Here is a 57,671-nt window from a genome sequence, read left to right on the forward strand (position 1 = left end):
CACAATACAAGGCGCATAAAAGCTTTTTGTATGTTTCTTGAGGCTTTCGAATCGCTCCTGCCCGCTGACGATAATATAGTTGCCATCTTTCTTGCTTTTTCTGACAACCAGAACAAACATACAATCCCACATAATTCTCTGCAGCCTTTTCAGGTGCTCTGTCATTTTCACCGAAAAATCCGGCTTGATTTTTTCAAGCGGAATATATTGTACCGTAAATTTCATCGTCATCCCCTCCTGGATTTTGATGAGTCCATTCCCGCTCAGGATTAGCGGCAGCATCGGTTCTCAGCAGGTATTGCAGTAAGAGGAATGGTTAATCGCAAACGGTTTGCCAAATACCTTTATCATTATATGCATGATTTGGGTTGAGAAGAAGCATGGGGACGGTTCTTGTGCCTCATTCATAAAATAAATGATGCATGAGAACCGTCCCCATGCATCATTTCACATTTTCTTTTAAAGTGCTTATAAATCTGTTGGGTTCGTCGACGCGAATTGCTACTTGTGAATATTTCTTTTTAAGTCCCATGATTAATGTTGCTTCGACTGGGTGTTTTAATTTCAATATAACGTCAGGCTTTACTTCTTCAAAATCACGGGCAATGAATTCAATGGTATCTTTAGGACGTTTTTCTACCAATGGCGCCTCGATAACTTCTTCAACATCGCACCACTTTATTTCCATTCGTTTCATTAATCCGAGGGAAATGTACATACCTTCTTCAGTGACAAGCAAGGGATTATGGCGAACGGCTTGGATATCACCTAAAAAGAAAATAACTGTGTAAATATTAAGTACGAGTAAAATGATTGATAGAATCACAGACTTTTCATGAAACAACCAATGAAGCCCAGCCATTTCAATAACCGTCGCGTGAATCAGCATCACTTGCATCGCAATCAAACTCGATTTTTGATGTAATGTAAATGCATTCGGACCAAGCAGTTTTTTCTTTTTCCAAGATGCGAACGCATAGTAAAACATGAGCATTTCTGAACAAATGATGCGAATAATCGGGTATGGTTTAACCTCTTTGTCCACAGCTTTTAAAAAAGAAAAGATAGCCGGTAGGGAACTTCTTTTAACAGCACGTACAATGTTTGGCATATATTTAAACAGCGAGGCAAGAACCATAACCTCTAACAACAATAGTCCGCCTTCAACGGCAAACCCAGCCCACGTGACAGCCTCAAATGGAGCTAAATATTCCATCGGTATGAGGAAGCGCACCAAAATAAGTCCACCTGCTATCCCCACAATCAGGTTTTTCCCATTCATTTTTCGTTTCCACGCAAAGAATAAAATCGGTGAAATCAACGCTAAGTCTACCATGGAAGCAGCAACGATGATATTCGGTTGTTCAGGCAATATTTGACTTCCCAATGTTGTATGATACAAGGAATAATTCGCACCCATTACTAATAACAGCAAAATCAGCAGCGCATTACGGTTTAAGGTTCTTTTTAATACCATAAAAGTCCCTCTTTCCTTTTTCTTTCATTATACCATATTTTACCTATATACTTATTAGATATATTAAAAAAGTATCCTAAAAAAGGATACTTTATCTACTTCTATTCAATTCCCGGAAACCAGCCCGGAGTATGGATGATAGCCTGCCACAATGGGTCAGGAACCATTAATTCCTGCTGCTTTCCTTTATCAATTTTAGTTACAATTTCATCTTCCTTGTCTTCAGCAACCTTTTGAACCCAATCCGGATCAATAATTAATTCCCGCCCCATTGCAATGAGTGGCAGCCCTGTCTCCTTTGCCTTGAGGACATCGTCTGCAGAATAAAGTGAGCCGACTCCTATAACAGGGACCTTACTGCCAACACGTTCCTGTATGATTTCGATACGAGCACGGGTGTCCTCCACGCCTCTTCTTGGCTCTGACCAGAAATCATTTAATGAAACATGGAGGTAATCAAGGTTCTTATCAGCCAGCGCATCGATTAGCACCAAAGTATCTGCCATCGTAATCCCAGGTGTTTCTGGTTCTTCTGGTGAAAAGCGGTAGCCCACAATAAAAGGTTTATTTGTATTTTCAGCAACAACCCTTTTCACTTCATCAACAATTGCCACAGGGAAGGTCAATCTCTTTTCAACGCTCCCGCCCCATCGGTCATCCCGGCGATTGGCATGCGGAGAAAAGAATTGCTGAATAAGATAGCCATTGGCCCCATGAATTTCAACACCATCATATCCTGCTTCAATGGCCCTTCTAGTTGTATCCCCGAAAGCTTTAATTATCGCTTCAATTTCTTCTTCCGGCAGTTCTCTAGGAACAGGTTTCCCTGCCCCTTCAGACGGAATGGCACTAGCACTAACAACATCACCATTTGGCACTAATTGAGGAGGAACTTCCCTCCCTCCATGGAAAATTTGCAATACAGCTACTGCACCCTGCTCTTTAATACCTCTGGCCAGTTGTCTTAAACTAGGGATTAATTCATCAGAATCAGCGCCAAATTCTCCATTAAACCCCTTGCCATTTGCAGTAACATATGTACAAGCAGTGACCACCATTCCTACACCGCCAGACCGTCTTGCGTAATATTTTACTTCTGCATCCGAAACCGTCCCATCCGGATTGGAAGAAAAATTAGTCATCGGCGCCATCACAATCCGGTTTTTCAATTCAACACCACATGGAAAAGTAAACGACTCAAACAAAGCTTTAAATTTAGAATCCAATGCATAATCCCCCAAAATAAAATTCTTTTCATCCATACTTTTCCCTAACGAAGGAAGGTGATGCATGGGGACGGTTCTCGTGCATCATTTTTCTGAAATCACTGCAAATAAATGGTTTCCACTGTCATTTATTAAAATTGGATGAATCCTATAATACTTAGCTCTTTCTTTCTGCCGTACTGATATTGTAAAAAAAGACTTCCAACAAATTTAGTCGAAAGCCTTGATGCAGCTAGATTATGTAAATCTGTTGTCGGGGAATCGAACTGACACTCCGAATTCTACTTCATTTTTTTATATCACTTTGGCTCTATTCCCATTATCCCTTGTAAGCTTTCCGCAATTCCTCAAGATCAAATTTCTTCATTTTAAGAAATGCTTTCGTTACGCGTGCAAGTTGCTCAGGTGCACTCTTTCTCATCATCTCGTCCATCTCACTAGGCACAATTTGCCAGGAAATACCATACTGGTCTTTCAGCCAGCCGCATTGCTCCGCTTCAGGAACCTTAGAGAGCTTTTCCCAGTAGTAATCAATCTCTTCTTGTGTGTCGCAGTACACCATAAATGAGATAGCTTCGTTAAAACTGAATTTATGTTCGTGAGCACTATCCATTGCGGTAAACCATTGATTTTCTAAGCTGAATTCACTGAACATGACTGTTCCTTCTTTATCAGGTTCCATTCCTTTAGGATAGCGGGCGATAAGTCCCTGCTTCGCATTCTTAAATACTGATAAATAAAAATTCATCGCGTCTTCCGCGTTACCACATTGATCACCGACAAACAAAAGTGATGGAATTAATGAAGGTCGCTCTTCACCTTCTGGATTGGTTAGGATTAACTGCCATGTCAAACCAAACTTATCCTGAATCCAGCCATACCTTTCACTGAACGGATACTTATCAAGAGGCATTAACGCTGTGCCCCCTTCGGATAATCTGTTCCAAACTTCATCTATTTTTTCTCTCGCGTCTTTATCTCGTGATGGGTCAAAGTTTACCATAAAAGATATCGACGGATTGATCTTGAAAAAAGGTCCTGCGCTGATAGCCGCGAACTTCTGCCCCCATAGCTCAAATGAGATTATATCAGAGTCGCCTGAGGGTGTGTTGTGAATGGTTGTCACATCTGTAATTTTCGAGTCCGGGAATATGTTAACGTAAAACTCGGCTGCTTCTCTTGCCTCTTTGTCATACCATAAATGCGGAACGATTTTTTGATTTGTTTTTGTCAAAGCTTTTCCTCCTTTATTCTCTTACGGATGCATGGGATGGTTCTTTTGCCTCAAAATTTTTTTGTCAAACAAAAGAATATATGCTTATTTCTAGAAATCCCTTTCCCGAAAACTGACAAAAAAGGTAGTTCCTTTAGTGCTTGTTTGCAGATCGATAACGGCTCGATGACGCTCGGCGACACTATAGCAGATTGGCAAGCCCAAGCCAGTCCCGGAATCTTTGGTAGTAAAAAACGGCGTGCCGATCATATCGACCAGTTCAGGTTCGATGCCGGAGCCTCGGTCTTGGATTTCCAACACTACATCCTGCCCGTCAAGATAAGTTTTAATCGTCAATTCCCCGCCGGCTGCCATCGACTCAAGTCCATTCAGGGAAAGATTAAGAATCAGCTGGCTAATTTCTTTTTCATCAAGATAAAGCCTTGGGACTTCCGATAACATTAGGGAGACCGTTTTATCCGCTAGCAGCGCTTCGGCTTTGATTAAAGGATAGAGCCCCTCAATAATCGGATTCAACCACTGGGATTTTTTATACGATTGCTTGTTTTTCGCTAAATTTAGAAATTCAGAAATAATCGAATTGGCCCTGTCCAATTCTGACAGCATTAAATCAATATATTGAACGGATAAATTGTCGATGCTTTTTTTCGAAAGCTCCAAAAACCCTTTGACGGTGGTCATCGGATTCCTGATTTCATGCGCGATCCCCGCCGCCATTTCGCCAATTAGATTGAGGCGGTCGAGGCGCGCTATTTTCGCTCCCAGTTGTTCAAGCTCAGTTACATCGGTAATCACACTGAGAACGCAGCTTTCACCTTTCACCTCAATGATTTCCGTTGCCAACAAGCCCTGCCGGTTCTCTCCTGATTTTGTTAGGTAATGAATCTTTTCATTTTGCGGGGATTCCTTGTGACAGGCAGGTAAAACCGCCAGCTGCCTGCCGATGACCTCCACTAAGGAATAACCGGTAAATTTCAGCCAGCTTTCATTGACGTCCAGGTACCTGCTGTCAGTCATTGAACGAATTTCAATCAGGCAGGGGCTTGATTGAAAAATTTTATAAAAATGCTCCTGCGACAGGCGCAGGTCTTCGGCAAATTGTTTTCGGACTTCAATTTCCTTCCGCAACTCTTCTTCAAATTGCATCCGTACCTCTATTTCTTTGCGCAGCTTTTCGTTGGCAATGACAAGTTCATTCGTCCTCTCTTCCACCAGCTTCTCAAGCAGCTCGTATTGCTGCTTCCGCTCGGTAATATCGCGCAGCGAACAAACATAGAAATGCTCATCATGGATAACGGCCTCACCGATTTGCAGCTCGACAGGATAGCGGCTTTCATTTTTATGCTTAGCAACAGCCTCAAGCATTTTCCCGACGCAAGAACCATTGTTATCCCACATATCTGCAAAAAGGTCCTCTATTTTAAGTCCCAAAAATTCCTCCATTGAATAGCCAAATAATTTTTGGGCTGCAGGATTGACCGATATAATCGTCCCTTCACAGTCAAACGTAATAATCGTGTCAAGCAGCGTTTCCCCAATCACCCGGGCCAGTTCTTCATTTTTTTTCAAATCACGGGTTGTTATGTTTAGCTTGACGTTTACATCAAGAAGCTCCTTCTGCAGCTTTACTTCCTTCTGATCTTGATTTTGATGGATTTTGACAAATTCCTGTACCTTTAACTTTAATGTTTCCGGGTGAAATGGCTTAAAGATATAATCAACCGCCCCTAAATTATACCCCTTTAGGACATGCTCAGTCGTTTGACTGATAGCTGTAATAAAAATAATTGGAACAAACTTTGATTTTTCCCGCGCCTTAATCAATTTTGCCGTTTCAAAACCGCTCAGACCCGGCATTTGCACATCTAGCAAAATAACAGCAAAATCTTGCTTCAGCACGCACTTCAACGCTTCCTCACCCGACCCGGCCTTCACTAAACGATAATTGGGCGATGCTAAAACAGCCTCTAACGCCAGTAAGTTTTCCGGACGGTCATCAACCATTAAAATATTGACTTGATCCAAAGGTTGGAGATTATGGATGGATTTTACGGTAGAGTTTCTCATCTGAATCGACTTCCTCATAATAATTTGCAATTTCGGTAAACCGAATTCCCTCCTTACTTCCCAAGCCAAGGAATCCGGATGCAGACAAACTTTCATGCAGCAGGTGCAGCACACGGTTTTGCAGGCATTTATTAAAATAAATCATTACATTCCGGCAAATGATGACATGAAATTCATTAAACGATTGGTCAGTAGCTAAATTATGCTGGGCATACACCACATTTTCCGTAAGAAAAGGATGGAACGCAGCGCTTGTCTCCCGGGCAACATAGTATTCTGAAAAAGCACTCGTCCCGCCTGTCTCAAGGTAGTTTTTCGTATAGTTTTTCATTTTGTTCAAGGGCATCATCGCTTTTCTGGCCTGCACCAAGGCTGCCTCGCTCATATCGGTGGCGTAAAGTTTTGTTTTTTCATAAAGGCCTTCTTCATGTAGGAGAATCGCCATTGACAGGACCTCTTCTCCGGTCGCGCAGCCAACATGCCAAATCCGAATCGATGAAAAGTTGCGCAGAATCGGAACAACCTTTGTCCGAAAGGCTAAAAAAAACGACGGATCCCGAAACATTTCCGTAACATTAATTGAAAAATCGTAAAATAACCTGCGCATCATCAGCGGGTCGTAGAAAATTTTTTGCTGGAGATCGGAAATACCCTCCAGCTTCTCCGTTCGAATCCGATGTTCAATTCGCCGCTTCACAAACGCGGCGGAGTAATTACGAAAATCAAACCCATATAAACGATAAATCCCCTCGAGCAGCAGATTTATTTCGATCTTTTCAATTTCACGCTTGTCGAATGATATTAATTTTTCCATCAATAAATAAACCTTCCTTATCTGTATAACCAAACTCGCATAATGGAAATAAGCTGCTCCATATGAACTGGTTTGCTGATATAATCAGAAGCCCCAGCTTCAATGCATTTTTTTCGATCACTTTTCATTGCCTTTGCGGTCAGTGCAATGATAGGGAGATTCATGTATTCAGGCACCTGGCGGATTGCGCGAATCGCTTCAAACCCATCCATTTCCGGCATCATAATGTCCATCAGCACCAAGTCAACATCCGGATTTTTTTGCAGGATTTCGATGCCTTCCCTGCCATTTTCCGCAAACACCACCTCAACAAAATAGCTTTCAAGCGCTGAGGTTAAAGCAAAAATATTGCGCATATCATCGTCGACAATCAGGATTTTCATCCCTTCAAGAGACTCTCTTTCGTCAATGTCCGGCTGTGGTTCTTCAACTGTGACAGCTGCCTCAAGCCTAGCTTGTACAATTTGTAAACTAGGGATATATAATGTAAACCTACTGCCTTGGCCGACAGTGCTTTCAACTGTCAGATAGCCACCTAAAAGCTGAGCCAATTCACGGCTGATTGTAAGCCCCAGGCCAGTGCCGCCATATTTGCGGCTTGTCGTCCCATCGGCTTGTTGAAAGGCATCAAAAATTAACTTCTGATTCTCTTGTGAAATGCCAATCCCTGTATCACTCACCGAAAAAGCAATCATGGTTTCGACTAGATTATTTCCCTTTTCCTCTGAAAAAACAGTTTGCTGCGCTTTCTCAATCTGCAGCAAAATCCTGCCCTTCTCCGTAAATTTAAAGGCATTTGACAACAAATTGATAAGAATTTGCTGAAGCCGCTGTGGATCGGTTTGTATTAGATCCGGCAAAAAAGGGTCAAGCTGAATGGAAAAGTCGAGTCCCTTTTGCCGTGCCAGCGGGAAAAATTGTGACTTGAGTGATGCCTTTATTTCTTGAATCTCCGTTTTCTCAAGGAAGATCTCCATCTTCCCTGCCTCAATTTTAGAGATGTCAAGGATATCATTTATTAACCGCAACAGGTCATGACCAGAAGAGAGAATTGTTTTTGCATATTCAACCTGCTTTGGCGTTAGGTTTTGACCGCTGTTTTCTGAAAGCATTTTGGCAAGAATTAACAAGCTGTTCAACGGTGTTCGCAGCTCGTGTGACATATTGGCAAGAAATTCGGATTTATATTGGGAACTCATCATTAATTGCTGAGCCTTCTCCTCGAGCATATTTTTAATTTTTTCAAGTTCATGCGTTTTTTGCTCCGAGCTTTTGAACTGCTCCTCAAGCTGTTCATTGACGGTCCGTAATTCTTCCTGCTGCAATTGCAGTTCTTCGGACTGACTTTGCAGCTCTTCGGTCATGGTTTGTGATTCCTGGAGCAATTCTTCCACCCGAATATGCCTTTGGATACTCTTAATGTTGATGCCAAGATGGCTGACGACTTCCTCAAGGAGTACCTGTTCAAGCCGAGTGAATGGTTTAAATGAAGCGAGTTCAATGACAGCCAGCACTTCTCCCTGGTATTCAGCAGGGATGACAAGGATGCTGTTTGGGGGCGCTCCGCCAGTGCCGGATGAAATTTTGATATAATCCTCAGGTATGTCTTCAAGTGATATTGGCCGCTTATCAAGCGCACATTGACCGACTAGCCCTTCGCCCACAGAGAAACTTTCCCGCCCAACAGGCTCCTCCTGTCCGGCATATGATCCATACCTTCGAAATACGTTGTCTTCCTTCAAATAAATAAGCCCGCAGCTTGCCCCGACAATAGGCGCCAACCTAGTAATAAACAGCTGAGCTAATTCTTTGAGGTTGTTAATGCCAGGGTACATCGTGGCAATTTCCGCAATCTTCGTATTTAACCAGCTTTGTTCCTCAGCAGCATTTTTTAATTCTATTTCTTGTTTATGATGTTTCTCAAGCACCTGGGCCATTTCATTATAAGCGATTGAGATTTGTCCAATTTCATCCTTCGTTTTCACCCTGATCCGCGGCAGATGGTCCCCCTTTCCAAAAGCGGCGTTTGTGAAAACAGACATGACATCATTTAAATTTTTAGACATACTCCTTAAGATAAAGAATGTGATTGCTCCGCCCATGATGAGAACGGCAACAGCATAGCCAAAAATGAATTTGTAGGCGATGGAGGTGGTATCGTTCGACAGCTCAAATTCACTTTGGACTCCATCCTCCTGAAGGGTCTGTAAATAAGTGGCATCACTTGTCATTTTATCAATGACATCCCACGTATCATACCAGAATAGGTTCCTTGCTTCTTCATCCTTGTTTTGTTCCATTAACTTATTGGTCTTGGCCTCAATGGCGCGCAGCTGAATACTTAATGATTGTAACTCTGCGATGACTTTCTGAGATTTTTCGCGTTTGTCGAGCTTACGGAGAGTCTCAATTGCTTGATTGGCTTCCAAGTAACTTTGTTCCTTATGGTCTTGAAACTCTTTTAACAGGTCAGCCGGCGGATTCGCCAATATGCCCTTGGAATCACTGCGATACCAATTAAGGGAATCTTGTATCTTGTAAGCTGTCTTAGCCATTTCGTAGTTGTCAACGGCATTCTTCATATTCGTATTCAACTGATTCATCAGCATCATTAAGAACAATTGAAAAACAATAAACAGGAAAATCAGTAAGCCAAACCCTAAATACAATTTTGTTTTTAATTTCATAATTATTTTTTCACCGCTCTGCTAAGTGTTGATTAATGCTGAAAGCCATTTCATTTATATTCTCTAGTTTACAATTAACTTATTGAAACTAACTAGAATAAAAGTCAGACTTATCTAAATTATTTTAACAAAAATTTTTTAAGAAAATTTATTTTTTCGACAAAGCTCGAAAAATAATTTTTATGACAAATAGAGACGGCATTCTGTTTAGAAACTTGTCGATAAAAGCCAACCACAGATCTTCCAATAATTAGGTTCAAATCCTATCAATATTAAGTTATCCAATCCTTTTTTCTTTTTCAAAGAAAAGGAAAAACACACCACCCAAGACAATATATTTTCACCAGGTATCACAAAAAGGCCAGCCTAAAATTTGGCTGACCTTAACCGAACGGATTGGATTCTATTTTTATGGAACCATCCAACCTAATACACTGCTATTTTGCAGGAATGTCATAATACAGACAATTAAGACCAAAACAATACTGTGCTTAACTGTAAAGCGGAACAAGTCGGCCTCTTTTCCTGCCAGGCCTACAGCTGCACACGCTACAGCAATCGATTGTGGTGAAATCATTTTTCCGGTAACCCCACCCGAAGAGTTTGCAGCGACTGCTAATACCGGATCCATACCAAGGTTTAGCGCTGTCACCTTTTGCATCGCACCGAACAAAAGGTTCGATGATGTATCTGACCCAGTGATAAACACGCCTAACCATCCAAGGACTGGAGAGAAAAAGGCAAATAGGGACCCTGTTTTTGCGAGCGTCATTCCTAATGTCGTACTCATCCCTGATGAGTTAGTAACATAGGCATACCCTACAACTGACGCGATTGTAATGATAGGGAACTTTAGTTCATTTAGAGTTTCCCCAAAGGTTGCAACCCATTCTTTCCAAGAAATTTTAACGATAAACTTGGTGACAATGGCCGCAATAATGACTGATGTACCAGCTGCACCCAAGATTTCCAGCTTATAAATGGCAGCAACAGGAGTACCGGCAGAATTAATGACTTGGTTGTTTAATAATGGAACTTCAGGCATAAGTGTTAACGCATGTCCAAGAGCATTTACCGCTTTCAAAATAGCGTTTGTTCCTTCATAATGACCTGTCAAAGCCAATTTGACTGTTGGAATTCCCCAAATCGTAATAAATGCAGTCAATACAAGGAATGGTGACCAAGCTTTAAAAATTTGCCCCCCTGAGTATTTTACTTGCTGACTATTAGATGCTTTGGCAGCAACAGATGCAGCCAGTTCTTGCTCAGATGAAAAGCGGAAAATAGTTTTTGGTTTCCAAAATTTTAAGAAGATTGCTAGGGCAAACAATGACACTAATGCAGATAAAATATCGGGAAGTTCTGGACCAAGGAAGTTGGAGCTTAAGTATTGAGTTACTGCAAAAGTGAACCCGGTGATGAAAATGGCTGGTAAGATTTCCAATGCTTTCTTAAACCCTGCCATAATAACAACTAAATAAAACGGAACGAATAATGATAGGAACGGCAACTGACGTCCAACCATTTTGGAAATTTCCAATGCTGATATTCCAGTTGGTCCCTCAACGGCAATGATAGGAGTACCAATAGCACCAAAGGCAACAGGCGCTGTATTGGCAATTAAACACAGGCCAGCAGCGTAAAGAGGATTAAATCCAAGACCCACAAGAAGCGCTGCCGAGATAGCAACCGGAGCGCCAAAGCCTGCAGCTCCTTCAAGGAATGCTCCAAATGAGAACGCTACCAAAAGTGCTTGAAGACGTCTGTCCTCGGTGAGTGAAACGACCGAATGGCGGATAATATCGAATTGGCCAGTCTTGACGGTTAATTTGTAGAGGAATACAGATGTGATAATGATCCAGCCTATAGGCAATATTCCATATACGGCACCCTGTGTGGCAGACATGACGGCCATACCAGCAGGCATTTTAAATGCAACTACTGCAAGTATTAAAGCAATTAGTAGTGTTGTTAACCCGGCTAAATAGCCCTTCATGCGTTTTATGGCTAAAGCCCAGAAAAAATATAAAATTGGTATAAGAGCTACCAAAGCGGATAAGGCGAGACTATCTCCCACCGCTGTAAAATTTTGTGTAAATGTCATAGTAATCCCCCATCATAAAAAATAAAAAATTTTCATGTATCGGTCTTATTCCCTTTTCAGACCTAGAAATGAATAGTTCTGATGGAACAAATCAATAGATTTCTATGATGACTGATTAATATGTAAGTGACTGCGAAACGGCTGCAAGAACACACTTTAAATTTTTTACTATTAAAACTTTCACCCCTCTTCGTTTCTTAATACGAAACAACACTTAAATTTGTTGCTAAGGACGAAACATGTTATACAACAATAATTCAATTGTTATATAACATGTTTCATTCACTCTTTTATTATACGTATTTTTATCTGAATTACAACAATTTTTAGAAAATTATAATTAAAAAACTCCAAAAATATATTTGACCAGTATATCATTTATACTAGTCAAATATTCTTAGCTAACTCTATTTTCAAAACCCAGTCGTGTTGATATTTGTTTTGCTATTTGCAGCATTCGGGCTTTAAGCAGTTTTAACCGTTCATCAGTCATTCGCATCGTTGGTCCAGAGAGGCTGGCTGCCGCAATAACTTTGCCCGAATAGTCAAAGATCGGTACAGCAATGCATGTGATTCCATATTCATTTTCTTCTAAATCAAGTGCATAACCCTTCCGTTTTACGTTTGCCAATTCCCGTAAAAACTCTTCTTTATTGGTAATGGTTTTATCTGTGTACATCGGCATGCCTCTTCGCTCAAGAATTTCCAGAACAACATCAGTAGGCTGAAAAGCAAGGATTGCTTTGCCAACGGATGTACAATGCATGGGAGCCCTTTTTCCTACCTTGGAATGCATTCGTAACGTTTCAGTTCCTTCTAATTTTTCGATATAAACTACTTCTCCTTGATCATAAACAACAAGATGGATGACTTCATTGGTTTCACTTTCCAATTGTTTTAAGAATGGCTTTGCCTCAGCCCTTAGATCAATGGATTCAAGCAGCTTTGAACTGATATCCAAGAATTTATAACCCAGTTTATAGCGGCCGGTAACGTCATCTTGCTCGATATAACCATACTGGACAAATGTTGATAGGATGCGGTAAACAGAGCTTTTGTTGATATCTATTTGTTTAGCAATCTCTGTCACACCTAATCCACCCTTTTTTAAACTCACCAAATGAATAATCTCCAACGCCCTGCTTACAGATTTGACCATATTTTCTCTATCCATAATCGCTCACCTCAAAATACTGTCCCTAATAGGTTACATTAAAGCAACAATTTTTTACCGGCCGTTGCTAGGGATTTAATTAGATTTAACGGACTCCTTTGCCAATAAAAAAGTGTTACGCAATGTCCCAATTTCTTTAATTTCACATTCAATTGTATCTCCGGCACCAACCAACTCAGCTCCAACCGGACTGCCTGTCAAGATGACATCTCCCGGCTTAAGAGTCATCACTTTTGTCAAATAAGATACCATTTTCCGGATCGGAATAATCATTAATTCGGTAGCACTATTTTGTTTCTCCACACCATTAAGTTTTGCTTCGACCTTCACAGAAAATGGATCTAGTTCAGTTTCGATCACTGGCCCTAGCGGTGTGAAGGTATCAAAGGACTTACCGATTGTCCAATGCCCGTCCTGATGGAAAAATTGAGGGGCTGTTACGTCGTTTCCAACCGTATAGCCGAATACATAATCCAACACCTCTGATTCAGGAACGTTTTTAGCTTCTTTACCAATGACAATGGCTAACTCAGATTCGAACTTTACCTTTTCAATTCCCTCTGGAATGATGATTTCCTCTTCCGGACCAATAACGGATGAGGTTGGTTTAAAAAAGAAAACTGGAATTTCCGGAAGCTCGGACGGCAGGTCCTCAAGCTTAGAAACATAGTTTGCGCCAATTCCTATGATGTGGTTTGGTTCAAATGGCGCCAGCAATTTTACGTCAGCTACAGAGAAACTGTTCCCTGTAAACTCCCATTCTTCAAACATATCACCTTTAATTTCCTGGATGGTGCTATCTTTTATCACACCTGTATAAACAGTTGAACCTTGTGTAAATCTAGTAAATTTCATTTTGATACTTCCTCTCAAAAAGTTTTTTCTTGCTCCATTTTCTTTCGTGCGACTCCTGTTTTAATGGCAGTCTCCGCAACTGCAGCGGTTACTACTTCTGTAACTCTTTTGTCAAAAGGATGTGGAATCACATATTCACGGGAAAGTTCTTCCTCCGTGATTAAATTGGCAATGGCATAAACTGCAGCCAGCTTCATTTCTTCATTTATTTCAGAAGCATGGACCTTCAGCGCCCCTTTAAAAATACCAGGGAATGCGAGAACATTGTTCACCTGATTCGGTAAATCGGAGCGTCCTGTCCCTACCACTGCTGCTCCAGCTTCCATTGCCTCTTCCGGCATGATTTCAGGGATTGGGTTTGCCATTGCAAAAATAATCGCATCCTCATTCATAGACATGACCATCTCTTGTGTGACTGCTCCGGCGGCAGATACACCGATGAACACATCTACCCCCTTAATCACTTCTTTTAAATCTCCTTGAATATGGCTCTTATTTGTCAGCATAGCAATCGAGTCTTTCATCGAATTCATTCCTGTTAGGCGTCCCTCATAGATAGCGCCTTTTGTGTCACACAAAATGATGTCACATACTCCCATTCTCAAAAGCAATTTTGTAATCGCAATTCCCGCCGCACCTGCGCCATTGACTACTACTCTTGTCTCTTCAAGACGTTTGCCAACTAGCTTTAAAGCGTTAATTAATCCAGCTGCCGTGACAATTGCCGTTCCATGCTGATCATCATGGAAGACAGGGATGTTCATTTCTTTTTTAAGTCTTTCTTCTATAATGAAACAATTTGGTGCTGCAATGTCCTCCAAATTGATGCCGCCAAATGTTGGTTCCATTAATTTTACGGTTTGAATAATTTGCTCCACATCATTTGTGTTCAAGCAGATTGGAAATGCATCAACATCAGCAAAAGCCTTAAATAATGCGGCTTTTCCTTCCATAACGGGCATCGCGGCAGCTGGACCAATATTCCCGAGGCCTAATACGGCTGATCCATCGGATACGACCGCGACAAGATTTCCTTTAATCGTATAGTCATAGATTTTTTCAGGGTTCAGATAGATCTCTTTACAAGGCTCTGCCACCCCCGGTGAATAAGCCAAACTTAAATCATATGCATTTTCCACCGGAACCTTAACATTGATATTTATTTTCCCCTTTGACTGCTTGTGAAGTTCCAGCGAAGTCTCCCTTAGGTTTTGCATAGCCTCTTAACCTCCATTTAATTTTTCAAAAATATGAGTAATGTTGAAACTGGTGGTCATAGGCTTGGATGAATTCTCATGTCAACGGTTATTACTTAATTAAATGTTTTTCCAAGGCATTCCCATAACAAGAATGCCTTGGAACCCACTCTATTAAAAACGATTATTGTTTCACTACGAACTTAGCCTTTGCTTCAATCCGTCTGCGATGCAGGATTGGCTCGGTATAGCCATTTGGCTGGTCATAGCCTTCAAAAATCAAGTCGCAAGCAGCCTGGAAGGCAACGGAGTCGTCATAGTTCGGAGCCATGTTGTGATACATCTGATCTCCTGCATTTTGCTTATCAACAACCTTGGCCATGCGCTGCAATGTTTCAAGAATTTGCTCTTTCGTACAAATACCATGGTGAAGCCAGTTTGCCAAATGCTGGCTGGAAATTCGCAATGTAGCTCGGTCTTCCATTAACCCCACGTCATTGATATCCAGTACTTTTGAACAGCCAACCCCCTGATCTACCCAGCGGACAACATAACCTAAAAGGGTTTGGCAGTTGTTGTCAAGCTCTGCCTGGATTTCTTCAGGAGTCCAGGATGGGTTCTTTGCTACAGGAACTTGTAAGATATCATCTTGGAAGTCTCCAGTTTGATGAAGCATTTCATTCTGTACTTCTTTTACATCTACTTCATGGTAATGCAGTGCATGCAATGTCGCAGCAGTTGGAGATGGCACCCAAGCTGTAGTGGCTCCCGTTTTTACATGACCGATTTTTTGCTTTAGCATTTCTGCCATTAAATCCGGCATAGCCCACATGCCTTTGCCGACCTGTGCACGGCCCATGAATCCGCTTGAAAGTCCGGCAATCACATTGGATTGTTCATAGCCCTGAAGCCATTTGGATGATTTCATATCATTTTTACGAACCATTGGACCAGCTTCCATGGAAGAATGAATTTCATCGCCTGTTCTGTCAAGGAACCCGGTGTTAATAAACACAATCCGGTCTTTTACCTGTTTGATGCATGCCTTCAAGTTCAAAGTGGTTCTGCGTTCTTCATCCATAACACCGATTTTTAAAGTATTGCGCTCAAGTCCAAGCAAATCTTCCACGCGGTCAAATAGCTGATTGGCAAAAGCAACCTCTTCTGAACCATGCATTTTTGGCTTTACAATGTAGACTGAACCCTTCTCCGTGTTTTGGAATGGACCATTGCCTAAGAGTGTATGTTTGGCAATTAGGCTAGTCAGAACGGCATCCAAAATACCTTCCTGAATTTCCTCATCATTTGCGTCAAGAATGGCACTATTAGTCATTAAATGTCCGACATTGCGGACAAATAGCAAGGAACGTCCATTTAAAGTGATTTCCTTTCCTTCTGGTGATAGATAGTTCCGGTCCGGATTGAGTGTCCGTGTCATCGTTTTATTGCCCTTTTCAAATGTAGCTGAAAGGGTTCCTTTCATAAGGCCTAACCAGTTGCGATAGACGAGCACTTTGTCTTCGGCATCTACGGCAGCTACAGAATCTTCGCAGTCCATAATGGTCGTAATCGCCGATTCAAGGATCACATCCTTCACGCCAGCCGCATCCGTACTGCCTATCGGATGATTTCGGTCGATTTGGATTTCAAAATGAAGTCCATTATTTTTTAAAAGAATGGCGGATGGATATTCCTGTGTTCCCTGATAGCCGACAAACTTTGCTTCATCTTGTAACCACGTCGTTGTTCCATTATTTAATGCAACCTGTAGTTTGCCATCTGCTACGGTATAGGAAACCGCGTCCTTATGCGATGCTCCTTGTAATGAAGCCGCTTGGTCAAGAAAATTCCTTGCATATTCGATTACCTTTGCACCGCGTACAGGATTATAACCTCCCTCACGGCTGGCACCAGCTTCTTCGCTGATTGCATCCGTTCCATAAAGTGCATCATAAAGGCTTCCCCAACGGGCGTTGGCCGCATTAATGGCATAGCGGGCATTATTGACTGGAACAACTAACTGTGGTCCGGCTTGAACAGCGATTTCGTCGTCCACATTTTCAGTGGTAATCTCAAAATCTTCTACTTCCGGTTCAAGATAGCCAATTTCTGTTAAAAATGACTTATACGCTTCGAAGTCAAAGTTTCCATTGTTTTCGCGATACCATGTGTTCAGTTTGTTTTGAATGTCATCACGAACCGCCAAAAGCTCCTTGTTTTTAGGCGTTAAGTCGCTGATGATCGCTTCAAAGCCAGACCAAAACTGATCGGCATCCAATCCGCTTCCCGGAAGAGCCTCCGAGTTAATAAATTCATAGAGTTCCTGGGCTACTTGAAGATTTCCTTTTTTTACATAGTTTGTCATTGGGGTAATATCCTCCTTTGTTAAAATTAAGATGTAATAGCAGTTTCCTTTTCTTTTAGATCTCTCTTAATTTCTACGCATCGTCCCGGCATCGGGAATAGTTTGCCGGCATTTAATAGATTATCAGGATTGAAAACCTCGCGAATATCCGTTTGGGCGATTATTTCTTCATCTGTGAAAACGAAGCGCATTTCTTCTCTTTTCTCAATACCGACGCCATGCTCACCAGTGATGGTGCCGCCAACATCCGCACAAGCCTGCAGACAGGCGCTGCCCGCTTCCAATGCTTTTTCACTTTGTCCAGGTATTCTCGCATCAAAAAGAACTAATGGGTGCAGGTTTCCATCTCCCGCATGAAAAATATTTGCGATCCGGAGTCCGGATTCTTCACTAATTTTGTTAATTTTATTTAGAACTTCCGGCAGTTTGCTGCGAGGAATAACGCCATCCTGTACTAAATAATCAGGAGAGATCGCCCCCATTGCGCCGAATCCCGTTTTCCGGTTCGCCCACCATCTGCCGCGTTCCGCCTCATCCTTGGCTGCTCTGACCTCTCGTACGTTCCTTTTTTTGCAGACATCGAGAATTTGGTTGATTTGCTCATCCAAACCAGCTTCAATGCCATCCACTTCAATAAGCAGCACAGCTTCGATATCCTTTGGGTGCCCGACTGGGAATGCGGCTGCCTCCACCCCTTCAATTGCCGTTTTGTCCATCATTTCCAGTGCAGCCGGAACAATCCCTGCTGAAACAATATCAGAAACAGCCTGAGAGCCGTCTTCCACTTTATCAAAATAAGCAAGTACTGTTTTCTTTGATTCTGGGTTTTTCAGAATGCGTACCGTTATTTTCGTCACGATTCCCAATGTTCCTTCAGAACCTGTTAGCAGGCCTAGTAAATCATAGCCTGGTTCATCAGGGATGCCGTTTGCTCCAATTTCAATAATCTCGCCATTTGGCAGAACAACCTCAAGCCCAAGGATATGGTTGGTTGTCACGCCATATTTTAAACAGTGCGCACCTCCAGCATTTTCCGCGACATTGCCGCCGATCGTACAGCAATATTGGCTGGATGGATCTGGTGCGTAGTAATAGCCCTTATCGGAAATGGAGTTCGTCAGCTTTAAATTGACGAAGCCGGGCTGAACCACAGCACGTCTGTTCTCGAAGTCAACACTTAACAGTTTTTTCATTTTAACCAAGCTAATAATGACCTCACCATTTAAAGGGATGGCCCCGCCGCTTAGTCCTGTTCCTGCTCCGCGGGCGAGGAATGGCAGCTGATGATCGGAACAATATTTAACAAGGGCTGCTACATCCTCGGTGTTATTCGGGAAAACAACGGCTTTGGGCAAATGTCTGTGCAAGGTGAAGCCATCACAGTCATAAGCGATAAGATCTTCCTTATGGTAAATAATCAACCGGGCATCTCCGACGATGTTTGCAAGATTTAAAATATGCCGATCGGTTGTTTTGATTCCCTTTACCGCCATTATCGTTCCCCCTTTCCGTCTTCTTTTTGATAAGCCCAATCCAGCAGCTGCACCGTGTGGACGATTTTTTGTGTTCGTCCATGCTTTTGTACGCCCATTGCCATTTGCAGCATACATCCAGGGTTCCCCATCGAAATCATTTCGACATCTTCCGGAACATTTTGCATTTTGTTATCAAGGACAGCTGATGCCATTTCCGGATTCGTAATATTGTAGATTCCCGCACTGCCGCAGCAGCGGTCCGAATTTGGCATATGAACCATTTCCACTCCAGGAATGTTGAGCAATAGATCGCGCGGCTCCTGACGGATACCCTGGCCATGCGCCAAATGACAGGCATCATGATAGGTAATTCGGGTTTTTAATTCCGCTTTTGGTATTTCGTAACCTGTATCATAAAGGTGTTTCGAAATGTCCTCTACCTTCGCCGAAAACTCTTCCGCCTTTTCATGCCATTCTGGATCATCCCGGAATAACTCAGGATATTCCTTTAAGGCACAGCCACAGCCTGCTGCATTGACAATCACCTTATCAGAATCCTTAAATGCCTCGATGTTTTGTTTTGCCAGTTTTCTTCCCATGTCACGGTCCCCCGCATGGACATGCAGTGCTCCACAACAGGTTTGGTTCTTTGGGATCGTTACGTCATTACCGTTACGAGTTAATACGTTAATCGACGCTTCATTAATATCACTGAACATGACATCCATTACGCACCCTGTTAAGAATGCCACCTCACGCTTTGTTTCCCCTTTGGACTTAATGACGTTGACATCTTTGTATTTTTTTCGGACCGGCTCTTTCACTTCGGGCATGATGGCTTCCATATCGACGAGATGCTGCGGCATAATATTAATCAGCTTTGACTTTCGTACGACCTTTTGCATGCCGCTCTTTTGATAGAATCGCAGCAGGCTTCCGAGTTTATTGAGACGATTTTGATACGGAAATAACCCCTGTAGGAACACCTTGCTTACCGCACCTTTTACGCCTGTTAACGGCATTGCTTGGCGAATCTGACCGCGCGCTTCTTCAATCAGCCCGCCGACTTCCACATCCGCTGGACAGGCAGTCGTACAAGCACGGCAGTCAAGACAAGCGAAAACAGGATCCATAAACTGTTCATTCAGAGAGAGCCGCCCTTCCGCCACCGATTTAATCAAATGGACGCGGCCGCGTGGGGAATGCTGCTCCTGACCAGTAATTTCATAAGTCGGGCATGATTCTAAACACATACCACAATGTACACAATCTGCCCATTTGCTTTCATCTGGGTGATCCTTCGCCAGATAATTACTTAAGCTAGTAGTGCATGCTGGGTCTTTCTTTAACTCCGCTTCTAAAAGACTCATCATTAAATCCCTCCCACAAATCGTTTAGGATTGAGAACTCTATTCGGGTCAACCTTGGATTTGATCCCTTCTAATAGGAAGAAATGTGATGGCTTTTTACCCCAGGTGTCTACTTCCTGTCTTAAGGCAAAAGGCAAATGATTAATGACGGTGTACCCGCCAAGTTTTGTGGACAATTCTCTGGTTTGCTGAATGGCTGAAAGGATATCGTCCTTTGAACCGCTAAGGTTAATTTGGCATAAGCCGTGGCCCAATCCGCCATTGGCTTCTACCTCTAAGTTGTGAGAATCACTAAGGAGATGACTTGCTTTTATTACGTGCGTTACATCCATGTTAACCACACCAATTTTCAAAGAAGCCTGTGTTGAATCTGTGGAGGAGTTTGGTGAAAGAGAGTAAAATTGATTCCAAAAAGACTGTGCTTCTTGTTGAGAAAGAACTTTCAATTCTGAAAGGGCTGGCTGAATGCTTTGGATAAAGTTCTCTTGATAGCGTACCGATGTTTCAACATCCTCCAGACCAACCGCGATTGTGTAACAGCGTTGACCGATCAATCTTTCCGACAATGATGGACTAAGCAATTCCAGTGTTACAGGTTCCATCGTAGAATCCAGAAGCTTGGTGGCAAACGCCTTGATTTCATCCATATTTCCTTGTGGGAATAATACTAAATTCAAACTTTCATATTTAGGGAGCGGCCGAAGCTTTACGGTTACTTCAGATACCACACCCAACGTACCCATCGAACCGATAAACAATTTGTTCATATCATAACCAGCGACGTTTTTGACCACTCTTCCACCTGAACGAATCACTTTACCATCCGGGTAAACGATCCTTAGCCCAATTACAACGTCTCGTGAAGAGCCATAACCGAGCCGCTTGGGTCCGCTATCATTCGCGGCGATAATTCCCCCGATCGTTGCAGACTCTGGACAATAAGGATCGAGTGAAATTTTTTGCTTAAACTGCGTCAAATACTCCTGCAATTCCTTAAAATTGGTACCTGCCTTAACGGTTAACGTCATATCACCAACGACGTGTTCTACAATACCTTTATAGTTTGATAGGGAAAGTAAAATATCGGCTGATTCGGTTAAACCGCCAAACCCTTTTTTGGTGCCATTGCCTTCTACGTTTACCGTTTTACCATTATCATTTGCAAATTTAAGAATGCTTGCTATTTCTTCTTCTGTTTGCGGATACACCTTGACTATGCCGCTATTTCCAAGTGGATGATTTTTATCTCCTTCGATGACTCGCTCTGGTGATAACATGGCCTGTAACTCTGTTAAAAGTTCTGTGGTAATCACTACCAACACCTCCTAGTTGCGTAATAAGCAACTTAGTTTCTGCTATTTCTTAAAAAAATGAAATCACTTTGTCGGTCTGCTTAGCTTATTGTAAGGCAAGACTGTTCAAAAGCTCTTTCTCGACGTAATCCAAGTGTTCCATCATCATCTGTTTCGCATTTTCAGGTTTTCCAAGCTTAATGGATTCATAGATTTTAAAATGTTGTATTTCCATCATCTGAGCAGTGGTTGGGTTTTTCTTAATATAGTGGTGAAAATCAATCATGGCGTTCTTCATCGTTGTTGAGATAAATTCTAAAAGTTGAATAATAATTTCATTTCCTGCCGCTTTGGCGATGGCTGTATGTAACAGATAATCCGAATCCCATCCATTCATAGTTGGATTAGCGAAAATATCTGCCATTAACTGCAGATCTGCTTCTTTTCTATGTATAGCGGCAAGCTCAGCAATCCCTGGTTCTAAAATCTTTCTAACTTGATAAAGTTCACTGATATCTCTTGGTTGGGTAAGCAGCAAATGATTGTTGAAGAGTCTCGTTGAGTCAAATTCCAAAATATAGGTTCCTTCTCCCTGCTTTACATCGACTATACCTTTTCCTTTTAATGTCGTAATAGCATCACGGACTGCAGAACGGCCAACACCAAACATTTCACATAGTTCCCTGACAGAAGGAAGTTTTTCTCCCACCTGAAACGTACCGGATCTAATCATCTCCTCGATTTGCTCAGCAACAGAATCGGACACTTTCTTAGTCGAGATCTTTTGAATTTGCAAACATCTCCCCCCTTCCTTTCAGATATCACATATCTGATAAGTTTAGATTACTTTTATTAAAACACTTTTAACAAAAAAGTTCAATGAATTTTCAGAATAAAATATTTATTGATGCATGGGGACGGTTCTTTTGCCTCAAATGATGGGCGGAAACGGCTCAAGACTAAGAAGGTTCGGACGCTTCCGATTCTTTTTTAAGCGAATTTGTCCGAAGGTGCCCCAGATTCGGACACTTCCGGACTTTTTTCAGACAATTTTGTCCGAAGGTTGTCAAGTTCGGACACTTCCACTTCTTTTTAAAACGATTTTGTCCGAAGGGTACACAGGTTCGGACGCTTCCACCCCTTTTTAAAGCGATTTTGTCCGAAGGTTACACAGGTTCGGACGCTTCCACCTCTTTTTCACTCGATTTTGTCCGAAGACTGCACATCAAGTACTTCAGACTTTTTAGGAAACCTTGGTAGAGAGTATTTCTAAGTGATCTTCGACGATATTACTGCATCAAAATTTCAACCTTTAAGCTTTACTTCACAAAAAAAGACAACCATTTCAGTTGTCTTTTTGTTTGCCCGGCGGCGTCCTACTCTCACAGGGGCTTTTGCCCCAACTACCATCGGCGCTGAGAAGCTTAACTTCCGTGTTCAGGATGGGAACGGGTGTGACCTTCTCGCCATTGCTACCGGACATATTTTATTTAAGTATAATACCGGTGGTCGGGGTCGAACCGACACTCCTTGCGGAACACGATTTTGAGTCGTGCGCGTCTGCCAATTCCGCCACACCGGCATGATATGGAGGCGACAACCGGATTCGAACCGGTGGTAAAGGTGTTGCAGACCTGTGCCTTACCACTTGGCTATGCCGCCATATTGTTTGGAGCGGAAGACGGGATTCGAACCCGCGACCCCCACCTTGGCAAGGTGGTGTTCTACCACTGAACTACTTCCGCATATTGGCTGGGCTAGCAGGATTTGAACCTACGAATGACGGAGTCAAAGTCCGTTGCCTTACCGCTTGGCTATAGCCCAATAATGGAGCGGGTGATGGGAATCGAACCCACAACAACAGCTTGGAAGGCTGTGGTTTTACCACTAAACTACACCCGCATTAGATGGGGCGGCTGATGGGAATCGAACCCACGAATGTCGGAACCACAATCCGATGCGTTAACCACTTCGCCACAACCGCCATATTGATTTTTATAAAAAATTTAATTGGTGGCGGTCTGGACGGGACTCGAACCCGCGACCTCCTGCGTGACAGGCAGGCATTCTAACCAACTGAACTACCAGACCGAATTGCGGGGGCAGGATTTGAACCTGCGACCTTCGGGTTATGAGCCCGACGAGCTACCGAACTGCTCCACCCCGCGATAATAAGAAAGTATTAAGTTTACGCCATGCTAAAAGCTAACGCCTGACTGTATTAATCTTCAAAAGTATATTCAAGAAAGAGATCAATTGATACACTCTAAAATAAATAACAGTCTTATGGCGGAGGAAGAGGGATTCGAACCCCCGCGCGGTTTAACCCGCCTGTCGGTTTTCAAGACCGATCCCTTCAGCCGGACTTGGGTATTCCTCCGAATAATTGGTAGCGGCGGAGGGGATCGAACCCCCGACCTTACGGGTATGAACCGTACGCTCTAGCCAGCTGAGCTACACCGCCAAATATATGATTTCTATGGTGGAGCCTAGCGGGATCGAACCGCTGACCTCTTGCATGCCATGCAAGCGCTCTCCCAGCTGAGCTAAGGCCCCATAATTTTTTTGAAAAAATGGTCGGGAAGACAGGATTCGAACCTGCGACCCCTTGGTCCCAAACCAAGTGCTCTACCAAGCTGAGCTACTTCCCGGTGAATGAAATTTGATGGCGCGCCCGACAGGAGTCGAACCCATAACCTTCTGATCCGTAGTCAGACGCTCTATCCAATTGAGCTACGGGCGCATTATTAGTTTTATTGAAAAATTGGAGCGGAAGACGGGATTCGAACCCGCGACCCCCACCTTGGCAAGGTGATGTTCTACCACTGAACTACTTCCGCAAATAAATGGTGCGGGTGAAGGGAGTCGAACCCCCACGCCCGAAGGCGCCAGATCCTAAGTCTGGTGCGTCTGCCAATTCCGCCACACCCGCAAAAGAAGTAATTATTTGAAGTGGTGCCGGCTAAAGGACTTGAACCCTCAACCTACTGATTACAAGTCAGTTGCTCTACCAATTGAGCTAAGCCGGCATTTATGGTGGAGGATGACGGGATCGAACCGCCGACCCTCTGCTTGTAAGGCAGATGCTCTCCCAGCTGAGCTAATCCTCCATTTTTGGTGACCCCTACGGGATTCGAACCCGTGTTACCGCCGTGAAAGGGCGGTGTCTTAACCGCTTGACCAAGGGGCCATTTTAAAAATTTTATTATGGCGGAGAGCAAGGGATTTGAACCCTTGATACGCGGTTAACGTATACACGATTTCCAATCGTGCTCCTTCGGCCACTCGGACAGCTCTCCATAATATGAAAGAAGCGACAGTGAATATTTTCGCACATCTATACTTTTATATCAACGAACAATTTCTTCCAAATTCATTTTAGGGGAAGAAAAAAGACAGAAAGTAAAATTTCTGTCTTAGCCCGGCGGCGTCCTACTCTCACAGGGGCTTTCGCCCCAACTACCATCGGCGCTGAGAAGCTTAACTTCCGTGTTCGGGATGGGAACGGGTGTGACCTTCTCGCCATTACTACCGGACCTATTGAATTATAGGTTTCATTCCCTCAAAACTAGATAATGCAGAAGAAGTATAGTAAAAACGAGTGCGCCTTACTTAATAATGACTTGGTTAAGTCCTCGATCGATTAGTATCAGTCAGCTCCACACGTCACCGCGCTTCCACCTCTGACCTATCAACCTGATCATCTTTCAGGGATCTTACTAGCTTGACGCTATGGGAAATCTCATCTCGAGGGGGGCTTCATGCTTAGATGCTTTCAGCACTTATCCCGTCCGCACATAGCTACCCAGCGATGCCTTTGGCAAGACAACTGGTACACCAGCGGTGCGTCCATCCCGGTCCTCTCGTACTAAGGACAGCTCCTCTCAAATTTCCTGCGCCCACGACGGATAGGGACCGAACTGTCTCACGACGTTCTGAACCCAGCTCGCGTACCGCTTTAATGGGCGAACAGCCCAACCCTTGGGACCGACTACAGCCCCAGGATGCGATGAGCCGACATCGAGGTGCCAAACCTCCCCGTCGATGTGGACTCTTGGGGGAGATAAGCCTGTTATCCCCAGGGTAGCTTTTATCCGTTGAGCGATGGCCCTTCCATGCGGAACCACCGGATCACTAAGCCCGACTTTCGTCCCTGCTCGACTTGTAGGTCTCGCAGTCAAGCTCCCTTGTGCCTTTACACTCTGCGAATGATTTCCAACCATTCTGAGGGAACCTTTGGGCGCCTCCGTTACATTTTAGGAGGCGACCGCCCCAGTCAAACTGCCCACCTGACACTGTCTCCCACCCCGATAAGGGGTGCGGGTTAGAATTTCAATACAGCCAGGGTAGTATCCCACCGACGCCTCCACCGAAGCTGGCGCTCCGGCTTCTCAGGCTCCTACCTATCCTGTACAAGCTGTACCAAAATTCAATATCAGGCTACAGTAAAGCTCCATGGGGTCTTTCCGTCCTGTCGCGGGTAACCTGCATCTTCACAGGTACTATAATTTCACCGAGTCTCTCGTTGAGACAGTGCCCAGATCGTTACGCCTTTCGTGCGGGTCGGAACTTACCCGACAAGGAATTTCGCTACCTTAGGACCGTTATAGTTACGGCCGCCGTTTACTGGGGCTTCGATTCAGAGCTTCGCTTAGCAGCTAACCCCTCCTCTTAACCTTCCAGCACCGGGCAGGCGTCAGCCCCTATACTTCGCCTTGCGGCTTTGCAGAGACCTGTGTTTTTGCTAAACAGTCGCCTGGGCCTATTCACTGCGGCTCTTCGGGGCTATTCACCCCAAAAAGCACCCCTTCTCCCGAAGTTACGGGGTCATTTTGCCGAGTTCCTTAACGAGAGTTCTCTCGCTCACCTTAGGATTCTCTCCTCGCCTACCTGTGTCGGTTTGCGGTACGGGCACCTTTTATCTCGCTAGAGGCTTTTCTTGGCAGTGTGGAATCAGGAACTTCGGTACTATAATTCCCTCGGCATCACAGCTCAGCCTTAAGGTGAACGGATTTTCCTATTCACCAGCCTAACTGCTTACACGCACATATCCAGCAGTGCGCTTACCCTATCCTCCTGCGTCCCCCCATCACTCAAACGATAAAGAGGTGGTACAGGAATATCAACCTGTTGTCCATCGCCTACGCCTTTCGGCCTCGGCTTAGGTCCCGACTAACCCTGAGCGGACGAGCCTTCCTCAGGAAACCTTAGGCATACGGTGGATGAGATTCTCACTCATCTTTCGCTACTCATACCGGCATTCTCACTTCTAAGCGCTCCACCAGTCCTTACGGTCTAGCTTCAACGCCCTTAGAACGCTCTCCTACCGCGGACACCATAAGGTGTCCACCCACAGCTTCGGTGATACGTTTAGCCCCGGTACATTTTCGGCGCAGAGTCACTCGACCAGTGAGCTATTACGCACTCTTTAAATGGTGGCTGCTTCTAAGCCAACATCCTGGTTGTCTAAGCAACTCCACATCCTTTTCCACTTAACGTATACTTTGGGACCTTAGCTGGTGGTCTGGGCTGTTTCCCTTTTGACTACGGATCTTATCACTCGCAGTCTGACTCCCACGGATAAGTCATTGGCATTCGGAGTTTGTCTGAATTCGGTAACCCGATGAGGGCCCCTAGTCCAAACAGTGCTCTACCTCCAAGACTCTAACTACGTGAGGCTAGCCCTAAAGCTATTTCGGAGAGAACCAGCTATCTCCAAGTTCGATTGGAATTTCTCCGCTACCCACACCTCATCCCCGCACTTTTCAACGTGCGTGGGTTCGGGCCTCCATCCAGTGTTACCTGGACTTCACCCTGGACATGGGTAGATCACCTGGTTTCGGGTCTACGACTACATACTATTTCGCCCTATTCAGACTCGCTTTCGCTGCGGCTCCGTCTCTTCAACTTAACCTCGCATGCAATCGTAACTCGCCGGTTCATTCTACAAAAGGCACGCCATCACCCATGAACGGGCTCTGACTACTTGTAGGCACACGGTTTCAGGATCTCTTTCACTCCCCTTCCGGGGTGCTTTTCACCTTTCCCTCACGGTACTGGTTCACTATCGGTCACTAGGGAGTATTTAGCCTTGGGAGATGGTCCTCCCTGCTTCCGACCGGATTTCACGTGTCCGGCCGTACTCAGGATCCACTCAGGAGGGAACGAAGTTTCAACTACAGGGCTTTTACCTTCTATGGCTGGCCTTTCCAGACCGCTTCATCTACCCCGTTCCTTTGTAACTCCATGTTGAGTGTCCTACAACCCCGAAAGGCAAGCCTTTCGGTTTGGGCTGTTCCCGTTTCGCTCGCCGCTACTCAGGGAATCGCGTTTGCTTTCTCTTCCTCCGGGTACTTAGATGTTTCAGTTCCCCGGGTCTGCCTTCAATACCCTATGTATTCAGGTAAAGATACTGTTCCATTACGAACAGTGGGTTTCCCCATTCGGAAATCTCCGGATCGGCGCTTACTTACAGCTCCCCGAAGCATATCGGTGTTAGTCCCGTCCTTCATCGGCTCCTAGTGCCAAGGCATTCACCGTGCGCCCTTTCTAACTTAACCTAAAAGGTTTTACTTACTCTTAAAAATAAGAGAGAAAAACTAAAATGGCGATTACTCGGTTCTTACTTGGTTACTTCTTCTATACGATTATCTAGTTTTCAAAGAACGAAAGTTTTGAGAGATTGTTCTCTCAAAACTAAACAAACAAGAAACAATCAAACAAACATGTATGGTCTGGCTCATATGTCCAGCATATATCCTTAGAAAGGAGGTGATCCAGCCGCACCTTCCGATACGGCTACCTTGTTACGACTTCACCCCAATCATCTGTCCCACCTTAGGCGGCTGGCTCCTTACGGTTACCCCACCGACTTCGGGTGTTACAAACTCTCGTGGTGTGACGGGCGGTGTGTACAAGGCCCGGGAACGTATTCACCGCGGCATGCTGATCCGCGATTACTAGCGATTCCGGCTTCATGCAGGCGAGTTGCAGCCTGCAATCCGAACTGAGAATGGTTTTATGGGATTGGCTCCACCTCGCGGCTTCGCTGCCCTTTGTACCATCCATTGTAGCACGTGTGTAGCCCAGGTCATAAGGGGCATGATGATTTGACGTCATCCCCACCTTCCTCCGGTTTGTCACCGGCAGTCACCTTAGAGTGCCCAACTGAATGCTGGCAACTAAGATCAAGGGTTGCGCTCGTTGCGGGACTTAACCCAACATCTCACGACACGAGCTGACGACAACCATGCACCACCTGTCACTCTGTCCCCCGAAGGGAAAATTCCTATCTCTAGGAGTGTCAGAGGATGTCAAGACCTGGTAAGGTTCTTCGCGTTGCTTCGAATTAAACCACATGCTCCACCGCTTGTGCGGGCCCCCGTCAATTCCTTTGAGTTTCAGCCTTGCGGCCGTACTCCCCAGGCGGAGTGCTTAATGCGTTAGCTGCAGCACTAAAGGGCGGAAACCCTCTAACACTTAGCACTCATCGTTTACGGCGTGGACTACCAGGGTATCTAATCCTGTTTGCTCCCCACGCTTTCGCGCCTCAGCGTCAGTTACAGACCAGAAAGCCGCCTTCGCCACTGGTGTTCCTCCACATCTCTACGCATTTCACCGCTACACGTGGAATTCCGCTTTCCTCTTCTGCACTCAAGTCCCCCAGTTTCCAATGACCCTCCACGGTTGAGCCGTGGGCTTTCACATCAGACTTAAAGGACCGCCTGCGCGCGCTTTACGCCCAATAATTCCGGACAACGCTTGCCACCTACGTATTACCGCGGCTGCTGGCACGTAGTTAGCCGTGGCTTTCTGGTCAGGTACCGTCAAGGTACCGGCAGTTACTCCGATACTTGTTCTTCCCTGACAACAGAGCTTTACGACCCGAAGGCCTTCATCGCTCACGCGGCGTTGCTCCATCAGACTTTCGTCCATTGTGGAAGATTCCCTACTGCTGCCTCCCGTAGGAGTCTGGGCCGTGTCTCAGTCCCAGTGTGGCCGATCACCCTCTCAGGTCGGCTACGCATCGTCGCCTTGGTGAGCCGTTACCTCACCAACTAGCTAATGCGCCGCGGGCCCATCTGTAAGTGTCAGCCGAAACCGACTTTCAACCTTCCCTCATGCGAGGGAAGAAATTATCCGGTATTAGCTCCGGTTTCCCGAAGTTATCCCAGTCTTACAGGCAGGTTGCCCACGTGTTACTCACCCGTCCGCCGCTAATCACCAGGAGCAAGCTCCCAGTGATTCGCTCGACTTGCATGTATTAGGCACGCCGCCAGCGTTCGTCCTGAGCCAGGATCAAACTCTCCAATAAAGTTGAGTTGATTAGCTCAAAAATGTTACGTTGGCTTCGTTTCATACGAAACGAATATTATTGTTTGTTGACGTTTTTGTTTGTTTAGTTTTCAAAGAACTATCTTTGTCACTTAAGCGACAAGGATTTTATTATATCGCATTTCTACTAATCTATCAACCATCATTTTCTTCCAATTTAGGAAGTTAATGATTTGTTTCAGAAGCGACATTTATTATATTAACACATTCATTTTTACATTGCAAGAAAAAGTTTTAATTTTCTTGAAGTCAACTAAAAATAAATCATAGCTTATGTCACTCGTGTAAGTGACGGATTTATAATATACCGCGATTTTCATTTATCATCAACCTGAACTTTTTTCCAAATAATGAACGATGTATGTGCTAAGAAATTTATAATTGAAATGGGCTTATTATATAAGAAGACTGTTGAAATTTTTTAAGCTGATCGTCCAATTCATTTGCTCCCCTATTGGCACAGTGCTATTATTTTTTCATACAAACATAAAAGGTGTGGTGTCCTTGGTTAATGAAATCATCTTAAATGATACTTCCATTCGTGTGGAAAAATATAATGAAGAGATTGAGAACGGTTTACATAAAATTGATATTGAATTTAAAGTGATGAGTGAGGAGTACCACGACACTACAGTGTTGTTATATGAAGGATCCTTTGATGTAAAAGTTCCTGAAACAGGTTTAGTGTTTAGAGGCACCATTCAGCAATATTCCACTTCGATCACGAACTTATATGAAAAAGGACAAGTAGGGATTTTTACATTAACTTTGCTTGAATTGAAGAATTAAGAAAGAAGGCATCGCGCAGTGAAAATAAGCATATTAGATCTATCTCCCATCTCCTCCAACCAAACAGCAAAAGAGGCATTGGATGAATCGTTGAAGCTAGCCCAAGCAGGAGATGAGTTAGGGTACACACGGTATTGGATTTCCGAACATCATGATTTGCCGGGTCTGGCTTGCTCTGCACCTGAAGTGATGATCAGTTATATTGGCGCCAATACCAATCGGATTCGCATCGGTTCTGGGGCTGTATTATTGCCACATTATAAACCATATAAGCTGGCCGAGGTTTATAATATGTTGGCTACCCTATATCCGAATCGGATTGATATAGGTATTGGTCGTGCACCGGGCGGGTCAGCGGAAGCAACGAATGCTTTATCCGATAACTTTTTACAACAGGTTTGGAAAATGCCTGACTTAGTTAAAGAACTGCTTCACTTTTTAAAAAATGATTTTCCTGAAGAACACGAGTTTTCAAAAGTAAAGGCCTCTCCCCTGCCAGAATTGCCGCCAATGCCGTGGATTCTTGGTACAAGTAAAAAAAGTGCCCTGCTTGCTGCTGAACATGGCTTAGCATATGCATTCGGCCAGTTCATGAGCGACAAAGACGGAGCAGACATCATCCAACAATACCTTGATGCCTTTCAACCGAATAAACACAGTCAATCCCCTCATGTATTGTTAACTGTTTCAGTGGTTTGTGCGGAAACGACTGAAAAAGCAGAGGAAATCGCGTTGAGTAATTTTATTTGGGCATTGCAAAAGGAAAATGGCGAAGGTCTGTATGTGCCTTCTATCCAGGAAGCCAAGCAATACGAACTCAATGAAAAAGAACTAGAAAAACTAGCAGCGGTGAAAAAGAGAATGATCATCGGCAATCCACTGGAGGTAAAAAGGAAACTTGAGCAGTTACAAGCTTCATATAATGCGGATGAAATTATGATTTTAACGATTACTCATTCTCCGAAGGACCGCATTAAATCCTATAGACTTATCGCTGAAAAAGTACTTTTATAACTGTTTAATACGGGTCTATTGAAAAGAGACCATTATTTCGATGGTCTCTTGAAATGAAGTTATTATTTTTGTGTTTGCCCCGCTATTTGTCGTAATAATTGATTAAGAGAATTTAACTCCTCTTCAATTTCAGATAGTCGTTTTTCCAACGGTGCTATGTTTCCTTTTACATACTCTAATTTTTCTAGATTATGTTGCAACTGTAAGTATTCGTCTTTCAACTCTAAAATTTTATACTCAATCTGTTTTTTATCCATTATCGGTTTCACTCTCCATAAGTCTTAAATCTTCTTTCTATGATTACAAATCCGATGTATTTTCGCTACTAATCTGCCCAGTTGCTTTAGTCCCTAAAAAAAGAACCGCCCGCAGGCGGCTGTAGATTTAATTAACTACCTAGTTGTAGTTGCTAAAGTTGCTTCAGGTGTTGTTACCTTGTCATAGAAGTCAACGAATTTGTCACGCTCATCACTATTTCGATAAGCCATTGCCACCCGCGGATGCTCATTAAGGACACCAGAGATCATATAAGGAATGATATAGCCCCATTCCCATTTTTCTCTCATTTCTAACATGTGCTTTTCGATTACACCAAGTAACGGTTTAAGTTCATAGCTGGGTTTTTTTATGTAGCTGACAAGAAGCTCTGTATTGCAGTTCCCTGCCGCCCGTCCCATGCCGTAAACAGATGAATCCAGGAAGGTAACTCCATTTTGATGTGCAGTCAATGTATTGGCAAATGCTAACTGCAAATTGTTATGTGTATGAATACCAAGCTGCTTGTTAGGGAGCATAGCTTGAAACTTTTTCACTTGATGCGCAATATCTGCCGGATCTAAACTTCCAAAAGAGTCAACAATATACACAACATCTACTGGACTTTCTTTGACCATTTCCATGGCTTCAATAAGCTTCTGTTCAGGCACACTGGACAAAGCCATAATATTGAGTGAAGTCTCATATCCTAAATCATGGAACATTTGGACAAGCTCCAGCCCTTTGTCCACTTCACGGATATAGCAGGCTACCCGGATCATGTCCAACACACTTTGCTCGCGAGGCAGGATATCGTTGGGATCGACACGACCAATATCTACGAGAGCAGATAGCTTCGTGAACTTTTTCTCAGGAATGATTTCTTTCAGAAATTGATCATCTAGAAATCTCCATGGATTAGGCTCAGTTGCATTCAGTAGCTTTGCGGAGTTTTTATAGCCAATCTCCATATACTCAACGCCGGCCGCACTTAGTCCATTATATAAATCCTGGACAAATTCGACACTGAAATCCCAATTGTTAACTAAACCCCCATCACGGATCGTACAATCTAGTATTTTGCTGCGATGTTCCATAATTTTAAATTCCCCCTGTGGTTATGCTCATTAGTTATATAATTATAATTATAATTTGAATATATATACCATGTTCCTTTTATTGGTGTCAAACTTACATTTCAACACTTCCGGAAATATTTGATAATATTAGTTACAGCATTTCTATATTAATATTCCTATTATTTTTTCACTTGGCCCCAATATTTTGACGCCGCATCTGTCTATTTCTTTGTAATTCACTTTGTTTCCATATGTATTTTTGCATATATACCCGTAGCACGTCATTCATTGACTTACCATTCTTTTCAACAGCATCTAAAAAACCTTGTAATATCTTTTCTGGTATTTCAAAATTTACTTCTACATTTTTGTTTCTTAGTTCCTGACACATTAATATACCTCCTGACAGACCGATATATCCATTTTTCCTGGGTAGTCACAAAGGGATGAATATTTAGAATATTTTATAAAAACTATCATATCAGTTGAAAACGCGTACATTTTCATATACTTTTCGACAAATTACGACATGATTTTAGAATCCATAATGCAGCGGGATTTCCTCATGCATCATTGAGGCATGAGAACCGTCCCCGTGCATCAGATTTTTGTTGACAGAAAATCAGAACAGGTGTATCTTTACTGTTAATTAAATATTTTTGAATATTCTTATCAAGAGAGGTGGAGGGACTGGCCCTTTGAAGCCTCGGCAGCAGACACGTTAGTACTGTGCCAATTCCAGAAGCGAGTGCTTGAAGATAAGAAGAGATTTGTAATGTCTATTACCCCCTCTTCTTATTTATGAGAAGAGGGTTTTTTAGTACACCGAGAAAGAAGGAATAATTAATGACAACGACACTAGTTAAAACTCCATTTAAAGCTGACCATGTAGGGAGTTTCCTTAGAACAGAACCAATTAAAGAAGCAAGAAAGGCTTTTGCAAATGGGGAGATTAATGCAGCTGCCCTGAAGGTTGTTGAGGATCAAGAAATTGAGAAATTGGTTCAAAACCAAATTGAGGCAGGCTTAAAATCCATCACAGACGGTGAGTTTAGACGTTCGTGGTGGCACCTGGACTTCTTGGCAGGTTTGGAAGGTGTAGAGTTCTTTGAAAATGAATATATCAGCAACTTCAAGGGTGCTCAAACGAGAAATAGCGCTATTAAAGTAGTGGGCAAAGTCGACTTTAATGATCATTATATGCTGGAGCATTTCAAGTTTTTAAAGCAGGCAGTTGAAAAGTATGGCGATGGCAGTCAAGTGGCGAAGTTCTCGATCCCTAGCCCGAACATGTTGTTTACGAGAATTCAGGGCGATGAGTACTACAATGGCAACAGTGAGCAGTTTTTCAAAGATACCGTAGCTGCTTATCAAAAAGCCATCCAGGCTTTCTATGATGCTGGCTGCCGTTACTTGCAATTAGACGACACATCTTGGATTGATTTTGTTTCAGAAGAGCGGATCAATGCAGTGGTTGAAAAAGTTGGCTTGGATGTACATGAAATCATTAAAACCAGAGTAAGTGCAATCAATGAAACCATTGCCAATAAGCCGGAAGATTTGACAATTACCATGCATATTTGCCGCGGCAACTTCAGATCTACCTACATCACAAGCGGCGGGTACGATCAAATTTCCGATGCCATTTTCGCTGAGCTAAATGTGGACGGGCTATTCTTAGAGTATGATGATCAACGTTCTGGTGACTTCGAACCTTTAAAAGGCTTCAAGCGTCCTAACCTAACCGTTGTACTAGGATTATTTACATCTAAATTCCCAGAGCTTGAGGATCCAGAATCCATTAAAGCGAGAATTAAAGAAGCTAGTCAATTCATTCCATTGGAAAACTTGGCAGTTAGCCCTCAATGCGGTTTTGCCAGCACGGAAGAAGGAAACATTTTAACTGAAGAAGAACAATGGAATAAGATTAAACATGTTGTAAATATTGCTAAGGATGTTTGGGGAACCATTTAAACCCTATCTGAAAGGCCGCCTTCCATTTGGATTATGGAAGGCGGCCTTTTTTTGATTGGCTGTTTTTGTAAACAATGTGTCTCTAAGATACCATCTGAATTAGGAAATTTACCCAAACACTTGGGTGCCTATTGGTTGCCCTTGCCAACCATTTTGTTCGGTTTCAGTCATCCATACCCTTTATTGGTTACCGTACCACCGTATTTTTTTTCAGTTTCGGTCACCCATACCCTTTATTGGTTACCGGATTGTCTCATTTTTTGGGGGGGGCGGTCACCCATACGCTTTATTGGTTACCGTACCAACATATTTTTTTCGGTTTCGGTCACCCATACCCTTTATTGGTTACCGTACCAACATATTTTTTTCGGTTTCGGTCACCCATACCCTTTATTGGTTACCGTACCAACGTATTTTTTTCGGTTTCGGTCACCCATACCCTTTATTGGTTACCGTACCAACGTATTTTTTTCGGTTTCGGTCACCCATACCCTTTATTGGTTACCGTGCCAACGTATTTTTTTCGGTTTCGGTCACCCATACCCTTTATTGGTTACCGTACCAACATATTTTTTTCGGTTTCGGTCACCCATACCCTTTATTGGTTACCGTACCAACGTATTTTTTTCGGTTTCGGTCACCCATACCCTTTATTGGTTACCGTACCAACATATTTTTTTCGGTTTCAGTCACCCATCTCCTTTATTGGTTACCGGATTGTCTCATTTTTGGGGGTTCGGTCACCCATACCCTTTATTAGTCGCCTAATTATCTTATTTTTTCCAGAACAGGCGATCAACAATAAGCTATTCTTTCCTTCTTGAAGCAGTCTTTAAATAAAATGCAACAAACTTCTCGGAATCAAGCTCTCGATATTACTGTTTTCTAAATTTATATCTACGTTTCTATTTTAAATAAATCTTTCGCTTTTCTAAATATTGAATAATCTGTTAACATAGAATGATAAAATCTTAGATTAGATTTACATAACTGGAGGAATGACTAACTATATGGGGGATTTCATACAAAAGGCAGAGGATAATCAAGAAGTGCTTTCTCGTTCCAAACGAGTATGGATGGCGATTGTTCTCGGTTCACTTGCAGCATTCGGCCCTTTATCCATTGATATGTATTTACCGGCCCTGCCAAATATCGCAAAGGATTTCCATACCAACGCATCTTCTGTTCAACTCAGCCTGTCGCTTTTCGTGCTTGGTTTAGCATCAGGGCAGCTGCTGAATGGGCCTATCAGTGATGTAGCCGGTCGCCGAAAACCACTTTTGGTTGGGTTAATGATTTACTTTATCGTCTCCCTTTTATGCGTATTTAGCCCTTCCATTTGGGGGTTGATTATCTTGCGGCTCATCCAGGGCTTTGCCGGATCAGCAGGAATTGTGATTTCGAGGGCGATTGTTAGAGATTTATATTCAGGAACTGAATTAACCAAGTTTTTTGCACTCCTTGCATTGGTGAACGGGCTTGCCCCTATCCTTGCTCCGATTATTGGCGCGCAGTTGCTTAAGGCGTTTCCCTGGCAAGGTGTCTTTATTGTTTTAAGTATCATTGGAATCGTAATGTTTTTTGTCATTCTATTTGGACTGCCGGAAACACTGCCTAAAGAAAAGCGTTCCGCCGGCGGCATGAAGAATACATTTAGACCTTTTTTAAACCTAATCAAGGATCGAAGCTTTATGGGCTATGCTCTAGCGCAAGGCTTAGTCTTTGCTGGCATGTTTGCGTACATTTCAGGTTCTCCCTTTGTCGTACAGGATATTTATGGTGCCTCCCCGCAAATGTTTAGCTTGATCTTTGCGATCAACGCAATCGGGATCATGACCATGAGTCAAACGACAGGCAGGTTGGCAGGGAGAATCCCTGAAGCTAAACTGTTCAAATTTGGATTAGGAATGTCCGCAACAGGCGGGATCGTTTTACTGCTTCTTTTATTTTTACAGGCAAAGCTAATTTTCGTTTTGATTCCATTATTTTTCGTTGTATCCAGTGTAGGAATGGTAAATACAGCAGGCTTCTCCCTGGCCATGCAAACACAAGGAAAAAATGCCGGTAGTGCTTCTGCCTTACTGGGTGTTACTTCATTTACCTTTGGTGGATTTTTCGCTCCCCTAGTTGGAATAGGTGGAGGACAGACGGCCATTCCGATGGGCGTAGTGATTGTTTGTGCCGGTTGTGGGGCAGTGTTATTGTATTGGATTTTAGTAATGAGAAACCGAAAAGAGCTGGAAAATAAGATTCGCAATTAAATGTGCTGGTTTCGCAAATAAAACTCGTAAATTCGGAAATAAATGTGCTGGTTTCACAAATTAAGCCTGAACTTACATCAAAAAAGGGTAATATCATTCTTTGCGACATCAATTTTATATAAAGAAGCAACAATATTTACGAAAACAGCCTTTTTTTACTTCCTATTTTGAAAAAACGACCTTCCATTCATTACGATGGAAGGTCGTTTTTTTATTTCCCTTCAAACCAGCGGCGAGCGTTATCAACCATCATAAGGTTAATTTGTTCCTCCGTTACTCCACTCACTTTCAATTCTGGAATAATCTCTTCAAGCACATAGGTCATCGTCCATTTTGGGAGCACATGCTCAAGTAGTCCTTCAGGATACCAATCAAAGGAGCAGCAATGATCCTGCGATAAAAACATACGATCAGCATAGCCTTGCTTCGCGAGTTCGATAACGGTCGTGTTTCTATTTTCAGTTGTACACTCAGCGGTTAAGCCATAACGGTCCATGCCGATAAATACCCCATGGTCGAGCACCTTTAATATGTACTCCATGTTATCGGTATCCCCCGTATGACCAATAAGAATCCGCTTCGGATCCACTCCCTCTTCAAGAAGGATGTCAATTTGGTTTAAGCCGGTTCCGGTTCCTGGATGAGAATGTGTCATAATCGGTACACCAGTCCGCTTTTGAGCGCGAGCAACGGCGCGAATAACCTTCTCAACATCAGGGGTGACCCCTTGTGCATCCGTGGCACATTTTAAGAATCCTGCTTTAATGGATGTGTTTTGAATTCCGACTTCAGTATCGCGGACAAACAAATCAGCCATATAGTCGATATCACGATTTTGGAAATGAGGTGGGATATAGTGAAAGGAGTAGATTCCTGTTGCTGCGATGATTTGAACCCCCGTCTCGCGGGAGACTCTCTCAATAAAGCGGATGTCACGGCCAAGTTCCATGACAGTTGGATCACAGATGGTTTTCACGCCGAGTGCTTTTGCTTTGTTTACTTGCGCTACTGCTCTAGCAAACTCTTTCTCCTCATCATACAAATGGGGAAACTGCACGAATACAGACTCAGAGCGAATACGCATGTGCTCATGGATTAGCGTTAAACCCAGTTCGGAAGAATCAACTTGTCCAGTAACAGAATTAATAGGTGCCATTCCATACTCCCCTTTCATCCTCGGTCCATTGAAATTTTTTTAAAAAATTAATCCATAACCTAAGTCTCTAGTCCCAAAAATGTTAACGCTTTCGAATCAGGGCATAAAAAATTGCATACCTGGTACTAATCTCTTTGGCCCATTTTTAAAAGGTTATGAATTAACTGATTGATTTAGTACCAAGCCTCTTGATAGTCAATTATTTTTTTGTAAAAAATTTCATAATCGTAAATAATCTTGAATTCTTGTAGGTTATTATTTTTCTACTGAAAAAAATTAACCGAATTACTAGAATATTCCGTTATCGTTGTATTATTATTATAACTGTAAACGATTTCAACGGAAGCTTTTAACAAAATCTATTTGGTGGTGATTTGTTCAATGTTTACACGTCATTTTGAATTCTGGCCAGAACGGCTGCCGAAAACTTTACCTATTCCTGAATCAACCATTTACGACAACCTGGAAATGACGACAAAGCGTTATCCGAATAAGACGGCAATTATTTTTTACGGAACTGAAATCACCTATAAACAACTAAACACAGAAGTTAATAAACTAGCAGGGTATCTGCAGAAAGAGCTTGGTGTAGCAAAAGGCGACCGCGTAATGCTGTACATGCAAAATTCACCACAGTACATTATCGCCTTTTACGCGATATTACGGGCGGACGCTGTCGTAGTGCCAATTAATCCAATGAATGTGAAGGATGAAGTGGCATTTTATTTATCAGATTGCGATGCCAAAGTGGCGATTGTGGGGCAAGAATTAATTCAGGAAATTGAACCGTGTTTTGAATTCACTCCTCTTAAGCAGATTATTGTTGCAGCCTATTCGGACTATGCCCAAACCGGTTTGGACTACACTGTCCCTCCTGCCGTGGCGGCACCAAAAGAAAGATTTGAATCATTAGCGATTATTGATTGGAATGAAGCACTAACAGCAGGCTTAGAAGCTGATCCTAGCAAGGCAACATGCGATGATTTATGCTGCCTACCTTATACTTCGGGAACGACCGGCAAACCAAAAGGCTGCATGCACACACATAAAACCTTGCAATCTACTCTTCTAGGCGGAATTGTATGGTCACAGTCAACACCTGCTGATATTGGTTTGTCAACACTTCCCCTTTTCCACGTGACCGGCTTGCAGCATAACATGAATGGACCGATCTCTCTTGGTTCCACGATGGTGATGATGACTCGCTGGGACCGGGATGTTGCCTTAAAATTGATCGATCGCTATCGGTGCACAAGATGGACGAACATTTCAACGATGGTCGTTGATTTATTGGCGCACCCAAATCTCAAAGACTATTCAATCGATTCGCTGAAGATGATTAGCGGCGGCGGTGCTCCCCTTCCTGAAGCAGTCGGCCAAAAGCTTTTAGAGCTGACAGGGCTTCGCTATGTAGAAGGATATGGGCTAACCGAGACCATTTCACAAACGCATCAAAATCCAGTTGACCGCCCGAAGATGCAGTGCTTGGGAGTGCCGCAGTTTGATGTGGACGCCCGCGTCGTTGATCCCGTAACATTAAAAGAACTAGGCCCTGACCAACAAGGCGAAATCATTGTCAATGGACCGCAAGTGTTAAAAGGCTACTGGAACAGGCTTGAGGAAACCAAGAATTCCTTTGTAATGATTGAAGGGAAGGAATTTTTCAGAACAGGCGACATCGGCCGCTATGATGAAGAAGGCTATTTCTTCCTGGTCGACCGGGTCAAACGGATGATTAATGCCTCCGGTTTCAAAGTTTGGCCTGCGGAAGTGGAAAATACATTGTATAAACACCCATCTGTTCAGAACGCCTGCGTCATCGGTGTTCCCGACCCAAGACGCGGCGAGACCGTTAAGGCGTTTATCGTGTTGAACTCTCAAGGAAAAGGAACTTCGGAAGAGGAAATTATCGCATGGTCCAAAGAGCACATGGCCGCCTATAAAGTTCCGAGGATTGTTCAATTTTTAGAAGAACTGCCGATGTCAGGCAGCGGGAAAATCCTGTGGAGGAAGCTGCAGGAGATGGAAGAAGAGAAAGTGAAATAAGTTTTACTGAATGACATAAGAAATGACGTATGAATTGCATACGTCATTTTCTTGTTATATCAAGTTTATTTACCTTGCTTAACCTAATAATAACAAAATTTTAATGGTAATCTTTTAAAGGTTATAGAATTCTGTTGAACTTGGTATCTTTCCTTTATATTAAATACTTCTTTTTCAGTATAGAATTTAATTTTTCTGAACTTAAAAACATGACTGCAACAAAAATAACGATACAAATTGGGAAGATCCCTATTGTTGATTGAGATGCTATGAAACCGAGAAGCGGCGGCATAAAGGTAGTGCCTGTATAAGCAACAGCCATTTGATATCCCATAATCGTCTGGGAATGCTTCTTCCCGAAGCGTGTCGGTGTTTCATGTAACATACACGGAAAAATCGGCGCCAATCCCAATCCAATCAAAATAAAACCGACAAGTGAGAAAATGGATGGCAATGGCAGGAAAAGAAAGGCAGCGCCGACTAATGCGATGATTTGCCCCGTCCGAATAAGAGCTAGATTACTAATCTTAAATGTAATAAAGCCTGTTATAAATCTACCAACTGTGATTCCTCCGTAATAAAAGGAAACCCATTGGGCTGCAAGTGCTGCGGGTAACTCCTTAACATTGACCAAAAAGCTGCTTCCCCAAAGGCCCACTGTTGCTTCAACCCCACAATAAAACAAGAAGGTTGCAAGAGCTAGTTTTACGCCTTTAATTTGTAAAGGTTGAACATTTTTAGCATCTTGGTCATAAGAATCTTCCGGTGCCTTATTTATATCGATATAGCTGTATTTTGCCACTCTGTTCCACAATGGCAAAGTGAGGAAAAGGATGATCACTAACGCAAACTGAATTCCGGAAATAGCGAAATATCCGTTTCTCCAAGAATTTTGGCCCGAAATAAACTGAGCCATAATGATAGGACCAAGAGTGGCTCCGACTCCCCAAAAACAATGCAGCCAGCTCATATGGTGTGCCTTATAATGGACAGCGACATAATCGTTTAATCCCGCATCAACTGCTCCCGCTCCCAATCCTAGTGGTATCGCACATACCACTAACCAACCGACCGATGGTGCAAAATGAAATCCCAGCAAAGCACAAGCTGTCATCAACACACTGACAAATGCTACCTTGCCAGTCCCGAACCGTTTCAGTACTTTTCCGCTAACTAAACTTGAGATAATGGTCCCGCCTGCAATCGTCATAAAAAGGAATCCAGCTGTATCAAGACGTGCCCCTAAATCTGATTGCATGACAGGCCACGCTGCCCCTAACAATGAGTCAGGTAAACCCAAGCTGATAAAAGCTAAATAAATGATAATTAAAAGGAATGTTGTCATGTTTAAACCTCGCCTTAAATATTTAGGTGTCAATCGGACCTTAGTTGATTGTCCCATTCATCATGAGATCAAGTCCAAGACTCTGTAATCCAGATAAATAATCTTGCTTCCAATCACCTATGGTAAGCTCTGGGAGATGTTCTGAAGGAAAATATTTTGAGCACCCGATGGCGATTTTGTTTATTAATTCTTTTTCTATTTCATCACCACAAAAAATGACGGTATGGGGGTTAATAATAGCTACAAATGATGCCATTAATCTGCAAATCGCATCAATCTTATCATCCTCATAGAATGCTAGTTTCTTAGACCCACTACCACTTGCCAGTGCTTGTCCGAAATTTCGGTCCTCATACATTGGGACGAATGAAACCTCTCCTGTAAAAAATGTACTTCCCCGCACCAAATCACCATTGATCATAATTCCTGCACCTGGGCCATTTTGACCCGAATACAAATAGATAAGCGATTGCTCGTCCTTCATACCTCTAGTATTGTGATATCCGAGAACAGCAGCATTCATATCGTTCTCTACTACAACAGGTATTGAAAAATGTTCTTCATAGTATCTTTTTAAATCAAAATTTTGAAACTGCTCATACCCTGGAATATAAAAAATTCGTCCACGATCAACCGAACCAGGAACGCCAATTGCCATAGAACTGATTTTGGGATATTTAGTAATAATGTTTTCAATCCACTCAGTTAATAAATTTAAACCATCATCTTTTAATACACTCGGAGCTTTTCCTTGTTCCTTTACTTCTCCAACACAATTAAAAATTGTATAGTTAGTCTCCGTTTGTTCTAAAAATATGGCCAGACCTAACATATACTCAGGGTTGTATGTAAATCTTTTTGCTCTTCTCCCACCACTAGAATCATCTAAACCGACTAAAACAATTTCCCCATCCTTCTCCATCTGTGCTAAGAACTTACTTATTGTCGGGATACTAATTTCTAATTTATCGCTTAGTTCTAGTTTTGTTGCACTACCAAGCTCCAAAAGAGTTGAACGAATACCCCGAAGGATGATCTTCTTCATAGATTTTGGAGTAGCTAATATCTCATTCATTGAATTCACCACCTAAGATCACTTTTTAAAATACTTTTTAAAGTTGTTTAATAAGTTGCTGATAATATATCATATAAATATTTGTTTTGCTAATATTGTCCCTTAACTAACTGATAAGTTGATTATAAAAATAAAAAAACTCGTCAAAAATCAGACGAGTTTTCCTTTGCCATTTAATAAGTTATTTTAATATTAGAAGCCCTTTTTTCCGAAACAAACCAAGGATTCAAATAGGTCATCCGATACACTAAAGTTTGCTAGGATCCCTTTATCCTCCGATTGATCAAATTTTAATCGAATCCACTGCTCCACTGCCAAAACTCGACGGCCATCCTGTTTCTGATTTAAATCGTATTGAGCTTCTTCGAGTAAATAAACCCCAGAGAAAACATCATACATAATGTCTGCTAATTTTTTCGCTAATGCATTTTGTGTGTAATCATCCTGGTTTAATACGTGGTCAATTAATTTTTCAAGACGTTCTACTTCTTTATTAAAAAATGATGTTAAATCTTGAACCGCTGGATGAGAAATAGTATTTAATACATCCCTAAGATTGTGAACGAATACACTGCTGCCGACCTTCGATAGCGTTTTCAACAATTCAAGGGATTGGATGTTTGCTGTTCCCTCCCAAACAGGATTGACGATGGCATCACGAATTAATCTAGGTGTCACATATTCCTCAATATACCCGTTGCCGCCGTGAAGTTCTAGGGAGTCTTTGGCAGCAGAAACACCTAACTCACTGCCCCGATATTTTAATAAAGAAAGTAATATGCGTAACAAAGAATATTTACTTTCATTTCTAATATCATACGTGTGCACTTCATCGAAAAGTTTTATGGTTTGTGCTGCTGTAGCCCAACCCGCTTCGATTTCTGTGATCATATTAACCAATGTTTCTCTGACCATTGGGAATTTGTTAATCGTTTGCCCAAACGCTTCACGATGTGCAGTATAGATTGCTGCTTCTAGAAAGCCTCTTCTTGCAATAGCAATGCCACTTAATCCAGTCCCAAGACGGGATACATTCAAAGCCTCAGCCATATATTTGAAGCCTTTTTCTTCCTCGCCAATCAGGTATCCAATGGCATTATTTAATACCAACTCACCACTGGCAACCGCACGGACACCAAGTTTATCTTTCAGACGACGAATCGTTACATTGTTTCTATTTCCATCCGGTAAGGTGCGCGGGACAAGGAATAGCCCCAAACCTTTCGTGGATGGCTTATCATTGACGCGCGCTAACACAATGGCTACTTCAGCATCACAGTTACTGGCAAACCACTTTTCACCAGATAACAAATAATGATCGCCATTTTTAATCGCCCTAGTTTGGGCGGCACCTACATCGGAACCACCTTGAATTTCTGTTAAAAACGTAGCACCTTCAGCAAAATTGTCAGAATCCCAGGATGCGAGACGGGATAAGTACTCGGCTTTTTGCTGCTCTGAACCGAACTTTTCTAGAACAAAAGCAGTAGATTGGGATAAACCAACTGGACAAGTAAATCCCGGTTCGGTTTCGCACAATAAATATATTAAAATGGTATTAACCAAAAATGGGATCTTTTCAGGTGCATTTTGATCATAGCGATAGGCGACAACACCTGTACCATACCCTTCCTTGACGGTTTGCCTGTACCCTTCGTTATACCAGACTTGATTAATTTCTTCGCCCTTCTTATTATACCTGATTAATTTCGGAGCACCTTCGCGATCAGTATGAACAGCCCTACGATCCATAGGACCTGCTGCAAGGGCACCTGTTTTCTTAAATTGTTCCTCGACGTAATGAAGGACAGCCTCTGATAAATACCGTTCTGCATATCTTGTTAAAATTGGATCATCGCTATACCAGTTCGCATCGTTCCCGTTTTCCCACAAGGAATAATCAATTTTTGTTTCTTCCTTAATCGTGGATTTATTCATTCCCTACATCTCCTTTACTTTATGTTTTAAAATTTTCCCCTTGCACTATGTGGCAGCTCGTTCACTATAGAATAAATACGTGGAATTTTATAATCTGCTAGATAACCAGACAGGTACTTCTTCAATTCCTTCTCATCAATCGTTTGATCCTCATTAAGAACAATCATCGCCTTGACGGTTTCTCCCCAGACTGGATCGGGAACACCTACAACACAGGCTTGATAAACAGCTGGATGCTTGGCAAGAACCTCTTCTATTTCGCGTGGATAAACGTTAACGCCCCCAGGTATAATGACATCCTTTTTCCTATCAACAATAAATAAGTAGGCATCATCATCTTTGTAAGCAATATCCCCTGTATAAAGCCACCCGTCCTTTATTGTTTGATCTGTTGCACAAGGGTTATTGTAATAGCCAAGCATCACGAAAGGACCTTTTAATAGGACCTCACCATATTCCCCAACTTCTGATTCAGTTCCATCCTCTTGAACAATCTTCATTTCCATATTTAAGGCAGGGTTTTTCCCTATACTTCCTCGTTTGTTTGAGTGTTCATGAGGTCTAAGCAAACATCAGTTGGGCCCCGCCTCCGTCAATCCAATTTGTTTGGATAAATATTTACATTTCTTTCTTATAATCCGTATATGGTACTCATATTTTCCTCTACTTACGTTTCTTCATATCTTTTTCGGTAAACAATAATTTCAGCTTTCAGACTCTGCAATTCGAGAATTTTCTCATCAAGTTCTTTGAGTTTTTTATCTGTATATTCTAAAATTTTTCGTTTTTCTTCTTGCCCAGTTGGATTACTCTCGTAAAGATCAACCATTTCTTTGATCTCTTCAAGCTTAAAGCCCTGGCGTTTTCCACGGAGGATTAACTTTAATCTTAATCGTTCCTTTTCGGTAAAATAGCGATGCTGGTTATTGTCGGTTCTTTCCTCTGATTTCAATAGCCCAACTTCTTCATAGTAACGAATGGTTCTGGAACTAATATCAAACATAGAGGCAATTTCATTTATCGAGTACCTTTCTTTTCTATTCAAAAATCACGATTCCCCTTTTTTGTCATTTCGCAATGTAATTAGGTTTTTTAGGTTAATGTTTACGTTAACTGGAACTTTCTTATTAAGAGTATCATGTGGATTTCAATTTGTCAAAATATTATTTATTTTCCAAATAATTATATTATAATATGACGGAAAATGAAAAAACCTTCTCGGAATATAAATGAGAAGGTTTTTATTAATAAACGGATGTTATTTTTTTATAAGAATCTAGTTTCGTATCATGATTCAGTGCTAACAAGCTGTTTCATTTCTTTTAACTTGGCAGTCAGCTCCATAAACCACTCTTCATCACCTGTAGACAATGCCAGGTCTATTAGGAATCGAGTTTGCTCCTTATTTGTGGCTGTAGAGACAGGCAGTTTCTTCACCTGTTTGCTTAAAATCGGAATAGTTTTTCCAATGGTCTCTGTATTGTCACTTCTAATGACCGTTACTTTAACCACTCCTTCTAGAATATCCATTGATTCTATAAAACCAAGGATTAATTCACCATCCCATGAAGTTCCCTTAATCCAATCACCTGTTTTTAAACTAGAACGATCGTTCGGCACCATAACTGGTCACCTCCTAATTATTTAGTGTTATAGTATGAAGTTGCAGCCATATAGGATACGCAATCTGTAATGTTTTTTATTACACTTTCAACAAAAAGAAAACTTAAGAAAATCAACAATCACAGCCCTTGCATTGATTAATAAGATCGACAATTTCCTTTATGGTATAGTCCTTTAAATACTCCCCAAGGTGTTCTTCAGCACCCAAAAATATTTTAAACAGGACTGTATGCATATTCGCGCCCACTATGCACTTTTCATTTGAATCAGGACACTTTGGCTGCAATGCACCTTCAGAGGTGATCTTATAGATATCCCAGAGAGTAACTTCATTTAAATCCAGTGCAAAAATAAATCCGCCGCCGATTCCTTCTTTTGATTTTATAAATCCATTTTTTTTCAACAGACTAAGCACTTTACGAATCCGTACCGGGTGCACTCCGGCACTATCGGAAATGGCTTCACTTGTTGACATTCGGTCAGGCTGTAGTGCGAGATATGTTAAACTGTGTATGGCTAGTGTGAAATCGCTGTTCATAACCTGGCCTCCTCAAAAAAATGCTAATCTTACTATTTCTATGTCTTATTTTAAATAAATTATTGTACTGTAATAGTAAACGTTACAGATTAGCTTGTCAAATTTAAACATTCCACTGTTTTTTCACTTGTTCTTCTGCTAACTGTTTAATTTTTTCCCATTTCATATCTTTTTTCACAATAACATTGGTCTGATAATTTCTTTCTTTATATTGAACTGTTACGAAAACTTCAATCATTTTATTCTTCCTCCATTCTATTGATTTGCCGCCTTTTGCAATTCCATGCTCAAAAATGAACGAACCCTGCGCGGCAGAAAGCTGCGAATTTCTTCCTCGTTATATCCAACCTGTAATCGTTTTTCATCCAATATAATTGGCCGGCGCAGCATTTTCGGGTTTTCGATTATTAATTTATAAAATTCGTTGAGCGGAAGCGTATCAAGATCTATATTTAATTCCTGGAATGTCTTTGAATTAGTTGAAATGATTTCGCTGGTCCCCTCTTCAGTCAAACGAAGAATCGATTTAATTTCATCAACAGAAAGCGGCTGAGCTAATACATTTCTTTCTATATAATCAATCTGATGCTCCTCAAACCAAGCCTTCGCTTTACGGCAGGAAGTACAGCTCGGAGTCGTAAACAATGTCACCATACCACTAATCACTCCTTAATTAATAAATGTAATAAAAATCCTTACAGTTTATACTGTAATATTAATATTTACAGTTGATTTTGTCAACCCTATTATGATGCATGGGGACGGTTCTTATGCATCATTTATTTTTGACACACGAGAACCGTCTGAGATCGCTGAAAAACATTCCAAAGTAGGGGTTCTTAAAGACAAAACGGCCTCGGTTGAGAGTGGAAATGTTTTTAAAAAGCCATCTATTCTGCCCTGAGTACAAGAAAAAGTGTCGCACCGGTAAAAATAAGCGGTCTATTCTGCCCATGAGCACAAGAAAAGTGCCGCACCGGTAAAAATAAACCGGTCTATTTTGCCTGTGTGCACAAGAAAAGTGTCGCGACGGTAAAAATAAGCGGTCTATTCTACCTGTGAGCACAAGAAAAGTGCCGGGACGGTAAAAATAAACCGGTCTATTCTGCCCGTGTGCACTAGAAAAGTGCCGCACCGGTAAAAATAAGCGGTCTATTTTTACCGTGTGCACTAGAAAAGTGCCGCGACGGTAAAAATAAACAGGTCTATTCTACCCGTTTGCACAAGAAAAGTGTCGCACCGGTAAAAATAAGCAATCTATTCTACCCGTTTGCACAAGAAAAGTGTCGCACCGGTAAAAATATGCCATTTAGGTACTCCGTTTAGCCGCCTAAGAAAAATAGCGCTCCCGTTTCGTAGGATGTATTTTTCAGTGGCCTCGAACCGTCCCCACGCCTCTAAATACTATAAAATTCTTTTGTATTTTCCAAAACTCGTTCCGATGCTTCAGTTTCCGTAAGTTTTTTTATTTTTGCCAACATGGAGATTGATTCCTTTATCATGGCGGGTTGCGTTATTTTGCCTGAAAATGGACCTTCAAATGGCCATGGGCCGTCTGTTTCGACCATCATTTGTGCTAACGGGTAAATCTGGGCTATCTTTTGAATTTTTTCCTTATAGACAATCTCGGGTGTAACGGAAATAAAATAGCCATTTTCAATCATTCTCACTATCGTTTTATCGTCCCCTTTGAACCAATGAAAATGTGCCTTTTCGACTGAATGTTTTTCTAAAAGATCGCAAACAATCGGAGCATCATCATAAACGGCATGCAAAACAATCGGTTTGTTCCATTCTTTAGCCAGCTTCATGAACGTCTCAAGGAGCTCAATATATTGGCCATACTGTGCCCGGGATACCCTTTGTTCCTGCCTTAAATAGTACGGCAACCCTACTTCGCCTACAGCAATCATTTCCGCCCGATGCAGCGTCATCCAGTCAATCAAGCTGCTAAAGTCAACTTCGCTTGGCAGTCCTTGCTCCGGATGAAATCCAAATGCGGGCTTCACTTTTTGATATTTACTTGATAATTGCAGGCTTCGCTTGCATGATTTAAGATCAAATGACACGGCCACGACTGCCTCAAGCCAGTCGGAACCAGTGAGAATTGAGTAAATTTCTTTATTTTTATATTTATCTAAATGGAGGTGAGCATCAATCAATTTCATCCGTTTCACACTTCCCGGAAAGGATTTAGGGCCATTATAAACTTTCGTCAATGTGGGACAATGATTTTCCAATCGAATCATGAATGACATATGCTCCCTCTCGACGATCATAAGGGGTTCCACCTTTATTGATTATAATCAGCGGGACACCCTTCCTCCTATACTCCGGAAAGGTCGAAAAAGGCGTTACTTGAAGACTTGTGCCCACTACCAAAATGCAATCCGCCTGATCAATATGTTGAACAACCGTATTAAATCCCTCTATTGAAAACCATTCACCTGTATCGCCAAACAAAACGACATCAGGCTTGATATAGTGTTCTTTTTCACTCTTTGTTTCGCAATTGCTGCATACAAAAAATTCCTCCATTGTTTCAAAACGATTAACCATTTCCGAGGAAGGATAGATTTTTCCACAATTCAAACAAGATGCGGTTTTCATCGTGCCGTGAAACTCGATTACGTTATTGCTTCCGGCTTTCTGATGAAGGCCATCGATGTTCTGGGTAATAATGTGCTGGACTTTGCCTTGTTCCTCCCATTTTGCCAGTATTTCGTGGCCTTTGTTTGGAACAGCATCCGGATGGTAAAGATTTTCAAAAGCAAACTGATAAAAATCGTTCGGGTTTTTATAAAAATAATCAAGCGAAAGGATATATTCAGGGGCCAGTTGGTAAACACCCGTTTTGGAGCGAAAATCCTTGATCCCCGATTCCGTGCTGATCCCAGCGCCGCTTAGGACAACAATGTTTCGGGCTTCCCTAAGGAGGTTAGTACAGGTTTCTACGGTGCTTTCCATTTCAGATAAACCTCACTTTCAATAGTTAATAAAAGTGTTCTTGTAATTATTATCATTATAATACAAAGTTTTCATCTCTTCCTTTCTAATTATCAGAAAATAAAAACAATAATCCAGCAAATTTCCTATAAAACTAACTAGAAAAGAAGAAAAGTGAGACTATTTTTCTATTTTCAACACTGTTTACAGATAGTAATTTGGTCACTTTTTTAAATCTAATCTGAATAGTAAAATAAATACCAGAAATAAATGTTAACGTTAACATTAATTGCTATATAATTTATAAAAATTATTATTATTACCTCTTGTTATGAAATGTTAACGTTAAAATAAGAAAAAAGGATGGTGCAGCTAGACTAATAAAAATAGGATACCAAGGAATGAAAACATTTTAATCCTTTTAACTGTAATACCCAACAAAGAGTATTTGTGACATCAAAAAATGTAAGCAGTTTCAATTTGATCTAGTAAAAATCAGGAGGGTATTCTATGAAATTCGGTAAAAAAACCTATCTAACTGGCGCACTAGGGCTTGCTCTAGGCTGTTCCGTGATTGCCCCATATGGTGCATTTGCAGCAACTACACCAGCAAAATCAAATGCTCAAGTTTCTGTTGACAAACAAGCACCAACAGCTCCTATTAATGCTTATGCATATGCCACAACTTATAAGTCTGTAAGCCTAATCTGGGATAGGTCTACTGACAATACTGGAATAGCAGCTTATGATGTCTATGTAAATGGTAAATTAGCCGGAAGTTCAACACCAAACGAATATGGAATTGCCATGTCAAACTTTACCGTAAAAGACTTAAAACCAAATACAATGTACAGTTTCAAAGTTGTTGCAAGAGATGCTGCAGGTAATCATTCAAACGAAAGTGCTCACGTTAATATTAGAACTGATGTGTTAGGTAAAGTATTCAATGTGAAAGATTTCGGGGCTGTTGGTGACGGTGTAACAAAAGATACCGCTGCCATTCAAGCAGCCATTGATTCAGCTTCTGCCAGCCCTAACAGTGTTGTTATCCTTCCTGCAGGAACCTATTATTCTGCTCCCCTAAGTTTAAAAAGCAATATGACATTTGAGATTCAAAAAGATGCAACGCTTCTTGGAAGCCGCGACGTATCGGACTATCCAGTAATCCAAGACCGTTGGGAAGGGACTACATTCCACTCTTATCAAAGCTTGATCGCATCCCAAGGGGCAAAAAATCTTAAAGTCATCGGTGAAGGAACGGTCGATGGAAATGCAGGACCAATCAAAGCAATGCCTACTAACGGAGTCGATGAATACGGTTTTCCGTATAAAAAAGTAACCCTTGATGGAGCTTATGACTATAACAATGGAAAATATGACCCGAACGCTGAGGGTAAGGAAACTGTATACTTTAATATGGGATTGTGGTGGGATAATCCAAAAGCGACCAATCCTGCAACTCAAACTGCCCGACCAAGATTGGTTCAATTCAAGGATTCAGAAAACGTACTTCTTCAGGGTCTAAAGATTACTAATTCACCATCTTGGACAATCCAGCCATTATACAGCAACAACGTGGTAATTGATAGTGTACACGTTGAAAATCCAGCTGTTCCAGTTGATGCACCAAACACAGATGGTGTCGATCCAGACTCTGTTGATGGGTTAAAGATTTTTGGTTCGACATTTAATGTTGGTGATGATGCGATCGCGATTAAATCCGGTAAAGATGCTGAAGGTCGTCAAATTGGCAAACCAAGCCAAAACATCGAAATCCGCAACAACATTATGAAGCATGGTCATGGCGGCGTTACAATCGGTAGTGAAATGTCCGGCGGCGTTAAAAATGTTGTAGCAAGAGATGATATCTTTGACGGAACCGACATTGGTATTCGTATGAAAACCCTTCGCGGACGTGGCGGTACCATTGAAAATCTAACATTTGATAACATCATGATGAAAGATATTGCCGGTGATGTATTTAATATTAACTCTAACTATACATCTAACGGTACTCCACTGCCATTTACTGGTGTAATCGATGAAACAACACCTTACATTAAAAATATTACAATCAAAAATATTACCGCTGAGGGTGCTCAAGAAGCTTCCTTCTTCCAGGGACTATATGAAAGCCCTGTTGATGGCCTAACATTGGAGAACGTCACAGTGCATGCTGACAAACCATTGTATTTCCAATATGTTAAAAATATAACAATGAAAAATGTCAACATCAATAACGGTAATATGTTCCAGCCTAACAGCATATACCAAAATCTCACAGTTGACGGAGAAAAACTTCCAGATACCGATTGGCCAGTAGTACCACGAACAAAATAAGAAATATTTAAAAAACTAGCATCAGTAGAAACTACAGATGCTAGTTTTTTATTTTAAATTTTTTTGATGATATAGCTTCTTCTCCCCTCTTTTTTCAAATAATTCATTTCATATGTTTATGAGTCCACTTATATATGTAAAGAAACCTAAAAATTTTTGGATAGATATTCCTATGTTCCTTAATATTGGTTCGATTGTGACGCCAAAATAGGTATCATGTCACAAATGATTATTTTCTGAAATTATGTTCATCAAACTAAAAAGAAATGTAACGCTACCGTTCTGTAAATTAAATACCATCCAATGTTAGAGTAATATAAAGCAAAATTCAGGAGGTAGCACACATGAAAAAAACATATATAAAAACATTAATTGTAGCTTGTGTAGCTACAAGTTCCTTCATAGGAATTAGTAAAAGTGCCGAGGCTATTACCGAAGACCGAGTCGTTACAGAAAATAAACCTATAAGCCTTGAGCAAAAATATGGTGGTATTACCGAAAATGATCAGCAAGACAATACTAGCAATTACAATCAGATTAATACAGAAGAAATCATGCAAAAGCCAGAGAAAACAAAAGAAGTAGCCCTCCACTCTACAAAACCTGAAATAGGAATCACCAGGCAAATGCCTGAAAAACAACCAGAACCACCGGCTATTTCCATTTCAAATAATGAAAAAGATCTTTTTGCCAGATTAGTAGAAGCTGAAGCAAAAGGCGAATCCTATCAAGGAAAAGTAGCCGTTGCGACTGTCGTATTAAATCGAGTGGAATCACCTCATTTCCCGAAAACGGTGACAGGCGTTATTAATCAAGTAGTAGGACATGCCTATGCCTTTTCACCCGTTCAGAATGGCCAAATTAAAAAGCCTGCTTCAGATGAGTCTAGACAAGCAGTCGAAGAGGCATTGACCAGGAAAGATCGGTTAAATGATTCTGTTTATTTTTATAATCCTGCTATTGCCACGGATAAATGGATTCGCACTCGTCCAGTCGTAAAGACAATTGGCCGTCATGTATTCGCTAAATAATATATAGGAGGTAGATTGACAATTTAGTCATAGTAATCCTCCCAAACTGTAAACTCTATGGTGGGTTTTGTTACATTCCCGCCTATTATTAAGGGAAGTTAACAGTCTATTTACAAATTGGTTAACATCCCTAGTTTCGACAAATTTTAAAAAATCACCTGCTATAATGACATTGTATTGAAGAAAATTGAAACCAAAGCCCGAATTAAAGGAGTAGGAATCATGGCAGAGATTTTAGTTGGTTTAGGTACATATCTATCAGTTTTTCTTGCACTAGGTTGGCTTATTTCAATTGCTTTTAACCTATTTATAAAATAGCAACGGGCTATTACAGGATGATTTACAATGTATTAAATAGAGGTGAAATGAATGACGGAAATGTATTCACCTAGTGATGTACAAAAAATGCTCGGAATAGATGGCAGTACTTTAAGGAAGTACGCCACTCTCCTTGAAGATCATGGGTATCATGTTCAACGTAATAATCGGGGACATCGAGTCTATTTTGATAAGGATGTTCATACATTCCGTAAATTAATGGAATTCAGCAGGCATGAGGGTATGACAATCGAACGGTCTGCTGAGGCGGTATTGAAAGAGGTTTCTGAAGAAAATAACACGGACACTGTTACGGAAATAGAATCCCTGCAAAATACTAGTGACCAAGTTGTTGAGCACAATTGCAATCATGGTGAATTATTGGAACGCATAGAAAATTTAGAGCAAATAAACTTGGATTTAATCAAGCTTTTGAAGGAAAAGGCTGTACGAGAAGCTTACCAAGAAGAAAAGATTAATAAAATTTTAAAGCATGTTGAACGGATAGACCAACTAGAGGCTGAACGAATTAGAGGCATAGAAGAAGAAACGAGAATGCAAATTGCTGCTGCCAATCATAAGAAATGGTGGAATTGGTTTACATGGAAAAAAGCTAAACCCAATTGATAATGGGTTTAGCTTTTTAATTTCTGTTCGTATGTAATAGCCCACACAATTTCACTAATTATGGCTGCTGCGTTCCCGCCCTGACCCTTTCTTAGTGTCCTTGTTGGACTATGACTCCGCAGGTAGGACTCGAACCTACGACCGATCGGTTAACAGCCGATAGCTCTACCACTGAGCTACTGCGGAATAATATTTCTGGTGCGGGTGAAGGGAGTCGAACCCCCACGCCCGAAGGCGCCAGATCCTAAGTCTGGTGCGTCTGCCAATTCCGCCACACCCGCATGATGTTTTAAATAGTTTTATTTGAATGGCAGAGAAGAAGGGATTTGAACCCTCGCGCCGGTTACCCGACCTACACCCTTAGCAGGGGCGCCTCTTCAGCCTCTTGAGTACTTCTCTGTAGTATTAACTTACAAAACAAATATATCATCATTTAAAAATGGAAGCCAGCTGTAAATTTTGGTAATCTAAAACAACGAGCTCCCCTGCTATGAGGACATTTCTCCACTAAGATTCACTCAGGTTGTCCTCATCATGGTCCTTTCATGAGGAAAATTCTCCAGCAAAATTCATTAGAGCTGTCCTCATGACTCCCCTAAAAGGAGACTTCGTTATATTAGTTTTTTTAAAATCGATAAAAAATGTTCTTTTACAAATGGAATGACCTTATCGGGAGCCTGAACATGAATAAAATGCCCCGTTTCAGGAATGATATGTACTGCTGCGTGTGGGAATTGCTGGTCACGCATCTGGTAAGCAAAATCGGTTGAAATGTACGGATCATGTTCACCCCAAAGAATCGTAACTGGATTTTTTATAGCAGCAAGATTCAAATACGGTTCCGTTAATTGTTTATTGGCAGAGCGATATAATTCTAAAATTACGTCCCTTTTCTCATCAGATTCAAAAATTGCAAAGAAGTCTTCCAATATCCCTTCTTCAACAGACGGAATCTCCTTTTTCATCCCTGCCATCCATGATTCCTTATTGGCCATGGCTTCCATTACTTTTTCACCATAACCAGGCGTTCTCCATTTTTGGGCTAGTGGGTGCCAAGTATATCCTGGCAACAAAACTGTGTCGGTTATAATCAAGCTTTCAACTTTATCCGGATTGTCACACGCCCATCTTAATCCAATCATTCCACCCCAGTCATGGACGACGAGATGGATTTTTTCTAATTCTAGTGCTTCCATGAAATCATTGATAAACGTAACATAGTTCTCCCAAGCAGACTCGTATGGAAAACGAGCACTCTGACCAAATCCCGGAAGGTCCGGTGCAATTGCCCTAAATCCTACAGCAGCAATTTCAGGAATGATGTGTTTCCAGAGCATGCTAGATTCTGGAACGCCGTGAATAAGCAAGACTGGCGGAGCAGTTTTGGCACCTTCATCAATATAGGAAATCTTTTGATCATTTATGGTTAGGGTTTTTTTCGTGATCATTCTGTACCTCCGATTGTTTCTAATGTAAGGATTTTACATTCTTAACACTATTTCGACAAAAAAAGGGAAAATCCTTTCCTTTTCCGTTAAAAAGAAAAGGATACCTCAGCTTTATGAGACATCCTTCTCTTCGAGAATGTAATTGGTCTTTTCCCATGTGATTACAAAAAAATCTATTTCCCACAGCATTTTTTATATTTTTTCCCGCTTCCACAAGGACATGGATCGTTTCGCCCTACATTCGTTTCGTTCCGAATTGGTGCAGGTTTACCCAACGCCCCTTGCTTACTGGCATTTCTAAAGTCCATTTCCCTTTTAAGGGCAACTTTTTTCCATAATTCTAATTCAGGATGCTTCTCGCCTAAAATTGAATAATAACTATAAACCGTCTGCTCTATATCCACTAAGTTTGAAGTATAATCGTTTTTCATATGGCGGCTAATTACCGGTAATGCCTCTCTAGACAAATGATGACAAAGGGCTTCGATAAGGATATCTTGGTCACCAATTTCTTCTGCAGCATCGTAGGCTTCTCGTAAAACCTGAATGGCGAAGTCTGTTTTAATATTTTCAACAACGGAAGCTGCAAAAATAATCGAATTCTCTCTATATAAATATGGCGCGACTTCCTTCACTACATCATCCGATTGAAACTGAATTAACGCAGCAGCGACTTCTTCCAACAGAACATCTTCATCTCGTCCCAGCAAGCTTGCCAGCATCGGTATATATTTTTCTATTTTTAACAAGCCAATCATATAAATCGTCAAAATTCCATGAAAGGAAAACCATTGCTCTTCCAATTCCTCGCGAAGAATAATGTCGATTTCCTCTTCTGTCACCCAGCCGTTTTTCACTATGCAGGCAGCTAATATTTTGCCCTTTATGTATAATTCGTTCTGATTAGTATCTGTGTGGTCAAGATCGCTTAATATTCCCCCATATTCCATATAAACTTCTTCTTCAGTCCCTTTTACGGTTAGCTCATAAATGGCCCACATATCCTTGGGAATATATTTTTCTAAGGATTCCCTATAAGTAAGAGCAAGCTCTGGTTCAATATTCAAAAGCAAGTTTATCGCTAAATGAACCTTGGACTTGTTCATGCTTGGTATATTTTCAATTAAGACCTTAACTGCTTCCTCGCTAATCGTCTGATTATCAAGATAAATTAGAATCGAAGATTGCTTTTCTTTGTTTCGAAAAGCTTCTTGCAGTAATTCTACCGTCCACTCTTCAGGCACCAATGGATAATCGTGCAGTGCATAAAGGACTATTTCCTGAATTAAGATATCTTGACTAATTAAATGTGGTTTAATTTTTTCTAAAAATGTCATGCTAAACTCCTTTTGAGTTTGTGATTTTGTAATCACTTTAAAAATGGATTCCTATAATGAAATTTACGCAAAGCTTTTACCATTTAAATAATAATCTGATTCAGAAAACACACTAAAAGCTATTTCCACATCTGGGATCCCCAAACTATGTATATATTTGGTTGTAATGACTGCAAATTTATCCTGCACGGTTTGTCCGCGATCGAACCATTTTACTTCAATAAAAGGAAATCCTGGCACTTCTTCTCCATTAAAAACAAAAATCGAATCGACAATTTCAAAGGTGAAATTATCTGTTTCACACTCGCAGAGTTCAGCCAATTCCTTTACCAAAGGTGTACTAATGTTTTTGACTTGCTCAACACTTACTCCTTTAAAAATCAATTGCGGCATGTTTAATCCCTCCGTAAATAAACTCTATTAAAAAACTGGAAAATCTCCCCGTTATTTTATCATAAAAAAGTCTATCAAACATCAAGCGTTCACCCCGCTATCTGCTCACGAATATGCTGAGTGAAAAAAGGCGGAGAGAAATGCCGATTATATTACCAGTAGAAATTAAACAGTTTATAGTTAGAGACGGACCCAAAAAGGAAGTTATTTATCCTCAAGTCGTCAACCTTCGAAATCAACAGCTGGAAAGATACATCAATCAAACCATTGTGCAACAAACTCAAAAGTTGATAGACACGCAGGTTGGGGATATGCCCTCCACTGTTAGTGAAATGCTTGGAACTTTTGAAATGAAAAATAACCAGCGCACCGTATTGAGTCTAAATCTCTCAAATTATACGTATCATGAACATGCAGCCCATGGAATGACCTATATCAAATCCTTAACTTTCGATTTTCAAAAAGAAA

43 protein-coding genes, 22 tRNA genes, 4 rRNA genes and 1 riboswitch (2 of these 70 cut by a window edge) are annotated in these 57,671 nt (G+C 41.8%); of the genes, 9 read left to right on the forward strand and 60 right to left on the reverse strand.

Going from position 1 to position 57,671, the window contains the following annotated elements:
• From QNN06_RS15950 to QNN06_RS16140, 39 genes are all read right to left on the reverse strand, one after another.
• Positions 1-225, reverse strand: partial view of a ParB N-terminal domain-containing protein gene (locus QNN06_RS15950; protein ID WP_284035418.1) — the beginning only. Its footprint begins 240 nt before the window's first position; 225 of the gene's 465 nt are visible here — the first part of the coding sequence; its start codon is at positions 223-225; the stop codon falls past the left edge of the window.
• Between the two features lie 217 nt (positions 226-442).
• Entirely contained in the window at positions 443-1,477 is a 1,035-nt protein-coding gene (locus QNN06_RS15955; protein WP_284035419.1) for a beta-carotene 15,15'-monooxygenase, read from the reverse strand.
• Between the two features lie 101 nt (positions 1,478-1,578).
• Complete coding sequence (locus QNN06_RS15960; RefSeq protein WP_284035420.1) at positions 1,579-2,703, reverse strand: NADH-dependent flavin oxidoreductase; 1,125 nt, start codon at positions 2,701-2,703, stop codon at positions 1,579-1,581.
• Positions 2,704-3,022: 319 nt separating this feature from the next.
• Positions 3,023-3,937 carry a VOC family protein gene (locus QNN06_RS15965; protein WP_284035421.1) on the reverse strand — a complete coding sequence of 305 codons (915 nt, stop codon included), beginning with the start codon at positions 3,935-3,937 and terminating at the stop codon, positions 3,023-3,025.
• A 90-nt stretch (positions 3,938-4,027) separates the two neighbouring features.
• Entirely contained in the window at positions 4,028-6,004 is a 1,977-nt protein-coding gene (locus tag QNN06_RS15970; protein ID WP_284035422.1) for a PAS domain S-box protein, read from the reverse strand.
• Positions 5,973-6,818 carry a CheR family methyltransferase gene (locus QNN06_RS15975; RefSeq protein ID WP_213115418.1) on the reverse strand — a complete coding sequence of 282 codons (846 nt, stop codon included), beginning with the start codon at positions 6,816-6,818 and terminating at the stop codon, positions 5,973-5,975. Before QNN06_RS15975 ends, QNN06_RS15970 begins: the two co-directional genes overlap by 32 nt.
• 17 nt (positions 6,819-6,835) lie before the next feature.
• The gene (locus tag QNN06_RS15980) at positions 6,836-9,505 is read right to left on the reverse strand and encodes a response regulator (RefSeq protein ID WP_217037310.1); all 2,670 of its coding nucleotides are present in this window, start codon (positions 9,503-9,505) and stop codon (positions 6,836-6,838) included.
• 409 nt (positions 9,506-9,914) lie between these two features.
• Positions 9,915-11,609: an L-lactate permease gene (locus tag QNN06_RS15985; RefSeq protein WP_217037309.1), complete on the reverse strand. Its 1,695-nt coding sequence runs from the start codon at positions 11,607-11,609 to the stop codon at positions 9,915-9,917.
• Between the two features lie 397 nt (positions 11,610-12,006).
• Positions 12,007-12,783, reverse strand: a complete 777-nt coding sequence (locus QNN06_RS15990; protein WP_213115415.1) for an IclR family transcriptional regulator — start codon at positions 12,781-12,783, stop codon at positions 12,007-12,009.
• Positions 12,784-12,858: 75 nt separating this feature from the next.
• Positions 12,859-13,638, reverse strand: coding sequence for a fumarylacetoacetate hydrolase family protein (locus tag QNN06_RS15995; protein ID WP_213115414.1), 780 nt, complete (start codon positions 13,636-13,638; stop codon positions 12,859-12,861).
• A 14-nt stretch (positions 13,639-13,652) separates the two neighbouring features.
• A complete protein-coding gene (ystJ, locus tag QNN06_RS16000; protein WP_217037308.1) occupies positions 13,653-14,855 on the reverse strand; it encodes an NADP-dependent malic enzyme in 1,203 nt (400 codons plus the stop codon).
• A 163-nt stretch (positions 14,856-15,018) separates the two neighbouring features.
• Positions 15,019-17,199, reverse strand: coding sequence for a malate synthase G (locus tag QNN06_RS16005; RefSeq protein ID WP_284035423.1), 2,181 nt, complete (start codon positions 17,197-17,199; stop codon positions 15,019-15,021).
• A gap of 26 nt (positions 17,200-17,225) precedes the next feature.
• A complete protein-coding gene (locus QNN06_RS16010; protein WP_284037933.1) occupies positions 17,226-18,692 on the reverse strand; it encodes an FAD-linked oxidase C-terminal domain-containing protein in 1,467 nt (488 codons plus the stop codon).
• Complete coding sequence (locus tag QNN06_RS16015) at positions 18,692-20,044, reverse strand: (Fe-S)-binding protein (RefSeq protein WP_284037934.1); 1,353 nt, start codon at positions 20,042-20,044, stop codon at positions 18,692-18,694. The genes QNN06_RS16010 and QNN06_RS16015 overlap by 1 nt, the downstream gene beginning before the upstream one ends.
• A 2-nt stretch (positions 20,045-20,046) precedes the next feature.
• A complete protein-coding gene (locus tag QNN06_RS16020) occupies positions 20,047-21,357 on the reverse strand; it encodes an FAD-binding oxidoreductase (protein WP_213115410.1) in 1,311 nt (436 codons plus the stop codon).
• Between the two features lie 85 nt (positions 21,358-21,442).
• Positions 21,443-22,132 (reverse strand): FadR/GntR family transcriptional regulator, encoded by a 690-nt coding sequence (locus tag QNN06_RS16025; RefSeq protein ID WP_284035424.1) that lies wholly within the window; start codon positions 22,130-22,132, stop codon positions 21,443-21,445.
• Between the two features lie 567 nt (positions 22,133-22,699).
• Positions 22,700-22,816, reverse strand: a 5S ribosomal RNA gene (rrf, locus tag QNN06_RS16030).
• Positions 22,817-22,836: 20 nt separating this feature from the next.
• Positions 22,837-22,918: transfer RNA gene (locus QNN06_RS16035), tRNA-Leu, on the reverse strand.
• A gap of 6 nt (positions 22,919-22,924) precedes the next feature.
• Positions 22,925-22,998: transfer RNA gene (locus QNN06_RS16040), tRNA-Cys, on the reverse strand.
• Positions 22,999-23,006: 8 nt separating this feature from the next.
• A tRNA-Gly gene (locus QNN06_RS16045) sits at positions 23,007-23,081 on the reverse strand.
• Between the two features lie 4 nt (positions 23,082-23,085).
• Positions 23,086-23,160 (reverse strand) — tRNA-Gln (locus QNN06_RS16050).
• Between the two features lie 4 nt (positions 23,161-23,164).
• Positions 23,165-23,238 (reverse strand) — tRNA-Gly (locus tag QNN06_RS16055).
• A gap of 6 nt (positions 23,239-23,244) precedes the next feature.
• Positions 23,245-23,320: transfer RNA gene (locus QNN06_RS16060), tRNA-His, on the reverse strand.
• Between the two features lie 30 nt (positions 23,321-23,350).
• Positions 23,351-23,427, reverse strand: a tRNA-Asp gene (locus tag QNN06_RS16065).
• Between the two features lie 3 nt (positions 23,428-23,430).
• Positions 23,431-23,504: transfer RNA gene (locus tag QNN06_RS16070), tRNA-Met, on the reverse strand.
• A gap of 119 nt (positions 23,505-23,623) precedes the next feature.
• A tRNA-Ser gene (locus QNN06_RS16075) sits at positions 23,624-23,716 on the reverse strand.
• A 7-nt stretch (positions 23,717-23,723) separates the two neighbouring features.
• Positions 23,724-23,800: transfer RNA gene (locus QNN06_RS16080), tRNA-Met, on the reverse strand.
• 16 nt (positions 23,801-23,816) lie between these two features.
• A tRNA-Ala gene (locus QNN06_RS16085) sits at positions 23,817-23,892 on the reverse strand.
• Positions 23,893-23,910: 18 nt separating this feature from the next.
• A tRNA-Pro gene (locus QNN06_RS16090) sits at positions 23,911-23,987 on the reverse strand.
• Between the two features lie 15 nt (positions 23,988-24,002).
• Positions 24,003-24,079, reverse strand: a tRNA-Arg gene (locus QNN06_RS16095).
• A 22-nt stretch (positions 24,080-24,101) separates the two neighbouring features.
• A tRNA-Gly gene (locus QNN06_RS16100) sits at positions 24,102-24,176 on the reverse strand.
• A 7-nt stretch (positions 24,177-24,183) separates the two neighbouring features.
• Positions 24,184-24,268: transfer RNA gene (locus tag QNN06_RS16105), tRNA-Leu, on the reverse strand.
• A 21-nt stretch (positions 24,269-24,289) separates the two neighbouring features.
• Positions 24,290-24,365: transfer RNA gene (locus tag QNN06_RS16110), tRNA-Thr, on the reverse strand.
• Positions 24,366-24,370: 5 nt separating this feature from the next.
• A tRNA-Val gene (locus QNN06_RS16115) sits at positions 24,371-24,446 on the reverse strand.
• 5 nt (positions 24,447-24,451) lie between these two features.
• Positions 24,452-24,526 (reverse strand) — tRNA-Glu (locus QNN06_RS16120).
• An 18-nt stretch (positions 24,527-24,544) separates the two neighbouring features.
• Positions 24,545-24,635, reverse strand: a tRNA-Ser gene (locus QNN06_RS16125).
• 120 nt (positions 24,636-24,755) lie between these two features.
• Positions 24,756-24,872 (reverse strand): 5S ribosomal RNA (gene rrf, locus QNN06_RS16130).
• Between the two features lie 87 nt (positions 24,873-24,959).
• A 23S ribosomal RNA gene (locus QNN06_RS16135) occupies positions 24,960-27,896 on the reverse strand.
• Positions 27,897-28,100: 204 nt separating this feature from the next.
• Positions 28,101-29,650: ribosomal RNA gene (locus tag QNN06_RS16140) — 16S ribosomal RNA — on the reverse strand.
• Together the 16S, 23S and 5S rRNA genes with 19 tRNA genes alongside form the textbook arrangement of a ribosomal RNA operon.
• Positions 29,651-30,174: 524 nt before the next feature.
• Between QNN06_RS16140 and QNN06_RS16145 the strand changes: the two genes are divergently transcribed.
• Both QNN06_RS16145 and QNN06_RS16150 read left to right on the forward strand, forming a co-directional pair.
• Entirely contained in the window at positions 30,175-30,459 is a 285-nt protein-coding gene (locus QNN06_RS16145) for a DUF3219 family protein (protein WP_213119740.1), read from the forward strand.
• 18 nt (positions 30,460-30,477) lie between these two features.
• Positions 30,478-31,473, forward strand: coding sequence for an LLM class flavin-dependent oxidoreductase (locus QNN06_RS16150; RefSeq protein WP_284035425.1), 996 nt, complete (start codon positions 30,478-30,480; stop codon positions 31,471-31,473).
• Positions 31,474-31,535: 62 nt separating this feature from the next.
• On the opposite strand, the gene QNN06_RS16155 is transcribed toward QNN06_RS16150, so the two are convergent.
• From QNN06_RS16155 to QNN06_RS16165, 3 genes are all read right to left on the reverse strand, one after another.
• A complete protein-coding gene (locus QNN06_RS16155; RefSeq protein WP_213119738.1) occupies positions 31,536-31,730 on the reverse strand; it encodes an SE1832 family protein in 195 nt (64 codons plus the stop codon).
• Positions 31,731-31,865: 135 nt separating this feature from the next.
• Complete coding sequence (locus QNN06_RS16160; RefSeq protein WP_213119736.1) at positions 31,866-32,825, reverse strand: aldolase catalytic domain-containing protein; 960 nt, start codon at positions 32,823-32,825, stop codon at positions 31,866-31,868.
• Between the two features lie 169 nt (positions 32,826-32,994).
• A complete protein-coding gene (locus QNN06_RS16165) occupies positions 32,995-33,198 on the reverse strand; it encodes a hypothetical protein (RefSeq protein ID WP_213119735.1) in 204 nt (67 codons plus the stop codon).
• Positions 33,199-33,473: 275 nt separating this feature from the next.
• Positions 33,474-33,572, forward strand: a riboswitch (SAM riboswitch).
• An 81-nt stretch (positions 33,573-33,653) separates the two neighbouring features.
• On the opposite strand from QNN06_RS16165, the gene QNN06_RS16170 reads away from it, so the two are divergent.
• Both QNN06_RS16170 and QNN06_RS16175 read left to right on the forward strand, forming a co-directional pair.
• Positions 33,654-34,781, forward strand: coding sequence for a 5-methyltetrahydropteroyltriglutamate--homocysteine S-methyltransferase (locus QNN06_RS16170; RefSeq protein ID WP_284035426.1), 1,128 nt, complete (start codon positions 33,654-33,656; stop codon positions 34,779-34,781).
• Positions 34,782-35,779: 998 nt separating this feature from the next.
• Positions 35,780-37,042, forward strand: a complete 1,263-nt coding sequence (locus tag QNN06_RS16175) for a multidrug effflux MFS transporter (protein WP_284035427.1) — start codon at positions 35,780-35,782, stop codon at positions 37,040-37,042.
• Positions 37,043-37,253: 211 nt separating this feature from the next.
• Here QNN06_RS16175 and QNN06_RS16180 read toward each other — a convergent pair whose 3' ends face one another.
• Positions 37,254-38,198 carry a phosphotriesterase family protein gene (locus tag QNN06_RS16180; RefSeq protein WP_284035428.1) on the reverse strand — a complete coding sequence of 315 codons (945 nt, stop codon included), beginning with the start codon at positions 38,196-38,198 and terminating at the stop codon, positions 37,254-37,256.
• 381 nt (positions 38,199-38,579) lie between these two features.
• On the opposite strand from QNN06_RS16180, the gene QNN06_RS16185 reads away from it, so the two are divergent.
• On the forward strand, positions 38,580-40,244 hold the full coding sequence (locus QNN06_RS16185; RefSeq protein ID WP_284035429.1) for a long-chain fatty acid--CoA ligase: 1,665 nt from the start codon (positions 38,580-38,582) through the stop codon (positions 40,242-40,244).
• 154 nt (positions 40,245-40,398) lie between these two features.
• Here the strand turns inward: QNN06_RS16185 and QNN06_RS16190 are convergent, their stop codons facing one another.
• The 11 genes from QNN06_RS16190 to QNN06_RS16240 form a co-directional block, all read right to left on the reverse strand.
• A complete protein-coding gene (locus tag QNN06_RS16190) occupies positions 40,399-41,589 on the reverse strand; it encodes an MFS transporter (protein WP_217037504.1) in 1,191 nt (396 codons plus the stop codon).
• A gap of 40 nt (positions 41,590-41,629) precedes the next feature.
• On the reverse strand, positions 41,630-42,664 hold the full coding sequence (locus QNN06_RS16195; RefSeq protein ID WP_284035430.1) for an ROK family transcriptional regulator: 1,035 nt from the start codon (positions 42,662-42,664) through the stop codon (positions 41,630-41,632).
• A 192-nt stretch (positions 42,665-42,856) separates the two neighbouring features.
• Positions 42,857-44,602, reverse strand: a complete 1,746-nt coding sequence (locus QNN06_RS16200) for an acyl-CoA dehydrogenase family protein (RefSeq protein ID WP_284035431.1) — start codon at positions 44,600-44,602, stop codon at positions 42,857-42,859.
• Between the two features lie 26 nt (positions 44,603-44,628).
• On the reverse strand, positions 44,629-45,171 hold the full coding sequence (locus tag QNN06_RS16205) for a class I adenylate-forming enzyme family protein (RefSeq protein ID WP_284035432.1): 543 nt from the start codon (positions 45,169-45,171) through the stop codon (positions 44,629-44,631).
• A gap of 98 nt (positions 45,172-45,269) precedes the next feature.
• Positions 45,270-45,647 carry a MerR family transcriptional regulator gene (locus QNN06_RS16210; RefSeq protein WP_213119728.1) on the reverse strand — a complete coding sequence of 126 codons (378 nt, stop codon included), beginning with the start codon at positions 45,645-45,647 and terminating at the stop codon, positions 45,270-45,272.
• A gap of 242 nt (positions 45,648-45,889) precedes the next feature.
• A complete protein-coding gene (locus tag QNN06_RS16215; protein WP_213119727.1) occupies positions 45,890-46,225 on the reverse strand; it encodes an IDEAL domain-containing protein in 336 nt (111 codons plus the stop codon).
• Positions 46,226-46,337: 112 nt separating this feature from the next.
• Positions 46,338-46,763 carry an RrF2 family transcriptional regulator gene (locus tag QNN06_RS16220; protein WP_213119726.1) on the reverse strand — a complete coding sequence of 142 codons (426 nt, stop codon included), beginning with the start codon at positions 46,761-46,763 and terminating at the stop codon, positions 46,338-46,340.
• Between the two features lie 103 nt (positions 46,764-46,866).
• Positions 46,867-47,001, reverse strand: coding sequence for a BA3454 family stress response protein (locus QNN06_RS16225; protein ID WP_213119725.1), 135 nt, complete (start codon positions 46,999-47,001; stop codon positions 46,867-46,869).
• A 17-nt stretch (positions 47,002-47,018) separates the two neighbouring features.
• On the reverse strand, positions 47,019-47,417 hold the full coding sequence (spxA, locus tag QNN06_RS16230; RefSeq protein ID WP_213119724.1) for a transcriptional regulator SpxA: 399 nt from the start codon (positions 47,415-47,417) through the stop codon (positions 47,019-47,021).
• A gap of 743 nt (positions 47,418-48,160) precedes the next feature.
• On the reverse strand, positions 48,161-48,931 hold the full coding sequence (locus tag QNN06_RS16235; RefSeq protein WP_284037935.1) for a TatD family hydrolase: 771 nt from the start codon (positions 48,929-48,931) through the stop codon (positions 48,161-48,163).
• A 34-nt stretch (positions 48,932-48,965) separates the two neighbouring features.
• Positions 48,966-49,730, reverse strand: a complete 765-nt coding sequence (locus QNN06_RS16240; RefSeq protein ID WP_217037501.1) for an NAD-dependent protein deacylase — start codon at positions 49,728-49,730, stop codon at positions 48,966-48,968.
• Positions 49,731-50,219: 489 nt separating this feature from the next.
• On the opposite strand from QNN06_RS16240, the gene QNN06_RS16245 reads away from it, so the two are divergent.
• From QNN06_RS16245 to QNN06_RS16255, 3 genes are all read left to right on the forward strand, one after another.
• Positions 50,220-52,049: a glycoside hydrolase family 28 protein gene (locus tag QNN06_RS16245; RefSeq protein ID WP_217037500.1), complete on the forward strand. Its 1,830-nt coding sequence runs from the start codon at positions 50,220-50,222 to the stop codon at positions 52,047-52,049.
• 344 nt (positions 52,050-52,393) lie between these two features.
• Positions 52,394-53,080, forward strand: a complete 687-nt coding sequence (locus QNN06_RS16250; RefSeq protein ID WP_217037499.1) for a cell wall hydrolase — start codon at positions 52,394-52,396, stop codon at positions 53,078-53,080.
• Positions 53,081-53,449: 369 nt separating this feature from the next.
• Positions 53,450-54,025: a MerR family transcriptional regulator gene (locus QNN06_RS16255; RefSeq protein WP_284035433.1), complete on the forward strand. Its 576-nt coding sequence runs from the start codon at positions 53,450-53,452 to the stop codon at positions 54,023-54,025.
• 114 nt (positions 54,026-54,139) lie between these two features.
• On the opposite strand, the gene QNN06_RS16260 is transcribed toward QNN06_RS16255, so the two are convergent.
• The 6 genes from QNN06_RS16260 to QNN06_RS16285 form a co-directional block, all read right to left on the reverse strand.
• A tRNA-Asn gene (locus QNN06_RS16260) sits at positions 54,140-54,211 on the reverse strand.
• 10 nt (positions 54,212-54,221) lie between these two features.
• A tRNA-Leu gene (locus QNN06_RS16265) sits at positions 54,222-54,306 on the reverse strand.
• A gap of 27 nt (positions 54,307-54,333) precedes the next feature.
• Positions 54,334-54,424 (reverse strand) — tRNA-Ser (locus QNN06_RS16270).
• A 212-nt stretch (positions 54,425-54,636) separates the two neighbouring features.
• Positions 54,637-55,473: an alpha/beta fold hydrolase gene (locus QNN06_RS16275; RefSeq protein ID WP_284035434.1), complete on the reverse strand. Its 837-nt coding sequence runs from the start codon at positions 55,471-55,473 to the stop codon at positions 54,637-54,639.
• Positions 55,474-55,646: 173 nt separating this feature from the next.
• Entirely contained in the window at positions 55,647-56,810 is a 1,164-nt protein-coding gene (locus tag QNN06_RS16280; RefSeq protein ID WP_284035435.1) for a YecA family protein, read from the reverse strand.
• Between the two features lie 63 nt (positions 56,811-56,873).
• Positions 56,874-57,203, reverse strand: coding sequence for a DUF1904 family protein (locus QNN06_RS16285; RefSeq protein WP_213119717.1), 330 nt, complete (start codon positions 57,201-57,203; stop codon positions 56,874-56,876).
• A gap of 140 nt (positions 57,204-57,343) precedes the next feature.
• Here QNN06_RS16285 and QNN06_RS16290 point away from each other — a divergent pair, with 140 nt between their 5' ends.
• A protein-coding gene (locus QNN06_RS16290; protein WP_284035436.1) for a DUF3298 and DUF4163 domain-containing protein crosses the window boundary here: on the forward strand, positions 57,344-57,671 show its 5' portion. 293 nt of this gene lie beyond the right edge of the window; the window shows 328 of its 621 coding nt (coding positions 1-328); its start codon is at positions 57,344-57,346; its stop codon lies beyond the right edge, outside the window.

Source organism: Neobacillus sp. 114 (assembly GCF_030127045.1).
Taxonomy (GTDB): Bacteria; Bacillota; Bacilli; order Bacillales; family Cytobacillaceae; genus Neobacillus; species Neobacillus rhizophilus.

What these genes read in the sequence shown, in the direction of transcription:
- QNN06_RS15970 (WP_284035422.1), bottom strand. Translation starts at nt 6,004, where the DNA reads ATGAGAAACTCTACCGTAAAATCCATCCATAATCTCCAACCTTTGGAT.
- QNN06_RS15980 (WP_217037310.1), bottom strand. Translation starts at nt 9,505, where the DNA reads ATGAAATTAAAAACAAAATTGTATTTAGGGTTTGGCTTACTGATTTTC.
- QNN06_RS16245 (WP_217037500.1), top strand. Translation starts at nt 50,220, where the DNA reads ATGAAATTCGGTAAAAAAACCTATCTAACTGGCGCACTAGGGCTTGCT.
- QNN06_RS16215 (WP_213119727.1), bottom strand. Translation starts at nt 46,225, where the DNA reads ATGGTGCCGAACGATCGTTCTAGTTTAAAAACAGGTGATTGGATTAAG.
- QNN06_RS16195 (WP_284035430.1), bottom strand. Translation starts at nt 42,664, where the DNA reads ATGAATGAGATATTAGCTACTCCAAAATCTATGAAGAAGATCATCCTT.
- QNN06_RS16155 (WP_213119738.1), bottom strand. Translation starts at nt 31,730, where the DNA reads ATGGATAAAAAACAGATTGAGTATAAAATTTTAGAGTTGAAAGACGAA.
- QNN06_RS15975 (WP_213115418.1), bottom strand. Translation starts at nt 6,818, where the DNA reads ATGGAAAAATTAATATCATTCGACAAGCGTGAAATTGAAAAGATCGAA.
- QNN06_RS15985 (WP_217037309.1), bottom strand. Translation starts at nt 11,609, where the DNA reads ATGACATTTACACAAAATTTTACAGCGGTGGGAGATAGTCTCGCCTTA.
- ystJ (WP_217037308.1), bottom strand. Translation starts at nt 14,855, where the DNA reads ATGCAAAACCTAAGGGAGACTTCGCTGGAACTTCACAAGCAGTCAAAG.
- QNN06_RS16180 (WP_284035428.1), bottom strand. Translation starts at nt 38,198, where the DNA reads ATGGCACCTATTAATTCTGTTACTGGACAAGTTGATTCTTCCGAACTG.
- QNN06_RS16285 (WP_213119717.1), bottom strand. Translation starts at nt 57,203, where the DNA reads ATGCCGCAATTGATTTTTAAAGGAGTAAGTGTTGAGCAAGTCAAAAAC.
- QNN06_RS16165 (WP_213119735.1), bottom strand. Translation starts at nt 33,198, where the DNA reads ATGTGTCAGGAACTAAGAAACAAAAATGTAGAAGTAAATTTTGAAATA.
- QNN06_RS16175 (WP_284035427.1), top strand. Translation starts at nt 35,780, where the DNA reads ATGACTAACTATATGGGGGATTTCATACAAAAGGCAGAGGATAATCAA.
- QNN06_RS16275 (WP_284035434.1), bottom strand. Translation starts at nt 55,473, where the DNA reads ATGATCACGAAAAAAACCCTAACCATAAATGATCAAAAGATTTCCTAT.
- QNN06_RS16240 (WP_217037501.1), bottom strand. Translation starts at nt 49,730, where the DNA reads ATGGAAAGCACCGTAGAAACCTGTACTAACCTCCTTAGGGAAGCCCGA.
- QNN06_RS16250 (WP_217037499.1), top strand. Translation starts at nt 52,394, where the DNA reads ATGAAAAAAACATATATAAAAACATTAATTGTAGCTTGTGTAGCTACA.
- QNN06_RS16225 (WP_213119725.1), bottom strand. Translation starts at nt 47,001, where the DNA reads ATGATTGAAGTTTTCGTAACAGTTCAATATAAAGAAAGAAATTATCAG.
- QNN06_RS16160 (WP_213119736.1), bottom strand. Translation starts at nt 32,825, where the DNA reads ATGGAACATCGCAGCAAAATACTAGATTGTACGATCCGTGATGGGGGT.
- QNN06_RS16005 (WP_284035423.1), bottom strand. Translation starts at nt 17,199, where the DNA reads ATGACAAACTATGTAAAAAAAGGAAATCTTCAAGTAGCCCAGGAACTC.
- QNN06_RS15995 (WP_213115414.1), bottom strand. Translation starts at nt 13,638, where the DNA reads ATGAAATTTACTAGATTTACACAAGGTTCAACTGTTTATACAGGTGTG.
- QNN06_RS16235 (WP_284037935.1), bottom strand. Translation starts at nt 48,931, where the DNA reads ATGAAATTGATTGATGCTCACCTCCATTTAGATAAATATAAAAATAAA.
- spxA (WP_213119724.1), bottom strand. Translation starts at nt 47,417, where the DNA reads ATGGTGACATTGTTTACGACTCCGAGCTGTACTTCCTGCCGTAAAGCG.
- QNN06_RS16255 (WP_284035433.1), top strand. Translation starts at nt 53,450, where the DNA reads ATGACGGAAATGTATTCACCTAGTGATGTACAAAAAATGCTCGGAATA.
- QNN06_RS16190 (WP_217037504.1), bottom strand. Translation starts at nt 41,589, where the DNA reads ATGACAACATTCCTTTTAATTATCATTTATTTAGCTTTTATCAGCTTG.
- QNN06_RS16280 (WP_284035435.1), bottom strand. Translation starts at nt 56,810, where the DNA reads ATGACATTTTTAGAAAAAATTAAACCACATTTAATTAGTCAAGATATC.
- QNN06_RS16185 (WP_284035429.1), top strand. Translation starts at nt 38,580, where the DNA reads ATGTTTACACGTCATTTTGAATTCTGGCCAGAACGGCTGCCGAAAACT.
- QNN06_RS15990 (WP_213115415.1), bottom strand. Translation starts at nt 12,783, where the DNA reads ATGGATAGAGAAAATATGGTCAAATCTGTAAGCAGGGCGTTGGAGATT.
- QNN06_RS16010 (WP_284037933.1), bottom strand. Translation starts at nt 18,692, where the DNA reads ATGGCGGTAAAGGGAATCAAAACAACCGATCGGCATATTTTAAATCTT.
- QNN06_RS15955 (WP_284035419.1), bottom strand. Translation starts at nt 1,477, where the DNA reads ATGGTATTAAAAAGAACCTTAAACCGTAATGCGCTGCTGATTTTGCTG.
- QNN06_RS16200 (WP_284035431.1), bottom strand. Translation starts at nt 44,602, where the DNA reads ATGAATAAATCCACGATTAAGGAAGAAACAAAAATTGATTATTCCTTG.
- QNN06_RS16015 (WP_284037934.1), bottom strand. Translation starts at nt 20,044, where the DNA reads ATGAGTCTTTTAGAAGCGGAGTTAAAGAAAGACCCAGCATGCACTACT.
- QNN06_RS16170 (WP_284035426.1), top strand. Translation starts at nt 33,654, where the DNA reads ATGACAACGACACTAGTTAAAACTCCATTTAAAGCTGACCATGTAGGG.
- QNN06_RS16220 (WP_213119726.1), bottom strand. Translation starts at nt 46,763, where the DNA reads ATGAACAGCGATTTCACACTAGCCATACACAGTTTAACATATCTCGCA.